Annotated in this window: 47 protein-coding genes and 1 pseudogene (1 of these 48 running past the window's edge); 27 read left to right on the forward strand and 21 right to left on the reverse strand. The window is 48.1% G+C overall.

The genetic code is table 11. From position 1 onward, the window contains the following. The 3 genes and pseudogenes from FN808_RS09070 to pelF form a co-directional block, all read right to left on the reverse strand. Positions 1–123 (reverse strand): annotated as a pseudogene (locus FN808_RS09070) (IS1595 family transposase); the annotation flags it as partial. 24 nt (positions 124–147) lie between these two features. Next, a complete protein-coding gene (locus FN808_RS09075) occupies positions 148–1,113 on the reverse strand; it encodes a hypothetical protein (RefSeq protein ID WP_142714261.1) in 966 nt (321 codons plus the stop codon). Continuing rightward, entirely contained in the window at positions 1,097–2,674 is a 1,578-nt protein-coding gene (gene pelF, locus FN808_RS09080; protein WP_142714262.1) for a GT4 family glycosyltransferase PelF, read from the reverse strand. Before pelF ends, FN808_RS09075 begins: the two co-directional genes overlap by 17 nt. A 948-nt stretch (positions 2,675–3,622) precedes the next feature. Between pelF and FN808_RS09085 the strand changes: the two genes are divergently transcribed. Beyond that, on the forward strand, positions 3,623–5,614 hold the full coding sequence (locus FN808_RS09085; protein WP_142714264.1) for a TonB-dependent receptor family protein: 1,992 nt from the start codon (positions 3,623–3,625) through the stop codon (positions 5,612–5,614). A gap of 25 nt (positions 5,615–5,639) precedes the next feature. Here FN808_RS09085 and FN808_RS09090 read toward each other — a convergent pair whose 3' ends face one another. Next, on the reverse strand, positions 5,640–6,503 hold the full coding sequence (locus FN808_RS09090) for an SMP-30/gluconolactonase/LRE family protein (RefSeq protein ID WP_185958322.1): 864 nt from the start codon (positions 6,501–6,503) through the stop codon (positions 5,640–5,642). Positions 6,504–6,693: 190 nt separating this feature from the next. On the opposite strand from FN808_RS09090, the gene FN808_RS09095 reads away from it, so the two are divergent. The 8 genes from FN808_RS09095 to FN808_RS09130 all read left to right on the forward strand — a co-directional run bounded on the left by FN808_RS09095 (position 6,694) and on the right by FN808_RS09130 (position 15,928). After that, positions 6,694–7,992, forward strand: coding sequence for a PQQ-dependent sugar dehydrogenase (locus FN808_RS09095; RefSeq protein ID WP_142714266.1), 1,299 nt, complete (start codon positions 6,694–6,696; stop codon positions 7,990–7,992). A 224-nt stretch (positions 7,993–8,216) separates the two neighbouring features. Beyond that, positions 8,217–9,128 (forward strand): cation diffusion facilitator family transporter, encoded by a 912-nt coding sequence (locus FN808_RS09100; protein WP_142714267.1) that lies wholly within the window; start codon positions 8,217–8,219, stop codon positions 9,126–9,128. Next, a complete protein-coding gene (locus FN808_RS09105) occupies positions 9,125–9,808 on the forward strand; it encodes an acyloxyacyl hydrolase (protein ID WP_142714268.1) in 684 nt (227 codons plus the stop codon). Before FN808_RS09100 ends, FN808_RS09105 begins: the two co-directional genes overlap by 4 nt. Positions 9,809–9,904: 96 nt before the next feature. After that, positions 9,905–10,498: a peptide-methionine (R)-S-oxide reductase MsrB gene (gene msrB / locus FN808_RS09110; RefSeq protein WP_246068321.1), complete on the forward strand. Its 594-nt coding sequence runs from the start codon at positions 9,905–9,907 to the stop codon at positions 10,496–10,498. Between the two features lie 297 nt (positions 10,499–10,795). Continuing rightward, entirely contained in the window at positions 10,796–13,693 is a 2,898-nt protein-coding gene (locus FN808_RS09115; RefSeq protein WP_246068322.1) for a protein O-mannosyl-transferase family, read from the forward strand. 93 nt (positions 13,694–13,786) lie between these two features. Continuing rightward, positions 13,787–14,242: a hypothetical protein gene (locus FN808_RS09120; RefSeq protein WP_142714270.1), complete on the forward strand. Its 456-nt coding sequence runs from the start codon at positions 13,787–13,789 to the stop codon at positions 14,240–14,242. An 8-nt stretch (positions 14,243–14,250) separates the two neighbouring features. Then, positions 14,251–14,691, forward strand: a complete 441-nt coding sequence (gene ybeY, locus FN808_RS09125; RefSeq protein ID WP_142714272.1) for an rRNA maturation RNase YbeY — start codon at positions 14,251–14,253, stop codon at positions 14,689–14,691. A 70-nt stretch (positions 14,692–14,761) separates the two neighbouring features. Then, the gene (locus FN808_RS09130) at positions 14,762–15,928 is read left to right on the forward strand and encodes a DUF445 domain-containing protein (protein WP_142714273.1); all 1,167 of its coding nucleotides are present in this window, start codon (positions 14,762–14,764) and stop codon (positions 15,926–15,928) included. A 5-nt stretch (positions 15,929–15,933) separates the two neighbouring features. On the opposite strand, the gene FN808_RS09135 is transcribed toward FN808_RS09130, so the two are convergent. The 8 genes from FN808_RS09135 to FN808_RS09170 all read right to left on the reverse strand — a co-directional run bounded on the left by FN808_RS09135 (position 15,934) and on the right by FN808_RS09170 (position 27,175). After that, positions 15,934–16,749, reverse strand: coding sequence for a carbon-nitrogen hydrolase family protein (locus tag FN808_RS09135; protein ID WP_142714274.1), 816 nt, complete (start codon positions 16,747–16,749; stop codon positions 15,934–15,936). 87 nt (positions 16,750–16,836) lie between these two features. Further along, on the reverse strand, positions 16,837–17,559 hold the full coding sequence (locus FN808_RS09140; RefSeq protein WP_142714276.1) for an SPOR domain-containing protein: 723 nt from the start codon (positions 17,557–17,559) through the stop codon (positions 16,837–16,839). A 231-nt stretch (positions 17,560–17,790) separates the two neighbouring features. Further along, a complete protein-coding gene (locus FN808_RS09145) occupies positions 17,791–19,338 on the reverse strand; it encodes a Na+/H+ antiporter NhaC family protein (protein WP_142714277.1) in 1,548 nt (515 codons plus the stop codon). An 86-nt stretch (positions 19,339–19,424) separates the two neighbouring features. Next, a complete protein-coding gene (locus FN808_RS09150) occupies positions 19,425–20,426 on the reverse strand; it encodes an NAD(P)H-dependent amine dehydrogenase family protein (protein WP_142714278.1) in 1,002 nt (333 codons plus the stop codon). Positions 20,427–20,665: 239 nt separating this feature from the next. Beyond that, a complete protein-coding gene (locus FN808_RS09155) occupies positions 20,666–22,990 on the reverse strand; it encodes an alpha/beta hydrolase family protein (protein ID WP_142714279.1) in 2,325 nt (774 codons plus the stop codon). A gap of 279 nt (positions 22,991–23,269) precedes the next feature. Next, positions 23,270–24,322 carry a UDP-glucose--hexose-1-phosphate uridylyltransferase gene (locus FN808_RS09160; RefSeq protein ID WP_434084130.1) on the reverse strand — a complete coding sequence of 351 codons (1,053 nt, stop codon included), beginning with the start codon at positions 24,320–24,322 and terminating at the stop codon, positions 23,270–23,272. Beyond that, positions 24,322–25,506 carry a galactokinase gene (galK, locus tag FN808_RS09165; protein ID WP_142714281.1) on the reverse strand — a complete coding sequence of 395 codons (1,185 nt, stop codon included), beginning with the start codon at positions 25,504–25,506 and terminating at the stop codon, positions 24,322–24,324. The genes FN808_RS09160 and galK overlap by 1 nt, the downstream gene beginning before the upstream one ends. Positions 25,507–25,537: 31 nt before the next feature. After that, entirely contained in the window at positions 25,538–27,175 is a 1,638-nt protein-coding gene (locus FN808_RS09170) for a sodium/sugar symporter (RefSeq protein WP_142714283.1), read from the reverse strand. Between the two features lie 331 nt (positions 27,176–27,506). Here FN808_RS09170 and dgoD point away from each other — a divergent pair, with 331 nt between their 5' ends. From dgoD to FN808_RS09185, 3 genes are read left to right on the forward strand one after another with little or no spacing between them, the layout of a single operon-like run. Continuing rightward, positions 27,507–28,661 carry a galactonate dehydratase gene (gene dgoD / locus FN808_RS09175; protein ID WP_142714284.1) on the forward strand — a complete coding sequence of 385 codons (1,155 nt, stop codon included), beginning with the start codon at positions 27,507–27,509 and terminating at the stop codon, positions 28,659–28,661. Further along, a complete protein-coding gene (locus tag FN808_RS09180; RefSeq protein WP_142714285.1) occupies positions 28,655–29,638 on the forward strand; it encodes a 2-dehydro-3-deoxygalactonokinase in 984 nt (327 codons plus the stop codon). The genes dgoD and FN808_RS09180 overlap by 7 nt, the downstream gene beginning before the upstream one ends. Before the next feature lie 13 nt (positions 29,639–29,651). After that, positions 29,652–31,010, forward strand: a complete 1,359-nt coding sequence (locus FN808_RS09185) for a GntP family permease (protein ID WP_142714417.1) — start codon at positions 29,652–29,654, stop codon at positions 31,008–31,010. Positions 31,011–31,070: 60 nt separating this feature from the next. Here the strand turns inward: FN808_RS09185 and eda are convergent, their stop codons facing one another. The 5 genes from eda to FN808_RS09210 form a co-directional block, all read right to left on the reverse strand. Further along, positions 31,071–31,709: a bifunctional 4-hydroxy-2-oxoglutarate aldolase/2-dehydro-3-deoxy-phosphogluconate aldolase gene (gene eda, locus FN808_RS09190; protein ID WP_142714286.1), complete on the reverse strand. Its 639-nt coding sequence runs from the start codon at positions 31,707–31,709 to the stop codon at positions 31,071–31,073. A gap of 177 nt (positions 31,710–31,886) precedes the next feature. Then, the gene (locus tag FN808_RS09195) at positions 31,887–33,698 is read right to left on the reverse strand and encodes a glycoside hydrolase family 2 protein (protein WP_221929990.1); all 1,812 of its coding nucleotides are present in this window, start codon (positions 33,696–33,698) and stop codon (positions 31,887–31,889) included. Between the two features lie 58 nt (positions 33,699–33,756). Next, a complete protein-coding gene (locus FN808_RS09200) occupies positions 33,757–34,779 on the reverse strand; it encodes a LacI family DNA-binding transcriptional regulator (RefSeq protein ID WP_142714287.1) in 1,023 nt (340 codons plus the stop codon). A 205-nt stretch (positions 34,780–34,984) separates the two neighbouring features. Further along, positions 34,985–36,313: a xylose isomerase gene (gene xylA, locus FN808_RS09205; protein WP_142714288.1), complete on the reverse strand. Its 1,329-nt coding sequence runs from the start codon at positions 36,311–36,313 to the stop codon at positions 34,985–34,987. Positions 36,314–36,331: 18 nt separating this feature from the next. Beyond that, complete coding sequence (locus FN808_RS09210; RefSeq protein WP_142714289.1) at positions 36,332–37,840, reverse strand: xylulokinase; 1,509 nt, start codon at positions 37,838–37,840, stop codon at positions 36,332–36,334. 355 nt (positions 37,841–38,195) lie between these two features. On the opposite strand from FN808_RS09210, the gene FN808_RS09215 reads away from it, so the two are divergent. Further along, complete coding sequence (locus FN808_RS09215) at positions 38,196–38,882, forward strand: GDSL-type esterase/lipase family protein (RefSeq protein WP_142714290.1); 687 nt, start codon at positions 38,196–38,198, stop codon at positions 38,880–38,882. A 99-nt stretch (positions 38,883–38,981) separates the two neighbouring features. Then, positions 38,982–39,434 (forward strand): VOC family protein, encoded by a 453-nt coding sequence (locus FN808_RS09220; RefSeq protein WP_142714292.1) that lies wholly within the window; start codon positions 38,982–38,984, stop codon positions 39,432–39,434. Positions 39,435–39,463: 29 nt separating this feature from the next. Here FN808_RS09220 and FN808_RS09225 read toward each other — a convergent pair whose 3' ends face one another. Both FN808_RS09225 and FN808_RS09230 read right to left on the reverse strand, forming a co-directional pair. Next, positions 39,464–40,294 carry an alpha/beta hydrolase gene (locus FN808_RS09225; protein ID WP_142714293.1) on the reverse strand — a complete coding sequence of 277 codons (831 nt, stop codon included), beginning with the start codon at positions 40,292–40,294 and terminating at the stop codon, positions 39,464–39,466. Between the two features lie 244 nt (positions 40,295–40,538). Next, a complete protein-coding gene (locus FN808_RS09230) occupies positions 40,539–41,705 on the reverse strand; it encodes a phospholipase D-like domain-containing protein (RefSeq protein WP_142714295.1) in 1,167 nt (388 codons plus the stop codon). Between the two features lie 457 nt (positions 41,706–42,162). Between FN808_RS09230 and FN808_RS09235 the strand changes: the two genes are divergently transcribed. Next, entirely contained in the window at positions 42,163–43,374 is a 1,212-nt protein-coding gene (locus tag FN808_RS09235; RefSeq protein WP_142714297.1) for an MFS transporter, read from the forward strand. A 32-nt stretch (positions 43,375–43,406) separates the two neighbouring features. Here FN808_RS09235 and FN808_RS09240 read toward each other — a convergent pair whose 3' ends face one another. Beyond that, a complete protein-coding gene (locus FN808_RS09240) occupies positions 43,407–44,150 on the reverse strand; it encodes a hypothetical protein (RefSeq protein WP_142714298.1) in 744 nt (247 codons plus the stop codon). After that, positions 44,147–44,788: a SatD family protein gene (locus tag FN808_RS09245; protein WP_142714301.1), complete on the reverse strand. Its 642-nt coding sequence runs from the start codon at positions 44,786–44,788 to the stop codon at positions 44,147–44,149. The genes FN808_RS09240 and FN808_RS09245 overlap by 4 nt, the downstream gene beginning before the upstream one ends. A gap of 281 nt (positions 44,789–45,069) precedes the next feature. Here FN808_RS09245 and FN808_RS09250 point away from each other — a divergent pair, with 281 nt between their 5' ends. The 12 genes from FN808_RS09250 to FN808_RS09305 all read left to right on the forward strand — a co-directional run. Then, positions 45,070–47,790, forward strand: a complete 2,721-nt coding sequence (locus tag FN808_RS09250) for a UPF0182 family membrane protein (RefSeq protein WP_142714302.1) — start codon at positions 45,070–45,072, stop codon at positions 47,788–47,790. A 333-nt stretch (positions 47,791–48,123) separates the two neighbouring features. Beyond that, on the forward strand, positions 48,124–50,064 hold the full coding sequence (gene thrS, locus FN808_RS09255) for a threonine--tRNA ligase (protein WP_142714303.1): 1,941 nt from the start codon (positions 48,124–48,126) through the stop codon (positions 50,062–50,064). Between the two features lie 30 nt (positions 50,065–50,094). Then, positions 50,095–50,655: a translation initiation factor IF-3 gene (gene infC, locus FN808_RS09260; RefSeq protein ID WP_142714304.1), complete on the forward strand. Its 561-nt coding sequence runs from the start codon at positions 50,095–50,097 to the stop codon at positions 50,653–50,655. A 164-nt stretch (positions 50,656–50,819) separates the two neighbouring features. Next, positions 50,820–51,017, forward strand: a complete 198-nt coding sequence (rpmI, locus tag FN808_RS09265; protein ID WP_142714305.1) for a 50S ribosomal protein L35 — start codon at positions 50,820–50,822, stop codon at positions 51,015–51,017. A 32-nt stretch (positions 51,018–51,049) separates the two neighbouring features. Beyond that, positions 51,050–51,397, forward strand: coding sequence for a 50S ribosomal protein L20 (gene rplT, locus FN808_RS09270; RefSeq protein ID WP_142714306.1), 348 nt, complete (start codon positions 51,050–51,052; stop codon positions 51,395–51,397). A gap of 178 nt (positions 51,398–51,575) precedes the next feature. Beyond that, positions 51,576–52,583, forward strand: a complete 1,008-nt coding sequence (gene pheS / locus FN808_RS09275) for a phenylalanine--tRNA ligase subunit alpha (protein WP_142714307.1) — start codon at positions 51,576–51,578, stop codon at positions 52,581–52,583. Between the two features lie 116 nt (positions 52,584–52,699). After that, positions 52,700–55,108: a phenylalanine--tRNA ligase subunit beta gene (gene pheT / locus FN808_RS09280; RefSeq protein ID WP_142714308.1), complete on the forward strand. Its 2,409-nt coding sequence runs from the start codon at positions 52,700–52,702 to the stop codon at positions 55,106–55,108. A gap of 3 nt (positions 55,109–55,111) precedes the next feature. Further along, on the forward strand, positions 55,112–55,375 hold the full coding sequence (locus tag FN808_RS09285) for a hypothetical protein (protein ID WP_434084129.1): 264 nt from the start codon (positions 55,112–55,114) through the stop codon (positions 55,373–55,375). Further along, entirely contained in the window at positions 55,372–55,665 is a 294-nt protein-coding gene (locus FN808_RS09290) for a cell division protein ZapA (RefSeq protein WP_142714309.1), read from the forward strand. Before FN808_RS09285 ends, FN808_RS09290 begins: the two co-directional genes overlap by 4 nt. An 86-nt stretch (positions 55,666–55,751) precedes the next feature. Then, a complete protein-coding gene (locus FN808_RS09295; RefSeq protein ID WP_142714310.1) occupies positions 55,752–56,573 on the forward strand; it encodes a TIGR00282 family metallophosphoesterase in 822 nt (273 codons plus the stop codon). 7 nt (positions 56,574–56,580) lie between these two features. Further along, positions 56,581–57,258 (forward strand): ABC transporter ATP-binding protein, encoded by a 678-nt coding sequence (locus tag FN808_RS09300; RefSeq protein WP_185958323.1) that lies wholly within the window; start codon positions 56,581–56,583, stop codon positions 57,256–57,258. A 66-nt stretch (positions 57,259–57,324) separates the two neighbouring features. Then, a protein-coding gene (locus tag FN808_RS09305) for a tetratricopeptide repeat protein (RefSeq protein ID WP_142714311.1) crosses the window boundary here: on the forward strand, positions 57,325–57,671 show its 5' portion. 343 nt of this gene lie beyond the right edge of the window; the window shows 347 of its 690 coding nt (coding positions 1–347); its start codon is at positions 57,325–57,327; its stop codon lies beyond the right edge, outside the window.

The raw sequence follows: 57,671 nt of genomic DNA on the forward strand, positions 1-57,671 counted from the left end.
GCGCAACGAAATTCCGGTCAATTCGGCCGTTTCAGTCGCGGTTAAATCCAACGAAAAACATCGAATTAAATGCCGAAATTTGGCCTCAGAAATTCTTGAACGCTTGTAATACTTGTTATTCATTGTATAGCAATATGTTACAAACTTTTATAACATGCTATACTTCATAAGACCCTTAATATATTGGCGGACTTCGGGGTCCGGTGGGGTCTGTGTGACTAAATCCTGCTGATTATCATGAATTTGTCGTTTAAAATAGCGTCTTGCATAAACAGTCAGTAACACGGTCGTAAAGAACATTGCAATCCAGTGAGAGCTGTAAATATCCAGATTGAGTACTTCTATATTAAAAATAATGGAGAGCGTCCCTATCACAAAGATCACAAAAATAGAAATACGGCGTTTTAGGGCATATAAAATACCTGAAGCCAATAACAACAGGCTGATTGACACCATATACATAACCCCCAACAACACCATAGTCCTCGGGTAAAATGGAATAATAATATTTATTAATACAATAAGGAGAGCAACTGCTGCTATGCTCCAAAGCCCTCCCTTAACGACTTTTTTAGTACATTCGTAGGCCAAAAAGTAATTATTACTGCTTGTGTAACCGGATATAACGTGACCGAGAACCTGAATAAACCCACCAGTGATAATGAATGCTACTATGGTACCGAACGCTATAATTGTCGCCTGGGCCTCATTGAAGTCCAGCCAGGCCCAAAGCGAATAACGAAAGATAAATAAGGCGGCAATTTGGCTTAGAAGAGGTAATGAAAAAAGAAGACCCTCCGAATAGTATTGTGAAAAAAATTTTATTTGTTCCCATAGCCCAAAAGCGTATGAAATCTCATCATCTGGAGAAATCTTATATGATTCTCCCTGCCGGAACTCTTTTTTAAGGTCAACAGAAATTTGATCTGCCAAGCTGAAAATAGAATCATACCCAAACACTTTACGGGCATCTACTTCTCGAATTCCTAAGGACTCGATTGTGGCAGCAACGGCCCAAACACTGATAGGATTACCTATAAGCTCCTTAACTTGAGCCTTAAGTTGATCCTCGGAATCAATTGTAGCACTCTCTATATCAGATTTCTCTACCATACCTCTCCAGGTCTTGAATCATTGTAATTACCGAATCCAACTCGATGGCATGGGCAGCAGGTTCATTTTCCTGATTATGCAACTGTTTATAAATTTCATGATAATTTGCTACTGATTCAGTAATGGTATAATTCTCTAATATTCGCGCCCGTGCTTTTCTTCCAAGTTTTCTTCGCAATTTATCATTGGTTAATAATTTTATAACTCCTTCAGCTAATGCTTTAGCGTCACGGGGTTTACATATAACTCCAGTATCACCAATTGCCTCGCTGACGCCTCCCACATCTGTCGCTACTACCGGGCGGCCGCAGCTCATCGACTCAATAACGGTATAGGGAAAGCCCTCGGAAATAGAGCTTAAAATTGAAATATCTCCCTCGTTAAAAAGCAGATTTGGGCTATCATTAAATCCTCCAAAAACAAAATGATCCTCTAATCCAAGCTGTTCAACCAGCTGCATGCATTTTTGGGTATATGTTTTATCCACATCGAGGCTTCCGTATAAAATATATTGAATATCAGGAATTTCACGACGGGCATGGTCGCATGAACGGATCATCGTTTCGATGTCCTTTAACGGAAATACCTGAGCTGCTGCAACTACAGTAGGGATACCTTTGGTGTGCTCCGGTTTGGAACGAGGATGGAATTTATCGGGATCCACGCCATTATAAATGGGTTGAATTCGATCTTCCCCGGCCTCAAAATCGCTTTCCCACTTTGCATGAACGGACGTTACCGGGGCAATTATGTCTGCATAGTGATAGGCGGTTCGCGTTATAAATGTGGCCAGATCGATAAGCATCTTTTTGGAAAAGTAGGACATTTCGGACTGACTCACATTAACCAGTCGCTCGCGAATGTATACTCCATGATCAGTAAGGACCATGGGCGTGCCATATTCAAATTTTGCAGCTATAGACGCGATTGCCGGAAAACCGGCAAGGGTCGCATGGGTGGCGCTGACTTGCGGGAGCGGTACCGCAAGTGGCATCATGAAGTGATAGATCCACCGCATCCCGAAGGTAGCATCCTTCACACTGGGTTCTTCCTGGCGCTTAAGCTTGTTCCCCGCATTATATCTGCTCTTCAACTGCTTTTTGAATTCCGTCCATACTAAAGGACTGGACAGGGTTTCTTTATAGTCAAACGCCTGATAATACTTCCAGAATCCATAAATTAGCTCACCAAATTCTTTTGGTGAACTAAAAGGATCAAATAACCGATGAATGAAATCACGGAACATCGGGAGAAATAAATTCCTTATAGCAGATTGGTCTGTTTGAAATTTACGAAGAATATGCTCAGAAAATGGGGTTTGTTTGTCAAAATCGTGGACCGGTTCTGCCGATCCCCAAAGCGGTATATGAATAATGGATTTAATATTAGAGGACAAGGGATACCGGGATTCTACAAAAGGTAGTCCCGTTAATGGCAAAAGGATAAAATCAACCTCTTCCTCGAGCTCGCTGCACAGAATATGAGACCACGTAGATACTCCCCCGCCCGAATAGGGGTAGGTTCCTTCCGTCTCAAATAGTATAAGTGGATTTGCAGCCATACATTATATGTCTCATAAATCTTAAGCCAAGAAAAAAAACTCTTAAATACGTTTCTAAAGCATTGCTATCTGATCTCTATTCAATAAAATTGATTGTATTTTTTCAATTATAACTTGCAATTAAAAAGCAGGAATCAATTCACTTTCTACGACTATCCGTCAAAAAATAGTTAGCCATAATAATATATATGATTGAATCCTTCTTTTTTCATTTACAGTTTGCCATATAAAGAAATATCTTCTCATACTTTCTTAAAAGTTGTTATAAAATAGCACCTAATGATATATTAAAACACCTATTTTATATACTATCTATTTCATCCTTTCTTAATAGAAATTACGGCAAATTACTCCCTCTTTGAATTCCACAGATGTTAATGAATAAATAATACCAATTACCACACTTATCTATATATTTTTATATTGCTATACTAATATATTTATATCACCTAATTTTTTTAATCATTATTTACCTTATGACTAAATACAATATGTAAATGAATTCATTTTATACCAATATATAAAGTTCTGATAAGCCTAATATATTTGCTATTTATACGTCAACATATCAGAAAATAAGACATACTCCTATAGATCAGGGAGTATATTTACCAAATAGAATAGTTCAGGATTTTCCAGGTTTTAAGTTCAGCGTCTGCAGGTAAAACCCAGACCTCGACTCTCCTCCTGAAATTTAACTATCAGGGGCATCATTAAGGAAAACCTCCAATCTTACTTTTTAGTTTTGAAATGTACTCATATTATTTTATTGTCTTTGCAGTTTCACATGATCCCATGGAGCAATGTCCAAATATCCAGCAGTATTACACAAGGCTCCAACTTTAAATAATAACGAACCCAAAAGCCGAAACAGCAGTGTTGTTCTCCATTTCCATTCCATCCAACAGACGCAATCCCCTATGTTTAGTATTATGTCTGGTCGTTACCATGCTTACTCTTTCCAAACCTTCCACGGCCCAGATACAGCAGGATAGTCTGAGCATAGAGCTTGATCCTATTAATATTACGGCTATTCGCTCTACCATTGGCGTGGCTGATGCCCCGCTCTCACTAAGTATCAGCAGCCGTGATTTGCAAACGGTCAATCACACCTCCTCCCTGTCCCTGAAAAGCATCGGCGATGAGTTGCCGGGCCTCTGGGTGGGCGACCGCCAAAACTACGCGCTCGGAGAACGCATAACAATTCGAGGACTGGGCTGGCGCGCGCAGTACGGCGTACGGGGCATACAGGTGGTACTCAATGATATGCCGCTGACCATTGCCGACGGACAGGCGATGACCAATATTATCGACCCCGCCTTTGTACGACGGGCCGAACTGATTCGAGGTCCAGCCGCAACTTACTGGGGCAACAGCAGCGGTGGCGTGCTCTATCTGTCTACGGTTCCCAACTACGGCGCCGGGAACCACGGCCGGTTTCGCAGCATGGCGGGATCGTATGGAACCTTCAAACAGGAAGGCGAATTCTCTGTTGCTTCTGAAAACCACCGGATGGCTGCTTATACCAGCTACCTCACTTCCGACGGATACCGCGACTACAGTGCCGTGGATATTTTGCGTTCCGGCCTTACCGGTGCGGTAAAACTGACTTCCAGGAGCGAACTGAAATACCAGGGTGCCCTCGTCTATATGCCAAAGGCGCAGCACCCCAGCAGCCTCAGTGCGGAGGATGCCCGGGAAAATCCCACCATGGCTTCATCATATTTTCAAAATGCCAGGGCCGGCAAGGAAATTACGCAGGGCCAGGCGGGGCTGAGCTATATCCTGGATTCTTCTCTTGGTACCGTTAATGTCACCGGTTATGGTATCTATCGTGACCTGCAGAATCCCCTGCCTTTCGGTATTATAACGGTAGATCGCAATGTCGGTGGATTGCGGGCCACCCTCGACCAGACCACCGGACAGCTGGATCTGCAATGGGGCGGCGAGCTGAAAATACAACACGATGACCGCGTGGAATATGACCATGTTGGAGGAGGCGAACGCGGCGAAGTGACGGTCGACCAGCTTGAAAAGGTCAACAACCAGGCATTATTTGTCAACGGTACCTACAGCTTCGGTGCCATGAATCTATTGGGCGGGCTACGTTACGACCGGATGCACTTTTCAACGGATGCCCCTGCCCCCGATTTGTCGGGCGAACGAACTTTCGACTCCTTCAGCCCCAGCATAGGCCTCAGCTATCAGCCCCGTTCCTATACTGTATATACCAACCTGAGTACTTCATTCCAGGCTCCGACCACCACTGAACTTGTTAATCGACCGGAGGGCGGAAACGGCTTTAATCCGAATTTAAAACCTGAACGAACCGTAGGACTTGAAGCTGGAGTACGGCGCAACAGCGGTTCCTTCCAGTATGACCTGGCCCTCTATCACCTCTGGATCAACGATCTACTGTTTCCCTATCAGCTTGAGGTGGATGGACCAACATTCTACCGCAACCAGGGTGAAACAGCGCATATGGGTATTGAAGGCTATGTGGGGTATCGATTTTCAAGAGACTGGAAGGTGACAGCAACGGCAAATATCATGGCTGCAGAATTCAAGGAAGCACAGACGCTGGAAGGAGAAGCACTGGACGGCAATACCATTCCCGGCATTCCCGATCACCGTTTGAATTCGACCCTGCGCTGGTCGCCCGCTAATTTTTTGAGTTCCCTCTCATACGAATATGCGAGCAGTCACCCGGTAAACAACCTGAATACCGAAGAAAATGAGGCCTACCATGTACTGGATTTCAAAGTTAGCTATCAGCTGCATTTCAATAGAAAGAACGTGATGCTGCAGCCGTTCATCAATATCAACAACCTTCTGGATGAGCGGTACAACGGAACGGTCGCCATCAACAACCCCGGTGGAAACTATTATGAGCCTGCCCCTGGCCGCAATTGGCAGGCCGGCATGGCCCTTAACTTTTAAAAAGGTATTTTGAACAGCAGGGAGGCTATTTATTAATCCCTTCGGCCTTCATCGGTAATTTATATATGGCTGAGGGGGTCGTGATAAAGAGGGTCTTGTTACCATTCCCGCCCCAGGCCATATTGGTGGCCCGTACCGGCAGGTCGATCTTTTCAATCTGTTCACCGGACGAATTAAACACGTGGATGCCGGCGGGCCCGGTACTGTATAGCCGTCCCTCCCTGTCCATCACCATTCCATCGGCAGAGCCGCTTTCGGCCGAAGCACCCACGCTCGCAAATAACTCGGGCTCTTCAAAGGTTCCGTCATCGGCTATCTCAAAGACCATTATATCCCCGGACTGAGAATCATTGACAAATATTTTCGACTCACTCTCATTTAGTACTATTCCGTTGGGAGTCTGAAAGCCGTCAAAGAGCATTTCAGGCTCTTCTCCCTCGCGGAGAAGATAGACCCCGCTGAACATTAGTTCTTTATCACTGTCGCTTACGCCGAAAGGCGGATCCGTGAAATAAATACGGCCGTCCGAGGCTATCGTCAGGTCATTGGGACTATTGAATCGCTTGCCCCGGTAGCTGTCGGCCAGCAGCACCATTTTCTTGTCCGTGTTGACTGCAGAAACTTTCCCATCGTGCTGGACCAGGATGAGCCGGCCGGAGGAATCCATGGCTATTCCGTTGGAATGACCCGAGGGCTTGAGGAAAATTTGTGACTCCATCGATCCGGGGATCCATTTATAGATCGTATTGGCGGGAATATCACTAAACAGCAGGTAGCCCTCGCTGTGCCAGAATGGTCCCTCGGTAAAAGAAAAGCCATTGGTAACTTTTTTGGCTTTATCGTCGGTTACGGTCTGCTGGGCAGCTCCAGCCATTGTCCACAATAGCATAATCCCTGATATCAATAAAAGTCTCTTGTCCATACCGGTCCTCTTTACTGGTTACAGTTGTCGTCTTCTCCTTGTAGTCGAACGAAAAAAATCATAATTCCCTGCAGTATAAAAAAATTATCTGGAATGAAATACCATCATAATTTATTATTAATGAGTTAATTGAAATTACCAACCTAAAATTAAGCATATGAAATTGCTCAAAACAGGGATTATAATAGTCTTGGGATTCGTTATAACAAGTTGTGGAGGTTCTTCTCCTTCTTCTCAGACACTGAATTTTGCGGAAGACAATGGGGGAATCACCTTGCCTGATAATTTTAAAGCTGTAGTTGTTGCCGACAGTATAGGCCAGGCTCGTCATATAACAGCTGCTGAAAACGGGGATCTTTATGTAGCACTCTCTGAAAAAAAGAACGGCGGCGGAATTGCAGCCCTGCGTGATGAGGATGGAGATGGAAAAGCCGACCAGGTTGAATACTTTGGCCCGCATACGGGTACCGGCATTCAGTTGTACAACGGCTACCTGTACTCCTCTTCTGATACCTCCATCGTTCGTTTTCAGATGACGGACAACCAGCTGGCTCCGCAGGGAGAACCGGAAATGGTAGTAGAAGGATTCCCCAACCAGAGTTCGCATGCCGCCAAATCGTTTACCTTCGACCAGTCCGGCAATTTATATGTCAATATTGGCGGACCGTCCAATGCATGCCAGGAAGAACCGCGTACACCGGGCTCCCCCGGCCAGGATCCGTGTCCCCAGCTCGAGAATCACGGGGGTATCTGGCAGTTCGCCGCGGATGAGGCCGGACAGACCTTCCAGGAGGACGGCCAGCGCTACGCCACGGGGATCAGGAATTCGGTTGCCCTCGACTGGAACAATAATGCCGATCAGCTCTATGTTGTTCAGCACGGACGCGACCAGCTCAATACCCTGTGGCCCGACTATTTCAACGTTGAGCAGAATGCCGAACTTCCGGCCGAGGAGATGTTTGCGGTAAACGAAGGAGATAATTTTGGCTGGCCCTATGTCTACTACGACTGGCAAAAGGAACAAAAAATGATAGCCCCGGAGTACGGCGGTGACGGAAAAACACCTGCTGAAGAAGATAACTATGAAAATCCCATCATCGCCTTTCCCGGCCACTGGGGACCGAATGATCTTCTCTTCTACAACGGAAGCCAATTCCCTCAGGAATATATAAATGGTGCTTTTATCGCATTTCACGGAAGCTGGAACCGGGCCCCCGAACCGCAGGCAGGTTACAATGTTGTCTTTGTTCCCTTTGAGGGAGAAAACGTCAGCGGAGACTATGAAGTGTTTGCTGATGGTTTTAAAGGCCAGGAGACCCTGACCTCTCCCGGAGATGCCGAAGCACGTCCCACCGGCCTTGCCATTGGTCCCAGTGGTTCGCTCTATGTGGCTGATTCTCAGAACGGTAAAATCTGGCGTATTGTCTACAGCGGTGGCGAGAACAGTCAGCAGTAACAGTTTCTTCAGGCTGCAAGTCAGGCCTCTTGTCCCGGCGGGGCCTGAACAGCTAAAGGAATAGCTTTATTTACAGAGCAAACAGAGCTTTTCTTTTGAAGTGTGGGCCCTGGCCGGGCTCACACTTTTTTTATGGAATAGATATTCTTTTTGGTACTCCCTTAAATTTACTATCATAAATTCAATTTTTGTTGTCACTAACATACTAAAAAAACAACCCCTCCATGGCATCCGGATCCAAGAAAGTTGTATATGCGGCCCTCATCGCCAATGCATTTATCGCCGTCATAAAGTTCATTGCCGCAGCCATTACCGGCAGTTCAGCAATGTTTTCCGAGGGCATTCACACTACCGTTGACACCGGAAACCAGATTATGCTTCTGCTGGGATTAAGAAGAGCAAAAAAACAGCCTGATAAGCTGCATCCTTTCGGTTATGGTAAAGAAATTTATTTCTGGAGTTTTGTTGTCGCCATCATGGTGTTTGCCATTGGAGCCGGCATTTCCATTTATGAAGGTATACACAGCGTGATGGATCCGCATCCCGTTGAAAATGCCATCGTGAGTTATGCTGTATTGGCCACGGCGATGGTCATTACTGGAATTGCCTGGTATTTTGCCTGGAGGGAGTTCATAAAGGTCAAAGGCGATCGCGGTTATTTTGAAGCCGTACAGAAAGAGAAAAATCCAACAACCTTTGTTGTCCTTTTTGAAGACTCGGCAGCCCTCCTGGGACTATGTGTTGCCATGGCCGGTATTGCAATCAGCCAGTGGACCGGAATGCCTGTCTTTGACGGTATCGCCTCAATCATTATTGGTTTAATATTAGCCACCACCGCTACCTGGCTGGCTTATGAAACCAAAGGCCTGCTTATCGGAGAAAGTGCTGACCCACAGATTCTACGTGAAATTGATGAAACTATCTCCACCTATGATAGTATAAAAAATGTCAACGAGGCTTTGACCCTTCACATGGGACCCAACTTTGTCTTGTTGAATCTCAGTGTGGATTTTCAAGATGGGCTGACTGCAACAAAAATCGAAAATACCACCGAGGAGCTGACAATAGAAATTAAAAAAAGGTTCCCGCTTATAAAACGGGTTTTTGTGGAATCGGAAAACGCCAGCGATACATGAACATCGGTACGCATAATTTGAATACCGTGGGCCTTTTATGCTTTTTCATTTGTGTCTTCTGGGGCCCCGTAACCGTACAGGGGCAGGCGCCTGCTGCTGCCGACAGTGTCGCTGAACGACCGTCTTCTGAACCTGCCAGATATCAAAAGATGGTGCATCCGCTGCAGCATCGGAATGAAGTGTCACTTTGGGCAGGCTTTGCGTTTGATTCATTTAGGTTGTGGGGGAAAACGCAGGATGCACGAATCCGATCCCTGGGACTGCGTTACAAGCGCAAACTTTTAAATTACCGTAATATGATAGTGGAATACGGATTATCAACCAATCTTTATTCCAGCTATTCCTACCAGGGATTTGAACCATACAGATACCGGAGCACACTTTCCGGCTTCGGCATTTCTCCACTTGGATTTCAGGCAAATTTTATCACCGATCGGAAGGTTCAGCCTTTTATCAATACCTCGGCCGGACTAATGTTTATGGAAGCCCCCTTTCCCGATGACCGGGGAAAAAAACTGAACTTTACCTTTTATGCCGGCGGCGGTCTCGAAATCATGCTATCCCGATCTGTATCGCTCTCGCTCGGCATAAAGTACCACCACCTTTCAAACGGCGATCGCGGACAAATCAACCCAGGTGTCGATTCCAATTTTTATTATACTTCCATCACCATATTCTAACGGAAGATAGAATTATTTCAGGGACTGACTCGTTATAGGATAAACACAGTGCACAACAGGCGGGGTATCTTTGCCCCTGAAACCAAGGCAATTTACATGATGAAGCTCTTACCGTATACGCTAATCTTTCTGGTGGTGGCTGTCCTCACAACCAACTGTAACAATACTGACCCCGACGAAAACAGGCACGCAGCCGGCATATCGATGACTGCGGGGCATCCTTTGACCCTGGAACAGGCCGATACGGTCAAGGAGGAATATGAAGTTGTGAAATCAGAAGCCGAGTGGAGGACGATTCTCAGTTCCGGGGAATATAGAATCCTGCGTAAACGAGGCACAGAGCTGCCTTTTATTAACGAATATTACGATAACAAGGAGGAAGGTATTTATTACTGCGGAGCCTGTGGACAACCTATTTTTACTTCTGAGACAAAATATAAATCCGGTACGGGGTGGCCCAGTTTTTGGCAGCCGATCGATCCATCAGCAATAGGCACAAGAGAAGATAACAGCTTGTTTATGACCCGGACGGAAGTGGTATGTGCACGCTGCGGCTCACACCTGGGACATGTTTTTGAGGACGGCCCGGAGCCCACGGGCCTTCGCTACTGCCTGAACTCACAGGCTCTTGACTTTGAAAAGATGGACCTTTCTTCCGTCGATGTCCGGAATCTTCCGGTTAAACAGTAAATTGCATGATGCCCCCCCTGCACCTTATTGACCGGCAGATACAGAATCTTCAGCTCCAGTCCCATACCTTTCGTGCGGCACTCGGTCAGTTACGGTTTTCTTCGTGAACTGGTATTCCTTCAAAAATAGCTGTATCATTTTGAATCTATCATACCTATGGCTATTATTGCCTGCCTGAAAGAGATATTAACCACATGAATGACAAAACAGGTGCGAATGTTTTCAAATCACAGAGCAACCAATAGGACCTTAGGCCTATTTACCTTACTTGCTTCTCTGATCTTATACTTTGTTACGATGGCTCCAACGGCCAGCTTCTGGGATGCCGGTGAATTTATTGCCGTCGGTCACGGGCTTCAGGTAAATCACCCCCCGGGAGCCCCCTTCTATTCCCTGCTTGGACGCCTGTTTTCAATGTTTATGCCCACTGGCTATGTAGCCGCAAGTATTAACTTTATCAGTGTTCTGAGTTCGGCTCTGACGGTTATGCTGCTCTATCTCATTATCGTTCGTCTTGTACGTGAATGGAAAGGTACACCGGATGAAATGCTGCCTATTGAGAAGATTGGCATGTATGGCGGAGCCCTCATTGGAGCATTTACGTTTGCCGTGACCGATACCTTCTGGTTTAATGCCGTCGAAGCTGAAGTTTATGCCGTCTCCATGTTTTTTACGGCAATAGTGGTATGGCTGGCTCTTGTCTGGGCCGAAAATCACGACAGACCCTATAATGAGCGGTGGCTCTTACTCATCGCCTATCTCTTCGGCCTGGCTCTTGGAGTGCACCTGCTGAACCTGCTTGCCCTGTTTTTTGTAACGCTGATCATTTATTTTAAAAAGAAGGAATTCGACATTGCCTCTTTTGCGGCATCCTCCGCCATTGCCGTGGCCTCTTTCCTGCTGATATATCCCTTTACCGTGCAGTCCCTCCCATCCATTATGGAGGGGATGACCCAGGCCAGCTACGGGCTTATCGGCCCCATTTTCTTTATGACTATTGTAGCCCTTTTACTTGGCTGGGGAGTATATTACACGCATAAAAATAATTATCGCATTGCCAATATTGTGTTTCTCAGCTATGCGCTCATCATTATTGGCTACTCTTCTTACGCACTTATTTTTATCCGTTCAACGGCCAACCCTCCCATTGATGAAAATGATCCCGAAACGGTGGAGGCTTTTATAAGCTATCTGGAACGTGAGCAATATGGGAATACCCCGCTTTTAACAGGACACACCTTCAGTAATGAAAAAGGAACGATTGACCGGGAACAGGAAGTATTCTTTCCGCGCAGGTACTCCACCAGTCCCCAGCATATGCAGCAGTACGCCCAATATTCCAGCGATCTGGATTTCTTTCTCGGCTACCAGCTGGATCACATGTACCTTCGTTATTTCGCCTGGAACTTTATCGGCCGGGATTCCGATATCCAGGATGCAAGCTGGCAATCCGGGTTTTCTGAAACTGAGAATGAAGATAATCCAGCCCACAACAGCTATTTCTATATCCCCTTCCTGCTGGGATTATTCGGGATGATATTCCACTTCCAAAATGACTGGAAGCGAGCCCTGTCCGTGCTGGTGCTCTTCATTATGACCGGCTTTGCCATCATTGTGTTCCTTAATCAAACTCCCATGGAGCCCCGTGAGCGGGATTATGCCTATGTGGGATCCTTCTTTGCCTTCTCAATATGGATTGGATTGGGCAGCATAGGACTTATTGAACTGGTCAAGGAATATCTCAAGTCCAGCAAGGTCGCCGCTTATGCATTACTTGGCCTTCTTTTCTGTGCCTCCCCCCTGCTGATGGGCGTGCAGAATTTCCAGGATCACGACCGCAGTGAGCGTTATGTTGCACCCGACTACGCCTACAATCTTTTGCAGTCAACAGCCCCCAATGCCATCCTCTTCACCAACGGTGACAACGATACCTTTCCGCTTTGGTATATTCAGGAGGTAGAGGGCGTGCGCACCGATGTCCGCATTGTCAACCTGAGCCTGCTCAACACCGACTGGTATATCAAACAGCTCAGGGATCAATGGTCCCACGAATCCCCCCCCCTGCCCATCTCTCTGACCGATGATGAGATCGAGCAGATGACCAGCAGCCTCTCGCTTCATCAGCCCGATACCATTAGCATTCCGGTCAACAAGGATCTGCTGAAGCAAGCTTTTTCAGGGGCTAATGAGTACAAGGAAACCATTGGCGTAACCCCCGACACTTCACTTCAGATTTACAGCAAGGGCATTGGTTTTGGTATCCCTGTTGACTCTCTGGATGCCGAGGTAAGCTGGTACTTTGAAGGCCGTTCCGCAGGACAGGGACCGCAGGGCAACACCCGCTACTATACCCAGGTTCAGGATGAAGTCATCCTCGATATCCTGCGCAACAATAAATGGCTGAGACCCGTCTATTTTGCCAATACGGTCTCTTCCCAAAGTCAGCTGGGCTTACAGCCCTATTTCAGGTTCGAAGGCAAAGCGTTTAGAATCGTCCCCCAGCGACATGAGAACGCCGGATACGGGTGGATTGACCCCTCGATACACGCTAAAAGACTGGAGGATTTCCGTTTCCGCGGCTGGAATAATCCGGATGCCTACTTCGATGAAAATATACGCCGCATGCTCGGCAACTATCGCTTTAGCATTACTGAGCTGGCCTCCAGGTATAAAGAGATAGGCATGCCCGACAGCGCAAGCTACTGGCTGAAGTGGGGGGAAGAACGTATTCCCTTCGACGTTACCGGCAACAATGTGAATTCCATCACACTTTATGCCTACAGCTATGCAAGCGCCGGCAGTGACAGCAGTGCCGTTGATCTTGCCCGAAAGGCTGAAAAACAACTTCTCGAAGACCTGAAATCGAATATGAATGACTTCGACAAGTTACAGCAGGAATTGGCAACCGTGGATACCGAGCTAAAATCTGCGAGAGAAAATGCCGACGTTGGCAGGCGTCAGGAACTGCAGAGCAGAATGCAGCAAATTTCCTCCCGCCGTCAAAGAATTACCCAGGATATCTCTTTTGCCATTAGTCATCTGACCATCGTGCAGCGCATCTACTTTATGACTGGCCGGGATGAACAGGCTATGCAACTTGCCGGGCAGGTAGACTCCATTACCGGTGGACGTGTTTCAATACCGACCAGCAGGGAAGAAAACAAAAAACAGTTTGATCAATTTCAGCTCGATTGATCAGCGGTGCCATAGAGACTTTAATTTCTTATTCTAAATTGCACGTTGTATATTTGATCATTCTTTAATAGTTAGCGATAAAGCCACTGATTCATGGTTCACGAGTTTACCAAGGAAAATATTGATGCTATTGCTGAGATCCTCCAAACACAGGCCAAGCCCCTGGGTAATGATGTCTACCGGCTGGAGGTCGTCAATGAAGAGGAACCTCGCAGGCTCGCCCTGGAAATTCACCTGGGGCTGGATGTCAATGGAGAACGTCTGAATATGGTCTCGGTCTATGCCCAGAACACCTTTCTGCAGCTTCATAACTGTACAGCCTTTATTGCCAGCGACATGCTGAAACAAGTCACCTTCTTCGGACGCCAGGATGACCGCACATCAGGACTGATCATTGAACAGGGAGCCGGTTGCAGCCTCTATGCCAATGTAAGCGAGACGATTTTAAACAGTGATTTCACCCAGCTTCCCGAAGATCTCATGATGTGTGCCATCGCCCTTTCTCTTACCGAATCGATTGATCCCGACAGCTTTTCATTTGATGAGTGATCTTTGAGATGGCAGCCCCCTCTCACGCCAATATTGAAGTGTTCAACGAGACAGACAACAGGCTTCCTATCTCCCGTGCCGACTGTCAGGCTATTGTCACTCTGATTATGCAGCACGAGGACTGTTCATTCCGCTTTGTGGAAGTCGTATATGTTGATGAAGAAGAAATCATCCGCATCAATAAAGAATATCTGGATCGCGGCTATGTGACTGATATCATCTCCTTTCGATATGATGAAACAGACGACAATGAAGAGATCGAGGGCACCCTGTTCTGCTGTCTGCCCCGCATTCGCGAACAGGCCCATGAATTCAATCAGTCTGAAAAAAAGGAATTTCAGCGCATTCTCATTCATGGGCTCCTCCACCTGGTTGGATACGACGATCAGTCAGACGACGATAAAAAAAATATGAGCTCCCGGGAAAATTTTTATCTTGACCATATATAAAGATGAAACCTGAGCGGCCAGCCAAACGTAGGTTGTTGGGGAATCTGAAAGGAGGCTTTTAAAAAATCATATGAGTGAACAATCGCTGGATAGAGAGGATACAGGCCGGGCCCTGGAAGCCGCCCAAGAGAAAACCCAGCGGCAAGCCCGAAGACTGTGGCAGCTCCTGATCAAATACAGTAAAATAGATGAACTATCATCTTCAAAAGAGCCTGTTCACGAAGCCCCAGAGAGTGAACAGCGCTACAGTTCTACGGCGTTGACGCTTCTCTCCCTGGTTCCCTACCTACTTCTGGGAACGTTTATCATCTCCTTTTTCTGGGATTTTGACGACCTGGCTCTGGAAGCCTTTGGATATACGCTTCAGTTCCAGGGACTTCTCCGGATTATAAGCGTCAGTGGGCTCATCGGTTTTTTCACCAACTGGCTGGCCATTACCATGCTGTTCAAACCAGCTCAAAAGAGGCCCATACTGGGTCATGGTCTTATTCCTGCCCAGAAGAACCGCATAGCTTTCCGTCTGGCACGGGCAGTATCTGAGGATCTCATCAATCCTGAAATCATTAAAAAAAAGATAAGCGAATCGAATATCATCAGTAGGTACCGCGAACAGTCTACCCAGTATGTCAAGGGTATTATTGATGATCCCGCCTTTCGCGAAGATCTCAAAAGCTGGGTCGTGGCCTATGTTGATGAAATGATTGCGGACCCCGAAATACGAGGAGCTATTGCCCAGCGAATCCTGCGTCAAATCGAAGAAGCCATACATGATAAATCGTTTGAAAAGGTAGCCCTCAAAGCCTACTCTTTCATAAAGGGTCAGCAAATGCAGCATATCATTGAAGAGGCGCTGGTGCGGATTCCCACCTCCATAGAAAGTGGCCTGGACAAAGTGGATGATCTGCTCGACCGGCTTCCCCGCAAGATAGATGATCACAGTGAGCCGATAGAAGATATCGTGACCACCCTTCTCTACAAGCTGATCAACCAGCTCAACGTGCACAAACTGGTGGAAGAAAACCTCCGTAATTACGACGAGCAGCGCATATCAGCCATCATCCAGAATGCGACGAATGAGCAATTGCGCTACATACAGTATCTGGGAGCAATTTTGGGGCTCGTCGGAGGCTTCATTATCTGGGAACCCCTGTTGAGCATTATCCTCTTATGCGTAATTTTCCTAACGGTTTTGGGACTGGATCAACTGCTTTACAATTATTACGGGCATTCGCTATAAGTCCGCTACACTCTGCGGTGTTCCAACGACGGAATGCTTTCCCGAACTTGTTGAATACGTTTGGGATCAATACGGGTATAGCCAATCCCCGGCTCCTGACCGGCATCAACCAGTATCTGTCCCCATGGATCAATGATCATGGCATGGCCCCATGTCTTTCGGTTATCCCCGTGGATTCCAGTTTGAGCGGGAGCCAAAACATAGGAAGCATTTTCAATGGCCCGTGCTCTCAGCAGCGGTTTCCAGTGATCCTGACCCGTCGTATAGGTGAAGGCAGAGGGGACAGACAAGACCTCGGCTCCGCGGCTGACCAAGAGCCGATATAGTTCCGGAAAACGAAGGTCATAACAGACCGATAATCCCCAGTTCCCGATGGTCTCATCCCGGAAAACTACGGGCCGGGGGGAGCCTGCTTCTACATACTCTGATTCGCGGTATGCTTCCTCCCTGTTCAGCGTGACGTCAAAAAGGTGAATCTTGTCGTAGCTGGCCAGCCGTTTGCCTTCCGGGCTGTAGATTGTTGATCGGTTGAATACCTTCCCATTCTCAAGCGGAACAGGATAGCTGCCTCCCATCAGGAATATACCATACTCCTCTGCCGTTTCAGAGAGAAAGGAAGGAACCTTCTCAGCTATGGCAGGGGCCTGTTCCATTCGCATCGAGAGGCCGCCCAGGAAGGAAAAATTTTCAGGCAGTCCAACCACCCTGGCTCCCTGGCTGGCCGCCTCTGTAATATACTGGTACGCCTCCTCCAGATTCTCTTGCAGCTTTGTGCCGCTGTTCATCTGAATAATAGCCGCCCTGTAGCCGGCTGAAATCATGATTGTTCGCTTTAAGTTACGATGAGCAGCTTTCTGCTGTAATATAGTTCTAAAGGCGGGGATACAGCAAATCCTGAAACCAATGCATCAACCGGCGGTACGCTGTTTGACAAAACCGTCAAAATCGCTCTGTTCCTCCAGCCTGCGCTGTTTCCGGAATGCTTCTCTCCGGCTTGCAAACAGACCGTAAAACACCCCGTAATATACTTCCTCCTGTTGATGAATGACCTCAACGCGGGCTCCTTCTATCTCTCGGGCAAATGAAAGCGCTTTGCTACCGGTCTTGAAAAGCCCCAGCTGAATAGTGTAAATATGCCCCGTTGTATGTTTGGAAGACTGTTCCTCCCCCTCTCGCTCGGCCAGGTAAAGGTTGACATTTGCCACACCACTGGACATAAGTCTCAATTCTTTTGCCGCCTCCCTGGAAACGTCGATCACCCTGTTGCCGGCGTACGGCCCCCGATCGTTTACGCGAACCAGTGTCATGCGTCCATTATCGGTATTTTCCACCCACACAAGCGTATCAAAAGGCAACGTCGGATGCGCAGCTGTGAATGCATGCATGTCATAAGGTTCCCCGCTTGCCGTAAGCTTTCCATGAAAATTGGGTCCATACCAGCTGGCTTTCCCCCGGTCCAGCAGGGAGGAGACTTCCGCTATGCGGTCATATTTTAAAATATATGTTTCGGGATCAAATAAAGACGCATGTCCAAGTTTGGGCATCTTCAATGAATCACCGGGAAGGCGATCAGGGACAAATGGCGTTACATGGAGGGCCGCTGCCTCTTCCCTGTTCCTCAGGTTGTCCACGATGCTGCAAGAGCTTACCAAAACGATACAAATTGGCAGTACGATCAACCGCATTTTTTGATTCGCGTATCTTTATGTTCGTATCTAACTAAAATTAATGGGCACAATATATCCCTCATTTTATAGAATAACTAACAACAGATGTTCCTTCAACAACCTAGTCTGCAATTGCCGGGATCAGTCACTCCATCCTATTCCTTCTCAGGATATGGGTGAAACAGGCTGCCCGTCTCAAACAAATAAGAAGACAGTGAAGGTATACAGTAGTCCCGATAGAATGGCCGCGGTTAAGGCCAGTGGGACCTGGCTTCTGACATGATCCATGAGATCACATCCTGTGGCCAGCGATGACAAAATGGTCGTATCTGATATCGGGGAACACTGATCCCCAAAAACACTCCCGCCCACCACTGCACCAAAACAGAGCGTGATAAAGAAAGGATCCGGTAATACCGCCCACGCCAGCGGCATTGCCACAGGGAAAACCACGGCATAGGTTCCCCATGAAGTGCCTGCTGAAAAAGCAATGAACATGCAAAGCCCCATTAACATGGCTGGTAGTACAAGGGGGTCGATGGCCTGTCCTGCCAGTGCTACCACGTACTTGGCTGTTCCGACCGTTTCGGCTACTTCTTTTAATGAAACCGCCAATGCAAGTACTATAGCACCGATTGAAACTCCTTTGCAGCCATCGACGAATCCTTCCATGACCGTCTTGAGCGACATCCCTTTTGTCAATGCTATAAACATGCCACTCAGAACCGCCAATACAAAAGCTTCTGCTATCAGCAAGGTGGGCTCCTCGGTCTGTCCCATGAAGTAAAAGGTAATGATATAAGGTAAAATGGCCACTCCCAGCAAGGTCCCAATCGGTCCAAAAAAGTCCACCAGGCCCGGTTGATATGTCTCTGGAATATTCATTTTTGTCAACTCAGGGGAAGACATCGGCTCTGCCCTGTCCCGGTCTTTTTGTCCGGTCTCTTTAACACGCCGTATAGCCTCACGCATTTGCCTGCCGGGCAGCCAAGGCAGCAGCTCCCATGCAAAAAGAAGCGTCATAAGGAGAGCAAAGATACCATAAAAATTAAATGGCAGTGCCTGGAAAAAAAATGCAATGCCATCCTGGGTGGTCTCAAACAACGGAATGGTACCCGCAACGAGACCCGCAATATAAATCGGCCATACATTGAACGGAATGATGGTTGCCGCCGGGGAAGCTGTAGAGTCGACCATATAGGATAACTCTTCATGTGAGACGTTGTGTTTATCGGCAATGGGGCGCACAGTAGCGCCGGTCAGCACCGTACTGATGGTTCCTCCCTGATGAAAAACCAATCCCATCATCCAGGTGAAGAATTTGGCACTCTTCCGGCCACGAACCAGGTGATGGCTTGCCCATTCTGCAAATCGTTCGGCTCCGCCTGTTCGGGTCCACATGCCTATGAGTCCACCCAGTGACCATAGATAAACCAGCAGTATGAGAGCAAAGCCTTCGGTGCCGATGGAAGGAATCAGAAATTCCTGCACGACATTGAGCTCTCCGGCAATGACTCCTCCAAGTACAATGCCCACGAATAGAGCACTGATAACCTCCCGGGTCCAAAAAGCCAGGACAATGGCTACCAGGGGTGGCAGAACGGACCAAAAGCCAAAATGGCCATTCTGCTCAGGTATTGAACCCGCAAAGAGGATCCCGAGAACGATCAGCAGAAAGGTAATGAACAGGTTTATCCAGTGTCCTTTTGCAATAAGATAAGTGCGCCCGTTGCTGTCTGACATAGAAAAATGTTAGTTAAAACTAAAAGCGGCGCCTGTTACACCCATTTGGCCATTAACTCTTGATCACCTGAATCCCATCTACTTCACTAAACGCAGAAACGCCCGGAAAAAGAAGGTACGGGAATTTCAAGCATGGTCTTCAGGCCCGACTCGGCCCTCAATACAGCAGAAATGGCATTGAGCGTGATTGCAGCTGTAGCAATATCCCCATTGATACCTCCCTCAATAACCGAAGTAAAAGACGGGGTTCCCACAATTTCTATTTTATCATGGGATTTTTCCTCCCCTACAGCGGCACGGAAATGCAAAGTAATTTTCTCTTCTTCTCCTACATATCCTCTCCCATACTGCTCTACACCACTGGCTTGGCCCTGCCTGATATCTTTATAGCCCGAGCTAACCAATCGTGCTGCTACAACAGGATCCAATGTTTCTTCCACCCGATCCAATCTCCAGCATAAAGCCCGGGCTATCATATGAACCGATTCGGTCAGCCCGATATGCCGCAGGTGTCCATTCTTCTTTCTCTGTGAAAATTGTTTTGCCGTTAAACCCGCTCCGATCTTCCTTTGAAAGGGTATTCGTCTGATGGAAGCGTCCTGCACACGGGTGACTTTGATCTGCTCAATATCCTGGCAAATCGAGCTCATGACTGCCGGAAGATAATCCATTAAGAAGCCTGGGTTAACCCCTGTTCCCAGGCATGTTACGCCCGAATCACGGCACACCTTGTCAATTCGCTGGGCAATATCAGGTTGTGTTTGCCAGGGATAGGAAAGCTCTTCGCATGTTGATACGATATTCAGCTTTGCATCAGCAAGTTCGGCCAGCTGCGGCTCAATCCGTTCAAGGCTTGAGAAGGTGCTTACGACGGCAACGTCTGCTCCCCTACCCTTAATTGACGACGTTAGCTCTCTGCTGACGGGAATCCCCATGTGTGTACAACCGCAAAGCTCACCGAGGTCTTTACCCGCCTTTTCGGGGTCAGGATCCACGGCACCAACCAGATGAATTTCCTCCCTTTGGAGAGTGTTTTTTACTATTTTCTGCCCCAGCGGGCCTACGCCAATTTGTACTATTTTTTTCATCGCCTACCAGGTTGTTAATTTTATGGCCGCACGCCTCAAAAACAGAATTCAGACTGATAATTTCAGGTCGTTTGCTTCATTCCCTTCCTATCTCCCAACACATTATTTCCAATCAGCCATACTGTTTAGCTGCCAGTACCTCCCCTGCTTCCCCGGCCACGGGACTACCGCCGGCTCTGGCCAACAGTTACAATCTCATTCGTGCCATCAGCGCATCCGAAAAATGCCCATTGGCCGGATTACTCCGATATCTTCTTCACCCAGTCCACCATGACATCCTTCATTTCGGGTGAAAGCCTGTTGTAATCATCTGGCTCAAAGAGGGTAATATTACCTTCAGCTCCGTATAATTCGTATACTTTGGTCGCTTCCTGCACCGCCTGGCTAACATCATCCGATGATGCATACTGATCCCAGAGAGGAGAAATAACCAGTAAGGGTCGTGGAGCAATGGAAGCAAGAATCTCGTGATAATCGTACGGAATACGATCTTCATTATCGATAAAGAAGCCCAATCGCGGGAGGAGGCCATGCAGGTGGGAATAGCGGTACAGGCCCTCGGCCGTTTTCCCGGGGTGGTCGGTTCGCATGGGAGTAAAACCTGAAGCTGATATCACGCCGGCAATACGCTCGTCAAGTGCCGCACTATACAGGCTGACCGTTCCTCCCAAAGCATACCCACCGACAAATATTTTGTCGTCGTTCAGATAGTCCATGTTCTCCAGCTCATCAATAGCCCAGCCTACATCAGCAACCATGCGTCCCATCTTTGACCAGTTTGGAAAACGTTCGTAGAAAAGTCGTCCTTCCTCTATCCGGGTTCCAAAACCTATTTGATCATACATATAGACGGCAAAACCCTGCTCGGTAAACCTGTTGATGATATCTCCCAGCCGCAGGTATCCCGTTGAATAGGTGTATTCATGGAGATATACCACCACGGGCAGATCATCGCTCAGCGGTTCTCCTTCTGCATCTGCGGGATAAAACAGCTGGCCAAAAGACAGGCGCTCACTTCCAACAGATTCGGCAACATTGGGCGAGCCTACAACTGATCTCTTATAGTCCGGCTGCTTGTCCGGGCCCACCGATGGAGGCTCCTCACCCAGAGCCCACTTGACCCTGGACCTGATGTGAGCTTTTTTTCCCTCCCACTGTTCGGTATTATTTATCCTTTTCCGGCCCTCACCCTCCAGAATATTATCTATGCCTTTCGACTCATATTCAAGCGGATCGATCATCTCTCCGGAGAGCCCCAGCCATTTGGAAAAGGTATAATCATAGTAAAGCTTGTTGTCCGGCTTGATATTTCCCCGGCCAAACACATAATCAAAAAAATCGAGGTACCGCTCCATATCACGGGCAGCTGGCGAATGAAGCCCATCCCTAAGATCAATAGCCAATTTCTCTTCGGCCCCCAGAAAGTCGTATACCGTTTGGGCCGACCGGTAGGCCTGTTCAATACCCCAGGGATCAGCCGCTGATTCCGTTATGGAAGATGTCAGCATTAACCCGCGCGGGGCAACCAGCGCCATCAGGGAGTTTTGATCAATGGGCAGCTTATGCTCCCGGCCGACAAAGAAACGAAGTCGCTGGCTAAGCCAGTGAGGCCGTCTTCTGGTGAGCAGTGCGATGGTCTCGTTATTATACTTGTCCGAGGTATAGCGAAACGGATGCTCACCGCCGGTACCCCCGCTTATTGGTACCACCGCCTTGATTCGTTTGTCGTAGGCAGCCGCCCAGAGGGCAGCCTTCCCATTGCGCGACAGGCCGGTAAGGGCGATTTGTTTTTTATTCACAAAAGGCTGAGTATGCAAGTAATCAATGGCCCGTGAGGCTGACCACGCCCACCGCATGATGGCCGTAAAGTCATACTCCGGCCACCAGGTATCGATATAGGTTTCACTGTCATCGGGCATGCCATACTTGGGATCCGTGCCGGCAAAGCGCACCCCGATATACCCTCTTCGCACGGCAGCTTGCACCCAGTCATACCGGTCTTCCTTCCATGGGCACAAAAACACCGGAAAAGGACCTTCTCCGGGAGGGATGAGCAGCGTGATATTAAGCTTTGCCTGGTGGTCAGGGCCAAAACGTAAAAGGACATCCTGTTCCGTCAGCTCCCCTACCTGGCGTTCTTCAAGCAACTCAGCCCTGAGATTACCAGGCGCTGGGGGCACAGGACCGGTAATCCAATGCTGGGCCTGTTCCTTTATCCACGCTCGCTTTTTATTCCACTGTTCGATGGTCTCCACCGGAATGTTTTCTCCACCCTCATCCAGAATCAGCGGATCCGGAAGAAAAGGAAGGGATGGCATCTTCCCAAAATTCGGCGGCAGCGCCCCGGTGCGTTCCACCCATGCCGTCCAGGTAGAATCAATGGGGGTCGGAGGCAGGGCCGTCGAAATTCGATCCTGATCAGGCGATAACACCTTCTGCAGCTGTTCCAGGTATTGTTGACGTGCAGCTTCTTCACTCTGGCCATAAACGGTCGTGGTATATGCCCCCGCAAAAAATGAACAAAAGAAAATTATAAGTACTTGTACACTAAGTTTAGCCATCATTGCTTTTATTTTTAAATAATATCCCGGGTCCTTAGAACTACAAATATTAAGCTGACGCTACATGATTATTTATCCAGCCATGGGGAATACCCGGGTTGCGACAGAATCAGATATAGAAATCCACTGGTTCATGCAGCAGGCATCCAGACACCCGCACATATACAAGCCTTCCCCTATCATCCCAAGCTTACCGCAGATTCATGGAAAAGCCACGGTCTGATAACCCCTCTTCAAATGAAAAGAATAAAAATATTGAATTCAAAACCCAAAGTGGCCAGGCTATCCTTCAGAAAGACTGTAATGCTTGCCAGGCATCTCCTTCAGCAACCGTGCACTGGCTTCCGGTGTGATATCACGCTGCGGATTACCCAGCATTTCGTATCCTACTCTGAATTTCTTGACGGTGGCAGAACGCAGCAGTGGTGGATAAAAATGGAGATGGAAATGCCATTCCGGGTGTTTCCGGCCGTCTGTTGGGGCCGGGTGAAAGCCCGCAGAGTATGGAAAGGAGACTTCGAAAATATTGTCATACCTGACAGTGATCTGTTTTATGATATCTGCCAGTCCATCTTTTTCCTCTTCAGTCATCCCTGTGAAACCGGCAAAGGGGCGCCGGCTTATCACCAGTGTCTCAAAAGGCCAGAATGCCCAGTAGGGTACAAGCACAGCAAAATAATCGTTCTCGACAATCAACCGTTCCTCCCGCTCCCGCTCGAGCTTCAGGTAATCGCCCAGCAGGGTCGTCCCATGCTCCTCATAATAATCTGACTGCCTCATCAATTCTTTTGCGGGTTCGTCCGGGATCGTTTCCTGCGCCCATATCTGTCCATGCGGATGGGGATTGCTGCACCCCATGATCGCTCCCTTGTTCTCAAAAATCTGCACATAATTAATATACTCGCGCTTGCCCAGCTCCTCGTATTCCGTGGTCCACAGCTCCACCACCTCCCTGATCCGGGCAGGCTCCATCTCCGGCAGCGTAAGATCATGACGGGGAGAAAAACAGATTACCCGGCATATTCCCTTCTCTCCCCTGGCAACAAGCAGATTCTCCGTATTGCTTATCTCGGAAGGGGTATCGGGTTTCAACGCACTAAAATCATTGGTAAAAACAAAAGTGGATTCATAATCTGGGTTTCGGGCATCGCCAGCCCGCTCATTACCGGGACACAAATAGCAATCCGGATCGTATTCCACCTTTTGCTGTTCGGGCTTCTCTTCTGTTCGGCCCTGCCACGGTCTTTTGGACCGATGCGGGGATACCTGAATCCATTCTCCTGTCAATGGATTCAATCGCCGGTGGGGGTCGCTGGCAAGATCAAGTTCCATAATCATTCTTTCGTTTTAATTTCAGACACATCCATCAAATGGGTTCCATCAGAAATTTTAGTCTGGTATATTTGTAGGTGCTTCCGGGTCTTTTCCTGATACATCATGGTAATCTTCTTTTTGAACGTCTCCAAATGAACGTCTTCCACCAGGTTGATGGTGCAGCCCCCAAAACCGCCGCCCATCATCCGGGCACCGATCACTCCTTCGATGTTCCTTGTGGAATCAACCAGGATATCCAGCTCCGGACAGCTCACTTCATACTTGTCGCGAAGTCCGGCATGTGACTGGTACATTCGCTGTCCAAAAGAAACAATATCGTTGTTATCAAGGTCCTTGCAGGCATTCAGAACCCGCTCATTCTCCTCCAGTACATAATTGCACCGTTTGTAGACCAAAGGTTCCATCAAGGCCTCGTGCTTCTTTAAAAAAGGCAGGGTAACATCCCGAAGGCTCTGAATGCCAGGATGGATCTTTTGCAGGATTCGAACCCCCTCTTCACACTGGGAACGCCTCACATTGTACTCAGATGAAGCCAATTCCCTTCGGATCTGTGTATCACACAAAACAATATGGAGATCAGGTCGATTGAGCGGATAGAATTCATATTCCAGTGAGCGGCAATCGAGTTTCATCGCATGGTTTTTCCGGCCGTTCAGGCTTATAAACTGATCCATGATGCCACACTGCACCCCTACAAACGCATTTTCAGCCTGCTGCGCAATACGGGCCATCTCCACAGGAGGGATCTCCCAGCCCAAAAGCCGTGTCAAGCCAAACAGCATCCCCCCCTCCAGCGCTGCGGAAGAGGATAACCCGGCTCCGATGGGGACATTCCCCCCGAATACACAGTTGATTCCCCTGCTTTCGTATCCCCGGCGGCGAAGCTGATCAATAACACCCAGCAAATAGTCCGGCCACCCTTTTCCCGATTTAGACAACTTTCCAGAAGTATCGGTCTCGTAATAGTCCTGCTGATCTGCGGCATAGAACCGGCTGTTATCCGTACCGCTGGGGGCCATGGCAAGAAAGATATACTTGTCAATGGCGGCGGGAAGGACAAAACCATCGTTGTAATCGGTATGCTCACCAATAAGATTCACCCGGCCCGGCGATTGTACTAGTATGGGGTCGCCCTCGAATCGACGGTGAAATTCGGTGATAATATGATGCTTTAAAGTCTGCATGATGCTATCGTTGAATCCGGGGAAACCATTACTACCAGAAGACGGCATAAAGCACGGCTACCAGTACCAGGATAATATAGGATCCGATGTTAAACGCCGGACTGGTTTTAAAGGTTTGAGCCGTAGTGTGAATGGCTTTGGGATCTTCATCGTAGGGATTGGTCGTCAGGCTCACCCCTGCTATAATTACAATCGTAAGAATTAATGTATAATACATCTGATCCAGAAACGGGAGACCCAGTGCCGGTATTTTCAGCAGCAGTGCTATGACAATGGATCCAAGAACCCCGTAGATGGCTCCCTTGGTAGTGGTCTGTTTCCAGAATAGTCCCATCATGAACACCGCCAGAATGCCGGGACTGACCAGTCCGGTATACTCCTGGATATACTGGAACACCTGTGGAACACTCTGCAGCTGGGGGGCCAGAAGAACCGCCGTAACAAGAGCAACCGAGGCGGTAATGCGTCCCATATTTACGGTCTGCTTATCGGTGGCATTCGGGTTGAAATAGGGACGATAAATATCCATGGTAAATATGGTTGCCACCGAGTTAAGCATAGACGCCAGCGAGGAAACAATAGCAGCAGCCAGCGCCGCTACAACCAGTCCCCTGAAACCGGGGGTGAGAAATACCTTGATGAGCCAGGGATAGGCATTATCGTACTCTATGCTCCCGTCGGGATTCGTGAATACATCCATAATTCCCGGAATCTGGGCCGTACCGGCCGGTTGCGTGTAGAGTACATAGACGATGATGCCCGGGATAACCACGATCAGCGGAATAATCAGTTTCAGGAAGGCCGCAAAGATAATCCCCTTTTGCGACTCTTTCAGCGATTTTGCAGCCAGGGTTCGCTGAATAATATACTGATTGAAGCCCCAGTAATAGAGATTAGCCACCCATAATCCACCTATCAGCACCGCAATGCCGGGCAGGTTCTGAAATTCAGGATTTGAACGATTGAGAATCATATTAAACTTGTCACCTGCCACCTCGTACAAATGGGCAAAACCATCGATAATTCCTCCACTGGGAGTTACATTATGCAGGGCAACAAAGGTAGTTACCAGCCCCCCCAGTACCAGCAGTCCAACCTGCAGCACATCGGTCCAGGCCACAGCCGACAATCCTCCGTACAGGGAATAGGCAGCGGCTATTAATGCAAGACCAACCAGGGCATGAATAAGCAGGCTGCCGTCTCCCGTTCCCATAATGGTATCGAGTGCCTTGGCCCCCAGAAACATGACGGTTGTGAGGTTCACAAATACAAACAGACCAATCCAGAAAACCGCGAGGATGGTCTTCAGTGTCGTATTGAATCGCTGCTCTATAAATTCAGGGATCGTATAAATTTTCTTCTTGATAAAAATGGGAAGCAGGTATTTTCCCACAATTAACAGTGTAACCGCAGCCATCCATTCGTAGGAGGCGATAGCCAGCCCCACAGCAAAACCGGATCCCGACATGCCAATAATCTGCTCGGCAGAGATATTGGCTGCAATAAGCGATGCGCCAATAGCCCACCACGGCAGTGACTTCCCCGCAAGGAAGTAATCCTCTGCATTTTTCTGGTGCCCTTCCTTATCACGGGACACCCAGAGGCCAATAGCAATAATGAGGGCGCAATAAAGCGAAAATACTACAATATCAAGAGTGGCAAATTCCATAAGATGCAGAATTATAACTATGTGTCTGGATAATAATAGAAATGTCGCGCTATAAATGATCTGGAAGCTTTGACGATTTGAATATATAGCATTGTGTTATCGTTAACAAGTTTCAGCATTTATATGCTATTTTGTTGCCTTTCATTTGAATGGCACAAAAAATTTACCTAATTAAGGACAGGCTGCCATTCAGTCAGCATTCGATCACTTTCGGTTTTCATCAAATACAAATACAGCGGGATGGGGCGGAGAATGCGCGGGAGCTACTTTTTCCCGGTTTTGCAACTTAAATTTTCATCTTAACCTGCAGATAAGTTTCTAGAAGGATTTTATGAGTAGCATTGAGGAAATAACACTCTATAAAGTGCCCCCCCGGTGGCTTTTCATAAAAATTACCACCTCCGACGGTATAGAGGGATGGGGGGAACCCATTGTCGAGGGAAAAGCGGATACCGTGGCGGCGGCCGTAAAAGAGTTCAGCCGCCAGCTGACTGGCATGGAGGCGGGAAATATCGAGGACATCTATCAAGTAATGCACCGCGGAAGTTTCTATCGGGGCGGCCCCATCCTCATGAGTGCCATATCCGGTATTGAACAGGCACTCTGGGACATCAAGGGCAAGCGTCTTGATGTCCCGGTATATGAGCTCCTGGGTGGGGCTGTCAGGAATAAAATGAAGGTATATTCCTGGGTGGGCGGTGATGAACCCTCGGAACTGATTGAAGCCATCACCCAGCGGCAGAAGACCGGGTTCCGGCACGTAAAAATGAATGCCGTTGGCAAGGTCGACTGGATTGAAACTCCCCGGCAGATTGAAGCATCCGTCCAGAAAATCGCTCGGATCCGTGAGCACCTGGGATGGGATATTGAAATCGGACTCGATTTTCACGGGCGTGTTCGCAAGGCCATGGCCAAACGCCTGGTAACAGCCTTGGATCCACTGAAACCGATGTTTATTGAAGAGCCCCTCTTGTCGGAGCATCTGGAGGCTCTCAAAGTTATCGCCCCTTATACAAGCGCCCCCATTGCCACGGGCGAGCGTCTGTACGGGCGAGCCGGCTTCAAGCCTATCCTGGAACAGGGCTATGTGGATATTATTCAGCCCGACCTGAGCCACGCCGGGGGAATCTGGGAGACGCGAAAAATTGCGGCCATGGCCGAGACCTACGATATGGCCATTGCCCCGCACTGTCCCCTGGGCCCCATCAGTTTTGCGGCGGCACTGCAGCTTGATTTCTGCACCCCAAATGCCCTGATCCAGGAAACGAGCCTTGGCATACATTACCATGACGACAGCATGGACCTGCTGGACTACCTTGCAAATCCGGAAGTATTTGACATCCAGGATGGTTATATACATCGCACCTCCCTGCCCGGCCTCGGCATTGAAGTAGATGAACAGAAAGTCATGGAAGCATCCAGGAAGGGCCATGACTGGCACAACCCAGTGTGGCGCAATGAAGACGGGACGGTAACAGAATGGTAAATTCTGCTCCAATATTTCATAAACGCCATTTCCTGAGCTGCGACTGGGGGACCTCCTCTTTTCGGCTGAGGCTCATTGCATCCGCATCAGGCAAAACGATCCATGCAATATCCGAGACCAAAGGAATAAAGAAGTTTTATAAAAGTTGGAGCAGCAACCGGGACTCTTCGAAACGACTTGATTACTACCTTGCATTCCTGGGAAAACAAATAGAAGCGCTTGAACAATCCTGCTCTTCTGAGCTTGACAGAAGTATTCCCGTCATTATTTCGGGGATGGCTTCCTCAAGTATCGGCATGAAGGAACTCCCCTACTCCTCTTTACCCCTTAGCCTGGTTCATCCCGAACTGAATATTCACCATGTACAACCATCGGAGCGTTTTAGCCGGGATGCCTATCTTGTTTCCGGGATATGTTCATCCAATGACGTTATGCGGGGCGAAGAGACGGAACTGCTGGGACTGGCCTCCCGATTGGCTTCAAAAAACGGGTTTTATATTCTGGCCGGCACCCACAGCAAGCACCTTAGGGTAAAGGACAATCACCTCACAGCTTTTAAAACATATATGACCGGTGAACTTTTTGATTTGATCGCCTCAAAAAGTATACTTGCAAATTCCGTGGACATGAGATCCGACCCAGTACCGGGCCATGGATTTAAAGCCGGTGTTAAGGATGCCCAGCAGGAGAATCTTCTACATGCTCTATTTTCCATCAGGGCGCAGGACCTGCTTCACAATACGGGAAAGCCCCGCAACCGGGATTATCTGAGCGGACTTTTAATAGGTACGGAACTCAGCGAAGTAGTGGCTTCGGAACCAGCACGGGTAATCCTCTGGGGCAACAGCAGGCTGCAACGGTACTATGCCGATGCTTTGGAGGTATTGGGCATCGATTTCATCCACCCGGCGATTAAAGGAGATGAAGATATAACGGCTTTGGGACAGCGCATTATTTTTAATCAAATTACAAATTAAGCTAATCATTATGATGGGAGAACCATTCTATTTACTGTTTATCACAGTCATTGCCATTGTCCTGCTGCTACTGCTGGTAATGAGACTCAAAATCCATGCCTTTGTTTCTCTGCTCATTGCCAGCGCCTTTGTGGGCCTGGGGGCAGGTATGGGCTTTGAAGACGTTTTAAACAGCATACAGGAAGGGATGGGCGGCATTCTGGGCTTTATCGCGATTATCGTGGGGCTGGGATCCATCATTGGCAAACTCCTGGAAGTCTCTGGAGGTGCCGAAGCACTTGCCCGCAATATTGTACAGCTGTTCGGTGCTGAACGCACCTCCTGGGGATTGTCGCTCACCGGCTTTATTATTTCCATACCGGTATTTCTCGATGTGGGGTTCATTATCCTGGTACCCATTGTCTATGCCCTGGCGCGAAAGGCCAATAAGTCCACCCTCTATTACGCCATCCCCCTGCTGGCGGGCCTGGCTGTTACCCATGCATTCATCCCGCCTACGCCCGGTCCGACTGCAGTGGCAGAAATAATGGAAGTCTCGCTGGGCTGGGTGATCATCTTTGGGTTTGCCGCAGGAATTCCGGCGGCCATCCTGGCCGGTCCCCTGTTTGGTAAATATATCGGCAGCAAAATTGATGTCTCACCTCCCGAGTTCAGTGAATCAGGTAAAGCTACCGAAGAAGACAAGTGGGATTTTTTCATCATTCTCCTTGTTATTCTGCTTCCCCTCTTTTTGATTGTCAATGCCACTATTTTTGATATGCTCCAATCGAATCAAATGATTTCGGGTGGCACCTTCTGGCTCAACCTGATTCAGTTTGTCGGCCACCCTTTTATTGCCCTCATTATTGCGACACTCGTTGCAGCTTATTTCCTGGGCTATCGCAAAGGCTTTTCGGGCCGGGAGGTGCTTACCTTTTCAGACAAGGCGCTGGCCCCGGCCGGACTTATCATCCTGGTTACGGGAGCAGGCGGTGTATTCAAAGAAATTCTCATTGACAGCGGGGTTGGAGAAGCCCTGGCCCAAACGATCCTGGCCTACCAGGTAGCGCCTATTGTACTGGCATACCTGCTGGCGGTTATCATTCGCGTCACACAGGGATCCGCTACCGTGGCCATGGTCACCTCCGCTGGAATGGTCGCTCCCGTAGTGAGCGAATTTGGGCTCTCAGCCCCGGAAAAGGCACTGATCGTAATCGCTATTGCCGCCGGTTCCACTATACTTTCGCACGTGAATGACAGTGGTTTCTGGCTGGTTAACAAATACCTCGGGCTGACGGAGAAACAGACCCTGCAATCATGGACCGTCATGGAGACCATCATCTCTGTTACCGGTTTTGCTATGGCTATACTGCTCTATTATACGGTCGTTTAAGCAGCGGGAGAAAATCGTTCTTCCTTGGGATCCTGATCAGGGAAAACCGGAGCCGTATATTCAGTCCTTTCGCTGTTGATCCACGACTGCAAGCGACTGACGGACGCGCTTGGTGATATCCTCGTAACGCCCGCCCGAGATAAGAGTACGCGGGGCCAACCACGATCCCCCCGCAGCAATGACCATCTCACTGCTCACATAGGACGCCAGATTCGAGAGGCTAATTCCTCCCATCGGCAAAAATTTAATGCCTGTATGTTGATATGGACCACGAAGACTCCGGATATATTGAACGCCCCCCATATCAGAAACGGGAAAGAGCTTTAACGTCCGGAAGCCATGGCTCAGGGCCAACTCTATTTCGGAAGGCGTCATTACCCCGGGGATAAAGTTAAAATCAATGTTAAGCGCTCGTTTGACTACCTCCTCATTGATACCCGGCGACAATCCAAATTGGGCGCGGGATTCCCTTGCAGCCATCAGCTGCTCAGCCGATAAGATGGTACCGGCCCCCAACTGCATCTCAGGAAACTCTGCGGCAATAGCTGAGATAGCCTGTGCTGTTGTTTTGGTACGGAAAGTGACCTCCATAACATTCAAGCCCCCTTCCAGGAGGGCCTCAGCCACGCGCAGGGCCGAATCAACCTCTGAGAGTGTAACCGCCGGGAGTAATTTTTTTTCAAGTACTTTATTAAACATGATTAATGTGGGTGAACGTTAAAACAGGGTGATTGACACTCCATTATTAATGAACCAAATGCTTTTATGAAACTCCGGTACTTTGCATAGTGGATGTATTTCTCAATGTTGGTCCACAGCAACTGCAGCAAGTTATCAGCGCGGGCATGTCGCAGAGCAGCAGGACGCCTCAATAGGCTATTCCTCGATCAGCTGCTGATGAATTTCCTGCAGATGCTCAAAATCGAATTTAACTACTTCCCGGTCATAAGCCATCAGTCCATTCACCTCCGATTCCACATCGGTTGTTTGTGTATATACAGCCGCAGAGAGCCCCTCATCTTTAAGGGCGCGGAGTTCTTCAATCATGCGGTCGTAAGTCTCGTGCAATGTTGCTTTAGACTGTGAGGTCTCATAGTGGCTGGGAGCACGACTGAAATCCTGTATCCATAAATGATCTTTTACCACCAGTGCCTGTCCACCGAACTCCCCCAACACCGCAGCCCGGTTATCTTCAGCATCCGGCATGTCCGGGCCTGGGTACTCATGCATGTCGATGACATCACCCACCTTTTGGTCATGCCAGCCGCTTGCATTATTTACCAACCGAGTGGGATCATAGTTTTTAGTCCATTCTACAATGTCCCGGGTCTGGAACTGTCCCCACCCCTCATTAAACGGAACCCACATAACAATGGAGGGATGGTTATAGCGGGCATCAATCAGCCGCTTGTACTCTTTCTTGAATTGCCGAGCCGACTCGTGGGTACGCCCCGGAATTTGCCCGGGTCGCATATCACCGCTGGGCATATCCTGCCAGACGATGATCCCAAGCTTATCAGCCCAGTAATAGAAACGCTGAGGTTCCACCTTCACATGCTTGCGAAGCATATTGTACCCCAGTTTCTTTGTGATCTCAAGATCATATTTCAGAGCCTCGTCGGTCGGGGCTGTGTACAATCCATCAGGCCACCATCCCTGGTCAAGGGGCCCCAGCTGAAACAGCGGCTTGTTATTGAGAAACAGTCTGGTATACCCATCATCAGATTTGGCTATCGCTATTTTACGCATCCCGAAATAGCTGGATACCCGGTCTACAACCGTCCCCTCGGAATCCAGCAGCTCCACTTCCAGATCGTACAGGAAGGGTGTTTCAGGCGACCATAACCGGGGATCCTCCAACGGAATAATAAACGTCTGTGCGGGGTTGCCACGGCTCTCGCCCACTGTATCACCTTCTTTCAGAGCTGCCACTCTTATTTTATGATCCGGAGACAGTCCCTCGGTCTCCAGCTCCACCTTCACCCTGCTGTTGTCAACATCTGGCGTTATTTTTAGATCACTGATGTATCCATGGGGAACATATTCCAGCCACACGGTCTGCCAGATACCTGTTACGGCCGTATACCAAATACTCCTGGGATCATGTGTTTGTTTGCCCACCGGCTGGTGACCAAGGTCCGTGGGATCCCAGACGGTGAGTTCTATCTCCTGACCGCTGTCTTTCAGATAATCTGTAATATCAAATGTAAACGAATCATACCCACCGCGGTGCTTGCCGACATAGCTACCATTAATGCGTACATCAGTTTCCCAGTCACTGGCACCAAAATGGAGCAATACCCGCCCGTTTTCATGGGGATTGTCGACCCGGAAGGTTCTCCGGTACCAGACCCGGTTGGCCGCTCCAACCTTTTTCTTGATGCCCGAAAGGGCTGATTCCACAGGGTATGGTACCAGGATCTTGCGATTGTATTCTCCCCCATCATCCCCCTTACGGCTTATCTTAAAATCCCAGAGCCCATTCAGGTTCTGCCATTCCTCACGCTTCATCATGGGGCGCGGGTATTCAGGAAGAGCATTTTCAGGCCCGACCTCGGCAGACCATTTTGTCATCAGTGGTGATTCGGCCTGCTTCCAGGCTGTAGCTTGCGATTGTCCACTGGCAGTACCGGGCATCAGAAATCCAATGATAAAGAAAGCTGGAATAAAACAACGTATGTTATTCATGATCTTCATTTTTATAGTCAATAAAATCTGTTTCTGGATATAAACCGATGCATTGTCCCTATGAACAGCCACAGGATGAGCGAATCTTGAGCTCCGTTTGCACCTCGAGGATTTCTTCTGGTTCATCCTTGTTCTCAATCGTCTGGATCAACTTCAGGGCGGCCAGCCTGCCAACCTCGTAGGCCGGCTGCCGTACCGTTGTCAGCGGTACCTTAAGCAGCTCGGCCCGGATATCATCGGTAAAACCCACAATGGCGATATCTTCAGGTATTGACAATCCCTTCTCGCTGATCGCCTGGATAGCACCAATGGCCGAAGGATCATTAACCGTAACTACAGCTTCCGGCCGTTCTTCAACGGGCAAAGCCAATAACTCCTGCATCGCATCATAGCCTGCCTCCTCCTGGAAGCCCCCCCGAACAATCCATTTCTCCTTAAGTGGAAGAGTGTGTTTTTCCATGGCATCCACAAACCCCATATAACGATCATGCCCCACTGAAACATCTTGAGGGCCACTGATATACGCAATCTTTTTAAATTTATGTTCAGTAATGAGGTGTTCGGTTATTTCTGTAGAACTTACCCGGTCATTCACACTCACACAGCTGACTCCCATGTTCTCAATACAGCGATCAAAAAAAACAACCCGGGTGCCCGAATTAATTATCTCTTTGTAAAATGAAAAATCATCAACGGTCTGGGAAGAAGAGATGAGGATACCATCGACCCGCTGGGCCTGAAGGGCCCGGACCGCCTTTTTTTCCCTTGAAAATTGCTCATTGGCATTGGTCAGGAAAATCTGATAGTCGGAATCATTGGTGACCTCCTCTATACCTCGCACCACTTCCGGAAAAAAGGCATGCGTAATTTCAGGAATAACCACCCCGATGGTATGTGTCTTATTGGAAACCAGACTCTTGGCTACCTGGTTTGGCGTATATCCCATCCTTTTGGCCGTCTCAATGACTTTTTCTTTCGTTTTTTCATCCACATTCGGACGATCATTGAGGGCACGGGACACCGTCATGGCCGAAACCCCAAGCTCTTCAGCAATATGTTTTAAGGTAACGTCAGAACTCAAAATGTTAACTTCTGTTTTTTGTTAATGAAAACAGCATATAATTATAATGTATATTCTACTTAAGTTATTGCAGTACATATATTTAATTAATAACTATACATCATTTTTTAAATGTACTCCCATGCATCATACCCTGTAACTGCAGCTCAATTCAGCCAGCCTCGTTCGTTGCCTGAAGCTGTGGTTCAAAAGAAAACTGCGGATTCTAAATATACTGGTTGATAATATTTTCCAGGTATTCCTGCCGACCGCTAATCTGTTCGGGTTCCCCACTTTCAACAGCCAAAGCCTTGAGCTTTTCCAAATCCAGCTCCCCCCGTTCAAAGGCAGCTCCCTGGCCTGTGTCAAAGGAAGCATAGCGCTGCTGGCGAATCTCACTGTACGGAGATTCTTCAAGAATACGATCCGCTGCCAGCAGTGCCCGGGCCATCACATCCATCCCACCGATATGACCGTAGAAGAGGTCTTCCAGGTCAGTTGAGTTGCGGCGAATTTTGGCATCAAAGTTGATGCCTCCTGTTTCAAAGCCTCCGCTTTCAAGTATAACCAGCATCGCCTGTGTTACCTCAAAAATATCAGCAGGGAACTGATCAGTATCCCAGCCGTTCTGATAATCCCCGCGGTTTGCATCAATGCTGCCGAGCATTCCCGCATCAGCGGCTACCTGCAGCTCATGTTCAAAGGTATGCTTGGCAAGAATCGCATGGTTTACTTCAATATTCACTTCAAAGTCGTCCTGCAGACCATATTCATTCAAAAATCCAATAACAGTGGCCGTATCGAAATCATATTGATGCTTCGTGGGTTCCATCGGCTTGGGTTCTATAAGAAAGGTTCCATCAAAACCATTCTTGCGCCCGTAATCCCTGGCGGTATGCAGGAATTGCGCCAAGTGGTCACGCTCCCGCTTCATGTTTGTGTTTAGCAAGGACATATACCCTTCTCTACCGCCCCAGAATACATAATTTTCACCATCCAGTTCAATGGTGGCATCTATGGCATGTTTCACCTGGGCCGCCGCATGGGCAAGTACATTAAAATCCGGATTTGTGGCAGCACCGTTCATATAGCGGGGATGGCTGAACAGGTTTGCTGTGCCCCAGAGCAGTTTCACACCACTTTCCTCCTGTTTCTCCTTGGCATACGACACCATCTTTTCTAGACGCTGCTGAGTCTCGGCAATACTATCGCCCTCATCCACCATATCTACGTCATGGAAACAGTAATAAGGAACCCCCAGCTTGGTAAAAAACTCAAATGCAGCGTCCATCTTGGCCCGGGCTCGATCCATCGGATCACTATACTTCATCCATGGCCATCGTCGGGTACCCGTTCCAAACGGATCCCCCCCACGTTCGCAGAGAGTATGCCAGTAAGCTACTGCAAAACGAAGGTGCTCCTGCATGATTTTATCGCCTACTTTACGGTCGGCGTCATAATATTTAAAAGATAATGGGTTGGTTGAATCTCTACCCTCATAGGGAATTTGATCGATATCCGGAAAATAGGAGATGCTGCCTGTTGTAATATTCATAAATCCAATAATGTTAAGTTAATACGTACTTGATGTTTTATTTTTTAATTCCTTGTCCAGCAGTTCAGCCCAGCGCTGGTAGGCATCCTGATAGGCAGGCTGCAGATCAGGGTCTGGCTCGAGTGTTTCTGTTTTTTGCAATCCACGGAAGGCCTCCCCCCGATTCTCATAAATGCCCATACCTAGACCTGCTCCTATTGCAGCTCCCAACGCCCCACTGCTCTCGTACAACTCCACAGAAAGGTCCGTGCTATTTGCAAAAGCCTGACGAAAAACCGGACTCAGAAACATGTTGCCTCTGCTGACCCGGATCCTGCGAATATCCATTCCCATCTGTCGCATAAGCTGAAGACCATAATTCATGGAAAAAGCTATCCCTTCCTGCGATGCCCGAATAACATGAGCCGGGCCATGACGGTTAAAATCAACATTTTTTAACTGGGCACCCACCGACTGTTGCTGCAGTATGCGTTCAGGACCGTTACCAAAAGGAAATACGGTTACGCCCTCGGAACCCACATCAACGGTTGCGGCCCGTTCATTCATCTCATCGTAGCTGTATTCTCCATGAAATAGTTCATTCTTCAACCAGCTGTTCAGAATGCCTGTACCATTGATACATAGCAAAACTCCATAGCGTGCCTGCTTCTCGTCATGATTCACGTGTACAAAAGTATTTACCCGGGAGAGCTCGTCGTACAACGGCTGGTCGGTCACCCCGTAAATAACCCCGGATGTGCCCGCCGTTGCAGCAGCCTCCCCAGGGTTCAGTACATTCAGTGAAAGCGCATTGTTGGGCTGGTCACCCGAGCGGTACCCCACAGGGATCCCTGCACGCAACCCCAGTTGCCGGGCTGCTTCGGGCGTCAACTCGCCGGACACGGCAAAATTTGGATCATGATCCGGCAAAAGCTCTGGTGAAATGTCATAGTAATCCAGTAATTCTGTTGCAATATCCCCGGATTGATAATCCCAAAGAATAGCCTCCGACAAGCCTGATATTGACGTGCGAACCTTCCCGGTCAGCTTCATTGCGATGTAATCACCGGGAAGCATCGCTTTGTGAATATCAGAGTACAGTTCAGGCTCATGTTCTCTGACCCATCGAAGCTTGGAAGCCGTGAAGTTACCGGGTGAATTCAGATAATGCTCCAGGCAGTATGATCCTCCGAGATCATTAAAGGCTTTATCACCAATCTCTACTGCCCGCCCGTCGCACCAAATAATCGCAGGGCGCAGCACGTTCTGTTGTTTGTCCACCAGCACCAGGCCGTGCATCTGGTAGGCAATTCCAATGCCCTGTATGGCTTCCGGATCAGCTTCTTCTGCTTCGAGCAGCGAGGCTGTCACACGGCCGATATGCGTCCACCAGGTTTCCGGATCCTGTTCAGCCCAGCCCTTGTATGGAGCCTCTATAGAGAGTTCATCTTGCGGAGAGGTTGCCGAAGCTATTTCTTTCCCTGACTCTACATTCACTAACGAAGCTTTGATGGATGAGCTCCCAACATCATACCCTAATAATTGCATCTGCTGTATAAACCGAATATTAATGATTGATGGAACTGAATCTAATACGTATGAAGCTGCCTTCCCTTCGTCCTCCTCGCTGCGAGGTGACCCTTCAAATTTGCTGCTTCATCTTCCATTTCTGTGCAGGTACCAACCAAAAATAACGGAATGCCGGAATAATGCAAGAGCCGCCCTGTTTTGTCTTTTGGATTTCGACACACAGGCCTTCTCTATGGGGACGGGGCTCCTGAATAACCAGACCATTACCCATATGATGAAAAAATTGGAAAGTGCCCGTAAATGAGATATCATTTTAACTCTGGCTACCCTGATAAAGCGGGTGGGCCTTACGAAAATCCATAAATGAACCTCTATGCGATATAGAAAACTATTATCAACCATACTGCTGCTTGCTTTTTTCAATGCTGCAGCCGCACAGCAAACAGAAGAACCGGATCCCGACCCCCTCCGATTTGAGGAACAGATTGAGCAATTCAAAAACTGGGACCGAAAAAACAGCACGCCTACTGATCCCATTCTCTTTGTGGGAAGCTCCAGCATCCGGCTGTGGGATACCGCTGTCGCCTTTCCGGATCTGGCTGTCCTGAACCGAGGCTTTGGTGGATCCCATACTTCTGATGTACAGTACTTTTACGAAGATCTCATTGCTCCATACAACCCGAGTCTCATTGTATTTTATGAAGGGGATAATGACATTGCAGCAGGAAAACCGGTTGAACAGGTAATGTCTGATTATCAACAGCTGGTCCAGCGTATACTTAAAGATAAACCCAATGTTAATTTTCTCTATGTTCCCATCAAGCCCAGCAGCAGCCGGTGGGATCAGTGGCCCAGGATGGATCAGCTAAACCAACAAATAAAGGAATATAACAGTACCCACGCCCGGCTGCACTACGCAGACCTGGCAACGCCGGTACTGAACGAAAACGGTCTGCCGGATAACCGACTTTTTCTGGATGACCAGCTCCATCTGAACAAGCAGGGATATGACAAATGGAATGATGCTATTCGTCCGGTATTGAAGAGGCTTGTGAAATGAAACAATAAGTTAATGCCCTGGTTCAGCATTTTTAAAAAATTTTTCAATACTTTGAAGTACAATAAGTTACAAACATCAACCAATCAATAATAAAGACCCATGCTACCCTCTTTACTCCTAAGTTCAACCTTTGCAGTTGCTTCCATTGCAGCCGTAAAAACCCTCAAACTAAATTTTGACCATTACTCCATAACTGTAGAGGATCTTGACCGGAGTGCACATTTTTATAAAACCATCTTATCCCTGCCCGAGATTGAAAATAAAACTGAAAAAAAAACCATTCGATGGTTTAGCATGGGAGAACATGCCGAACTTCACCTCATCCAGGGGAATACGGAAAATATCAAGATGATTCAGCGTGTGCATCTTGCCCTTGCCACTTCCAACCTGGAGGCCCTCATAGCAAACCTTGAAGAACATGATATTTATTTTGCCAGCGCCTATGGAAAACCCAATACCTATAATACGCGGCCGGACGGGGTTCGACAAATTTATTTCCAGGATCCCGACGGATACTGGATTGAAGTCAATGATGTTGCGGCTGCCAGCTAAAGCTTAACACAACCGCCAGGTCGGATCTCTCAATCAGACAACAGTCCCCGGCTTTCCATCCAAAGCTCGCATAAAAGGGGCCACTGCGAGAGCTCCGGATCATCCGGGGCCAGACCAAAGCCGTGTGGACCATCCTCAAATAAGTGCATCTCTGCCGGCACCTGGTGCTCAAGGAGCGACTTATAAAACTTCAGGCTGTTTTGCACCGGTACCCCTTTATCATTTGTGCCATGGACCAGGAAGGTGGGTGGCGTTCTTTGCGTAACCTGTATTTCGTTGGAAAGCTGCTCCACAAGCTCATCACTTGGATCTGTCCCCAGAAGGTTGTTGCGCGACCCCTGGTGCGTATAATCTGTTTTCATGGTAATGACCGGGTAAATCAATATCATAAAATCGGGACGTGAACCAACCTGTTCTACCGGGCGATCCGCATCAATGCGGCCGTCTGTGAAGTGTGTTCCCGCCGTCGAGGCCAGATGTCCCCCCGCCGAGAAACCGAGAATACCAATCCTGTCTGCCTCGATCCCCCATTCCCCGGCCCTGGAACGCACCATGCGGATCGCTCTTTGGGCGTCATTCAATTGATTGGGATGGTTGTACCGACTGCCAAGACGATATTTAACAATAAAAGCGGCAATACCAAGATCATTCAGCCATTCAGCCACCTGCCTACCCTCATGATCCATAGCCAGGTGAGCATATCCGCCCCCGGGGAAAATGACAACACCTGTTCCGACGGCTTTCTCCTCCTCAGGCAAGAACACAGAAAGTGCCGGCCTGTCAAGATCCGTACTCCCCTTGGCTCCAGGCGTCCCATCCGGCCAAAGCAAAAGCTGCTCTGTCACATTTCCCTGTGCCATCGCCCCGGACGGTATTAAAAGCCCTGTTAATATCAGAATTATTCCAGCTGAGAAAAGACGGTTTCCCATTTTCATACAGTCCCCTTACTTATTGAAAGTGGAATTAAAACTTCACCTATGTTATCATAAAAAATTGAGAAAGCCAACAAGAGCAGCTTTGCTTCCCCCGAAACAGAATCAAAGCACGAATTGATATATAATCATTATAGATCATTGCCATTACTAATTGCCTGGCAATGAATACCTATATTTCCTGTTTGAACAATTTACTAAGTACCTCTAAGCCCCGCTGTGTGACCCCCCGTTGTTTCCAGCGTCCTCGCTCCACCTGGTCGCAGTGGGCCAGGTCTTCTTCGTAGTGATCGACCAGAATGCTTGAAAGCTGCGTACTCAATGCAACCATGTTAATCTCATCATCCTTAAGCATCGAACGGTGATTAAAATTGGCCGAGCCTATGCAGGAAACATAATCATCCACAATGATCACCTTGGAATGCAGCATGGTTTTCTGATATAACCAAAGGTGTACACCCGCGTCCAGCAAATCATCAAATCGATCGCTTCCGGCTATGTTGGCAACCCGCTGATCGGTATGCTTCCCGGGTATCATGATATGGATGTCCACTCCCCGGCTTGCTGCATCACAAAGAAGGCGAACCATGGATTCATTGGGATTAAAATAAGCCGTAGTAATCTTGATGCTATCCCGGGCCAGCCCAAGCAACGTTTCATAGAGGATTACAATGTCGCTCCAGCGTACGGAGGCGGAGGTTCGAACAACCTGCAGTGGTATCTCATGTACACCCGATGCAGTGTCGGTCTCCCATCGCCCGTTATTCGAATAATCCACAAGTTCTCTATTAAGCTGATAACCCGTTTCTATCCAGTTTTCAAGGAACGCTGACTGCAGCCCCAGCACAGCGGGGCCCTGAATGCTGAAATGCGTTTCCCGCCATTCAGACGGGTCTCGGGCATCCCCCTCCCACTCTTCGGCAATGCCCACCCCCCCTGTGAAGGCCACCTGGCCGTCACAAATCAGTAGTTTCCGGTGGGTCCGATTATCAGTTTTCCATACCTTCCACTGCTTAAACGGTCGAAACCATTCAAAACGGACACCGCTCTCTTTCATCAGATCAACCAGTTCATCCCGTATGAAAGCCCCTCCAAAGCTGTCCAGGATCACCCGCACATCAACTCCCTCCTCAGATTTTTGAGCCAGCTTGCGGGCAAAACGATCGGCGATATCACCCTTCCAGTATACAAAGGTCAGGAAATCGATCTGATGGCGCGCCCTATCTATGGCATTGAGCATCGCGGGAAATATTTCGACACCATTTTTCAAGACTTGAATAGTATTGTCTGTTGAGAAAGGAGTGCCGACGGTGCGTTCCAAAATTTCTTTATAATCCATCCTTTATCCGCCTCATCATTAACTTTGTAATTGGGTGTAGCTTTAAAAGCTTAAACTGATAAAACAAGTATATCTCATTTTTTGTGTTCCCTGCATATTTTTTACTTGAATTGGTCTACCCTGTTCCCGTGAACGTCATCAGTGAATCTCTATTTCCGCCAGCCTGCCGTACTCCGATTGATTGGCTGAAAATCTATAGGTCCCTGATTTTTAAAATAACAGCACTGTATAGAAAGGAAATAAGCAGAAATAAAAATAGGGAGAATGAGGGCCGTTATTGAAAAAACCTTTTTCCCCGGCCTGTGCGATACCATTAATTGAATCTGTATCTGTCCTCAGCAGCTCTGCTTCCTACCCCTATATAACATCCCAACACTTATTTTAGTTTAGGCTGTTCTATAAAGTTCTTATCTTCTGCCCAATTTATCTCCGTTAATTCTGCTGTACTATTTTTCTCATGAGAAATTACCTGCAATTTGTCCTCAGGGAACATCGCCTGTTGTCGTTCGGCTTTACGTTCACCTTCTTCTCCAGCTTTGGCCAGACATTTTTAATCTCACTGTTTGTCCCCTTCTTCCTTACGGCATTTAATCTTACAAATGCAAGTTTTGGATCCCTGTATTCCCTGGCTACCCTGAGCAGTGCACTCACCCTCCCCTTTGCTGGAAAATGGATTGACCATCTTCCCCTCAAAAAATTCAGTCTGATGGTTGCCATGGGACTCATGCTTGCCGCATTCACGGTATCAATCTCCTGGCATGTCATTGTACTCTTTATTGGACTATTATTGTTGAGACTCTCGGGACAGGGGCTCAGCGGACACACCGCCCAAACCGCCATGGCAAAATTTTTCCGGCTGCAGCGAGGCAAGGCCCTGAGTATTGCCAATCTGGGGTACCCCATGGGCGAGGCTGTCCTGCCACTCATCATCACTGCCCTTATCCCCATCCTGAGTTGGAGAGGTGCATGGGGAGGCATCTCTGTTGCCATAGGCATTCTTCTTATTCCTTTTATACTGAATATTCTCAGCGGAAAAACAGAAGAGTTGACCACCCCCGATACGGGGTCGGGCGATGACGAAAGTTCACCGGCCAACTACAACCTGGTCCTGTCAGACAAACGATTCTACCTTTTATTGCCCGCCGTACTGCTTCCCTCTTTTTGGGTGACAGGGCTCTTTCTCTACCAGGTGGCTATTGCTGAACAGCTGGGATGGTCAGCAACGCTCATCGCATCTGCCTTTGTCGCCTTCGCTATAGCCCGTATCATAAGCTCACTGGGGGTTGGCCCCGTTATTGACAAACTCAGCGCTCGTCAGCTTTTCCCCTATTACCTGCTTCCCATGGGTGCTGGGTTCCTAACGGCTTACTTCCATACCGGTGCCTGGTCGGCCTTTGGATACATGTTTTTACTCGGCATGACGATGGGATTTGGTGGCAGCATCAAGTCTGCTCTCTGGGCAGAAATGTATGGCGAAGACTCTGTAGGCACCATTCGCAGCCTTTTTTCTTCGGTTATGGTTTTAAGCACGGCGCTGAGCCCCTTTTTAATGGGATGGCTTATAGATCATGCAGTAGCCATGACCAGTATATTACTGAGTGCTGTTACCAGTGTGGTATTGGCAAGCGGGCTGGCCCTGCTGGCTTTTCAAGAAAAGTTCTGGAGCTGAGTTTAGGGATCCCCGTGGAAATACCTCTAACCTCAGAGCAAAATTTTCACTCCCCACCCTGTAATCAGTGCCAACAGTGTTGAGAGCAGCGTTCCAATGAGTACATACTCTGCAAAAGGCCGGTCGTCCTTGAAATTGCTGAAACGGGTTACACCTTTGGCGGCCAGAATGAAACCAATGGCACTGTACTGATTCAGCAGCACAAAAATGACAATGAAAATACGCTCCAGAAGGCCGATAAGCCGTCCCATGCTGTACTCTTCATTACTGACTTTATCCTCCTGTGTACCCAGAGACGCCAGCCCCATCACCTTGAGCATATAGCGCAGCACAATATTCATTTCATTGATGACCAACAGGATCCCCGCCCCCACCACCTGTATGACATTGACCGTGTCCATTGATATCCGACCATCGGGAAGGACCATCCATGATACGAAATCTATGGTCTTTTCGGCAGACGCCCCCCCTCTGAGATCGAGCAGCGGACTGCAGAGAATAGCCGATATCACCAGCTGGTATCCCAAAGTGATCGCCCGGTTCCGGTTGAGTTTCTCCAGATTCCCCTCCATGAATTTCATCACCACCGGATAGGTAGCCAGGTGGATACCCAGCAACAGCCAGCTCCAGTTTAGCTGAAGAAACAGGAGCACAAAAAGGGGAACCACGCCAATAATAATCAGATCCTTTCCTGTGGCTCCATTATCCCGGAAGATAAGGCGAAGACGCGCCAGCAGTGTCAAATTTACAATGGTCAGAAAAATAGCGTAATTCATGCTTCTATCTGTTGATTAATAAATTCCGATATATTATCCGTCAGCTCACTGACAACCTCCAGTGCCCCGGCTTCCTTGTTCTTGTAAAATGCCGGTGATGAAATACTCAATTGGCTGGCAATTTCCTTGTAATCATGGCCCTCCTTCAGCAGGTGTAAAATAGCCAGCCGGTTCTTCTTCCACGTTTCTACCTCATGCGACAGTAGCTGCAGGCTGTTATTAATAAGCTTCAACACCGTATTCTGTTCCTCTTCAAACCGAAGATGAAACAGGAAACCGCTTTCTTTCAGCTGTTCCATCCCTTTTCGGGCTTCATGAAAAGCCGGCCCGTCCATCCCAATAGCCTGCGTGGTATTCAGAGGGGTCGCAATGGTACCTATCCCCAGGGAGAAGCGAACCCGGACCGGGTACAGTGCCGATAGAATACGGAACAGCTGTACAAAAAGCCCATCGGCCTCCTCAAATACGGCCTGGAACTCATCACCCAGCGTGATGGTATAGGGCGAGGCCGGCGCCTGCTCCATCTGATTCAGATCATCCAGTGTTTGCTGCAAATTATCCTGCAGGGCTCCGCGCTCCTCCTCCTTGATTTCCTTCGAAGATTCAATATCTGCTATGAGTACCAATCGTCGTTTCATAAAAAATCCTTTTCCTATATATAACTAAAATAGTTTAAATATCAAATTTTTAACCATATTGGTTATATAGTTATAATTATAACCAAAAAGGTTATAGAGATACGGCTGTAAACAAACCTATTCATTGATGCACCCAGCTTATATAGAGGGTCGAACTATGCCTGATATCAAAATGTGCTTAAATTCTGCATTCTCTGAAAAGCTTACTATCTTATGTGTCATACGACTACGTACGATTGGTACCATTGTTATGCCCAACGCTATTTGATTCTGAATTATTTATGAACCGTATTTTTCGTTCTTCCAAACTTCTTTTTGGCATTCTGTTCCTTGTTTTAAGTGGAATCCTTATACTCAGCGGCTTTTCCGACTGGATCGTGGAATGGCTCTGGCTCGATAACCTGGGATATGAACAAGTCTTCTGGACCATAAAACTGACACAGGTTCTGTTGCTGGCAGCCGCACTGGCCGTGGCCCTGGGCTATGTATTGCCCAACATGAACATACTTGCCAAAAAATTCGGAACGATGAGCTTCGGGAACTCTCCTCTCGCCCAGCTTAACCTCCACCAGATCAGCAGCAGGAAAATCCGGAATGTTTTTATGGGTATTGGCGCCATTTTCAGCCTGTTCTTTTCCCTCGCCTTCTTCATGCGATGGGACACCTACTTCCGGTTTCACTGGGATGAAACCGTTGGGCAGCTTGACCCGATCTTTGGGAATGATATTGGTTTTTACCTGTTTCGGCTGCCGTTTATCGAACTTATACAAAACAGCCTGACTTCCCTCGTCTTCTTTGTTACTATTATCCTGACCATTCTGTACATCTACTCCGGGGCCATTTCCTTCGGCTCCCAGCGAAACATTATGATACCCGCCGACATAAAAAAGCAGCTCGGGCTCAATTTCGGGCTCTGGTTTTTGCTGCTCTCCTGGGGTTTTTACCTGGAACGCTATAACCTTCTGTACAACGATAATGGAACGGTTTACGGGGCCAATTATGTAGACATTAACATCAAGCTGCCGGTGCTCTGGATTATTGCCATCCTCTGTTTCATTCTGGCCCTGCTCTCATTTTACCAGCTGTATAAGAACCGTCTGAAGTGGCTGGCGGGGACTGGCATTACGACCCTGCTGCTGGGAGGCTTAGGACTGAATATTCTGCCCGGCGCCATCCAGAGTTTTAAAGTAGACCCCAGTGAACTGCAGCTCGAGACCCCCTACATAGAGCACAGCATAGAACAGACGCGAACAGCCTACAGCCTGGACAAGATGAAAACCCGGTCCTACAGTGCTCAGCCGGCCGAGAGGATGTCGTGGGCCACAATCGACAAGAACGAGGAAACCATTGAAAATATCCGTCTCTGGGACCCCCGGCTGCTTATACAGACCTACCGGCAATTGCAGGAGATCAGGCTCTACTACCAGTTCTATAACGTCGACGTTGATCGCTATCATACCAACGAAGGATACATGCAAATGATGGTATCAGCCCGGGAGCTTTCCGAGGAAATGCCCGAACAGTCGGACACCTGGGTTAACCGTAGGCTTCAATACACCCACGGCTATGGCATGGTTATGAGTCCGGTCGCCCAGGAGGGGTCCCAGGGCGATCCGCGCATGGTTATCAAGGACATCCCTCCAGTCAGTGAAATCAATCTCCAGGTTGAACAGCCCGCTATTTATTTTGGCGAACACAATGCCGACTACAAGATTGTGGATACCAACATCCGGGAACTGGACTATCCAAGGGGCGACAAGAATATTTATACCAACTATAAAGGCGAGAGCGGTGTATCCATCAACAACTTTTTTGAGCAACTGCTGTTTGCCTGGAACTTCAGCGACCTCAACATTCTACTGACGGACTATATCAATGACAACAGTAAAATTCTCTTCTGGAAGAAAATTGAGGAGCGGGTCAAGCGCATAGCCCCCTTTCTGCGCCTGGAGGACGATCCCTACCTGGTACTGAATGAGGGCAAACTCTACTGGATCCAGGACGCCTACACCACGTCGCCTGACTACCCCTACTCCGAACCATATAATGATGAATACAACTATATACGTAACTCAGTGAAGGTCGTTGTCGATGCCTACAACGGTACCACTGACTTCTTTGTATCAGATGAAGATGATCCTATTCTGAAGGTTTATCGTGATATTTTTCCCGGCATGTTTAAATCCCTGGAGGAAATGCCCGACGGCCTTCGTTCCCATCTGCGCTATCCCATTCACATCTTCGAGGCCCAGATGGACAAGTACAACAAATACCACATGACCAATCCGCAGGTATTCTATAACAACGAGGACCTTTGGACGCGACCCAATGAAACCTATGCCGGACGATCCATCACCATGGCACCGTATTATGTGCTAACAAAGCTGCCCGGCCAGGAAGAACTGCAATATCTGCTGATTAGTCCGCTCACTCCGAACAACCGCGACAACATGATCGGCTGGATGGCGGCAAATTCTGATTTTCCAAATTATGGGGAAGTTTCGGTCTTTGAACTCCCCAAGGATCGCCTTATCCTGGGGCCGGCCCAGATAGAAGCCCGCATTGACCAGGATACCGAAATATCTCGCCAGCTAGCCCTGTGGGATCAGCGCGGATCGCGGGTTATTCGGGGTAACCTGATGATTATTCCTATTGAAGATTCTTTCATCTATGTAGAGCCGGTCTTTCTTATAGCTGAAGGAGTGGATATTCCGCAGCTGCAGCGTGTGATCGCTACCTCGGGCGATAAAATTGCCATGCAGCCCACCCTGCAGCAATCCATCGAAGCCCTGTACGGCAAACGGGAACAACGTGTTGCTGCTCCTGCTGACTCTGCCGCGGCTGTACCAGGGGTACCTCTGCCCGCAGATACTTCCAGCGCAGCACTTTCACAGCTCAGAACCCTCTGGGAGGAAGCGAATGAAGCCATGCAGAACGGAGACTGGACGCTCTTCGGTGAAAAAATGAATGAAATCGAGAACCTGCTGAACGAAAACCAGTAGAACGGCCCTTTCGGGCGGCGGGCCTCACCGATCGCATGAAGGAACGTTCGACTTTGCCTCGTTCAAATTGACCTCGACAGCAACAATAACGGCCACCGGCTTCCCCGGGAGATCAATCCAGGCCCTGTTTCCCATAACAGCTCCCGCTTACATTCGTGAGTGGCTTTAGAGTAGCCGCCGGGGGTTTTATGGTGAAAAGTCTTACTCCGGGGAGCATTCAATTCCATATGAAAAATAAAGGCAAAAGGAGCTGTGCCTCTTTTCTAATTTTTATATCTTTAGAGGCTAAAATCAAAGAATCATCTTTTTTAAAGTACACAGATAGATTGCTTAATGCCTGAACAAATTGCTATTACATTTCCTGATGGAACTGAAAAAAAGTTTCCAAAGGGAACAACCGGACGTGAAATTGCAGAGTCAATATCCATGGGCCTTGCCCGTGAAGCGCTCAGTATCACCCTTGATGATGAGATCATGGATCTCAGCCGTCCCATCCGGGAAAGTGGAACCATTACCATTAACACCTGGGATAGCGAGGATGGAAAATATACGTTCTGGCACTCTTCTGCTCACCTGCTGGCCGAAGCCGTACAAGAGCTGTATCCTGACGCAAAGTTTGGGATTGGTCCCCCCATTGAGAAGGGATTTTACTACGATATCGATTTCGGTGACCAGACAATCAACCAGGATGACCTTGACAAAATAGAAGACAAAATTATTGAACTGGCTCGCAACAAGTCTGTATTTAAACGTAAACATGTTTCCAAGCAGGAGGCTCTTGAATTCTATAAAGGCCGGGATAACGAGTATAAAATCGACCTGATTGAAGAGCTGGAAGACGGGGACATCACTTTTTACACCCAGGGACACTTCACGGACCTCTGCCGCGGGCCGCATATCCCGAATACGGGACGCGTTAAAGCAGTAAAACTGACCAGCCTGGCCGGCGCTTACTGGCGCGGAGACGTTGACAGCAAGCAGCTGACCCGTATTTACGGTATTACCTTTCCCAAGCAAAAGCTGCTAAAGCAGTATCTCAAGCAGGTTGAAGAGGCCAAGAAGCGCGACCACAAGAAACTTGGGAAAGAGCTGGAGCTCTATATGATTGATTCCATGATCGGCCAGGGGCTGCCCGTCTGGTTGCCCAATGGCACAATTATCCGCCGCGAACTTGAAGCTTTTCTTCGCGACGAGCAGAAAAAGCGCGGCTACCAGGAAGTTATAACCCCCCATATTGGCAATCTTGACCTCTACCGAACTTCTGGTCACTTCCCCTACTACCGCGAGTCGCAGTACAACCCTATTCAGGTGGAAGATGAGGAATACCTGCTTAAGCCGATGAACTGCCCACACCATCACCGCATCTACTCCAACAAACTGCACAGTTACCGTGACCTTCCGCTGCGACTGGCTGAATTCGGTACCGTCTATCGCTTTGAACAATCAGGGGAGCTGAGCGGCATGTCGCGCGTTCGTGGATTCACCCAGGACGACGCTCATATCTACTGCACCCATGATCAGCTAAAGGATGAAATAAAGAACTGTATTGATCTCACGGAACTGGTTTTTGGTACCTTCGACATGCCTGTCGATATCCGTCTCTCCTTCCGGGATGACAATGATGAAAAGTACGGCGGAAAAACGGATTACTGGGATCGTGCAGAACAGGAAATCAGGGAGGTCGCCGATGAAGAAGGGCTTGACTATACCATCGGCCGCGGCGAGGCCAGTTTCTATGGCCCCAAAATTGACTTCATCATTCGCGACGCCATCGGGCGTAAATGGCAGCTCGGCACCATACAGGTAGATTACGTCATGCCCGAACGCTTTGACCTGACCTACGTGGGGTCCGACAATGAACGGCATCGTCCCGTTATCATTCATCGTGCTCCGTTCGGATCCATGGAACGCTTTACCAGCATCCTGATCGAACATTTTGCCGGTGACTTCCCGGTATGGCTTGCTCCACAACAGGTACAGATCATCCCAGTTTCAGACGATTTTAACGACTATGCCTTTGAATGCGCCTCTCGTCTTGAAGATCACAACGTTCGCGTCAAAGTGGATACCCGGAGTGAACAGATAGGAGGAAAAATCCGGGATGCTGAAACGAGCAAGATCCCATATATGTTAATTGTAGGCAGTGAGGAAGAATCAGCTGGTACAGTTTCGGTGCGACGTCACAAAGAAGGTGACATCGGAACTTTTGATTTTTCTAAATTTATTTCTAATCTCACAACAGAGATTGATCAGAAAGAAGTACCTAAACACTAGATTAATTTTAATAAAACAACAGAGGTTACTATCGCAAGACGCAGAAGACGACGACCACGGGGCAATGATGATCGTCCCAATGCTAACGAAGAAATTCGAGCATCCAAAGTTCGGGTCATTCATCCCGAAAATGTAGAAAAGGAACACGAAGTTGTTCCTATCGACCGTGCACTGGAAATAGCCGAATCCTACGGATTAGACCTTGTCGAAGTTGCACCCAATGCCAAGCCTCCCGTTTGCAAGGTGCTTGATTTTGGCAAGTATATGTACAAGAAAAAGAAGAAAGAGAAAGAGGCTAAAAAGAAACAGCATACTGTTCAGGTTAAAGAGCTTCGTTTCCGCCCGAATACGGACGACCACGATCTGAATTTTAAAACTCGCCATGCCCGGGGCTTCCTCGAAGATGGTGACAAGGTAAAAGCTACTGTTCAGTTCCGCGGCCGCGATATGCTCTATACCGACCGGGGTAAAGAACTTCTTATGGATTTGGCTGAAGAATTGAGTGACATCAGTGACATTGAAACCAAGCCCAATATGGAAGGGCGACGAATGATTATGATGCTCGCTCCCACCGGAAAAGGCGGTTCATAGCTACCAAGGGTGTACATTCTTATTTCTACGACTACCGGATAAGAGGACCGGTCCTCACCCCGGGAGGGGAGGGAATTTTGTTTGTAATACAGGTTTATTCTGTAAACTATATTCACTATCTTTCAAGCCTTTTAATTTCAAGAAATGTTCATAGGTGTTTTACTATGCCAAAGATGAAATCCAACAGTGGGGCCAAAAAGCGCTTCAAAAAGACCGGTTCCGGTAAATACAAGCGTAAAAAGGCTGGAAAACGCCACATCCTCACAAAAAAACGAAGTAAAAGAAAGCGTAAACTCGGCAAAGCTACCACGGTCGATAAGACCCAGGAGAAGGATGTCGAACAAATGCTTCCATACAAATAACATTATTTATTAATCCTTAAACATTAGATAAAATGCCACGTTCAAGAAACAAGGTGGCTTCCCGTCGCCGTCGCCGCAAGATTTTAGATCAGGCGAAAGGTTACTGGGGCAAGCGTAAAAATGTTTATAAATTTGCTAAGAATGCGGTAGAAAAAGGGATGCTGTACCAGTATCGCGACCGCAAAGTTCGCAAACGTGAATTCAGGAAGCTCTGGATCACACGCATTAATGCCGCTGCCCGTCAGAACGATACGACCTATTCGAGATTGATGGGGGCCCTAAATAAGAAAGATATTGAGATCAACCGCAAGGTTTTAGCCGATCTTGCCGTCAATGATCCGGATGCATTCAGCGCTATTGTTGAAGAAGCAGCCAACTAATAGCAGCTCCATATTTTCAAGCCGGTCCTCCTTTCATCAAGGATGGTCCGGCTTTTTATTTTATTGAAGGAATTTACTTAATTGGATAGCTTGCACTGCCCTCGTGATGGCATATCATAGAGCGCAGACAGTCTTTTATTTTAAAAAAGAAAAATTTTCGATCGATCATAGATTACTCATGCTGGATGATATAAAAGCACTGAAAGAAAAAATTGCCCAGGTCAACATCGCCGATGAGAAAGATCTGGAGGCTTTCCGCCTGGAATTCTTGTCCCGGAACGGTAAAATACCTGCTATGTTTTCGCGTATGGGGGAGGTGCCCAATGAAGACAAGGCTGAAGTAGGCAGGGCAATGAATGAAGTAAAAAACTTTGCCCGCGAAACCTTTGAGACCCACAAAGAAAGATTAGAACGAAAGGAGGAAGTCATTCTCAAGGCCACCGACGATCTTTCCCTTCCCCCTGCCCCCTGTCCGACAGGATCCTACCATCCGCTGACACAGACACTCGAAGAAATGAAGGATATTTTTTATCGCCTCGGCTTCTCTATTGCAGATGGACCGGAAGTGGAAGACGATTTTCATAACTTCACGGCGCTTAACTTTCCGCCCAACCACCCGGCCCGTGACGAACAGGACACCTTTTTTATTCGGAAGAGTGATGATCCGGACATTGATGATCTGGTTCTTCGCACCCATACCTCGCCTGTTCAGATACGGCTAATGCAGGAAAAAAAACCGCCGATACGTACCATCATGCCGGGACGTGTATACCGAAATGAAGCTGTTTCACCCAAATCATACTTCCTGTTCCACCAGGTTGAAGCCCTGTACATCGATACGGATGTAAGCGTTGCCGAGCTTAAAGAGACACTGATCAGCTTTGCACGACTCATGTTTGGAAGTGATGTTAAATACCGATTGCGGCCGGGTTATTTTCCATTCACCGAACCCAGTCTTGAGATGGATATATGGTGGGAGACCAACGGCGAAGGACGCTGGCTTGAGATCCTGGGATCCGGCATGGTCGATCCCAATGTGCTCAAAGCTGTAGACATTGACCCGGAAGAGTATACTGGTTTCGCCTGGGGTATGGGGGTAGAACGCATTGCACTGCTTCGTCACCAAATCGATGATATTCGCATTTTCTACGACAATGATATTCGATTTTTAAAACAATTCCATTAAATAACATTTTATAAAAACGCAGATCGCGCGGATCAAGGTCAGCTGGGGTACCACTCTGCATCGATACTGACCGTTTAGCCCAATACGGTTCGCGGATCATCAAATTCAGCTATTCAATGAAAATTTCATACAATTGGCTAAAAGAATTTATCAATCTTGAGCTCTCGCCTGAAGAAACGGCAGAAAAACTGACGCTTATCGGGCTTGAAGTGGAAAACGTCATCCCCTACGGAAGCAACCTTGAAGGGGTGGTTGTAGGCGAAGTCCTGGACGTCAGGGACCACCCGAATGCCGATCGCCTTCGTATCTGCGATGTTCAGGTCGATGATGAAAAGCTTCAGATCATTTGCGGGGCAGACAATGTCGCAGCCGGGCAGAAAGTACCCGTCGCTACCGTAGGCACTACCCTGCCTGTTGAAACTGATGACGGCAAGCCTTTTACCATTAAGATAGCCAAACTTCGCGGGGTTGAGTCCAGAGGAATGATTTGTGCTGAGGATGAACTGGGACTGGGTGATGATCACAGTGGTATTATGGTTTTGGAAAAAGAGCTCAGGCCGGGACAGCCGCTGCACGAGGCCATGGAACTGTACCAGGATACGATTATCGATATTGAGCTGACCCCGAATCGGCCAGATGCAACCTGCCACCTGGGGGTGGCGCGCGACTTGTCAGCCGCACTGAACCTCAAGCTGTCCAAGCCTTTTGAAACGGAATTTGAGCAATCCCAGCAGCTTGATGAAATTTCCATTAGTATTGAATCTCCGGAAAAATGCCACCGATATGTCGGAAAACTGGTCAAAGGGGTCCAAATTGATGAATCGCCCAGCTGGCTAAAAAATCGCCTCAAAGCGATTGGGATACGTCCGGTGAATAATATTGTAGATATTACCAACTACGTGATGTTCGAGCTGGGCCAACCCCTCCATGCCTTTGATTCCGACAGAATTAACGGGAACGAGATTATAGTCAGAGATTTTGAAGAGCCAGTTGAATTTGAGACCCTGGATCATATTCAACGGAAATGTTCGCCCGGTACCCTTTTCATCTGTGATGGACGGGGGCCGGTCGCTATTGCGGGAGTCATGGGCGGGGTTGACTCTGAGGTCAGTGATGAAACACAAAATGTGCTGATCGAAAGTGCCTATTTTGATCCCGCCTCCATTCGGAAAACAGCTAAGGAGCAGGTCCTGCAGACCGATGCCTCCTACCGATTTGAACGCGGCATCGACCCGCAGCTGCAGCGCATTGCCGCAGAACGGACTGCAGAACTCATCGCTGATATTGCGGGAGGAACCGTTGCGAAAGGCTGCACGGATGTACATCCAGTAGAAACCAAAGCCTCTACGCTTACACTGCGAAAATCATATGTCAACCGTCTCCTGGGAACAGACTTCACTTTAGAAGATATTGATAACCTATTGGAGGGCCTAGAATTAGATATTTTAGAGAAAACAGAAAATGCTCTTAACTACCGTATCCCTACATTCAGGCCTGATCTTGAGCGGGAGGTCGATCTTATTGAGGAAGTGGGTCGTCTTTACGACTATAACAACATCCCGTCCCCCGAGCACGGGAAGTTCACTTCTCCCGAACCCATAACCGACTGGGAGCGGCTCCTTGCCAAAACCAAGGAATCGGCTAAGGGTCTGCAATACCGGGAGATCTATTCGAACTCGCTTATGCCGAAAGAAGAAGCCGAATGGCTGGGTGAACTTGATGAAATGATCCATACGCTGAATCCCATTTCAAAAGAGATGACAACACTCCGCCCTTCTCTCCTGTACGGCTTTCTTAAGGCGGCCGCCTATAATTTTAACCGCAAAGCGCAACAGATACGTTTTTTTGAAGTAGGGAATGTTTTTTCCAAAACGGAAGAGGGAACCTATCATCGGGGAATCAGTGAACAGACCAATATCCTGTTTGGGCTGGCGGGTTTCAAAACCATTGAGCACTGGAAAACTGAGTCGGAGCACTACGATGCTTTTGACCTCAAAGCTTCTATTAACGGCTTTTTCGAGCAACTTGGACTTGCTGATGATATTCATAGCTCGGTTGATGACGAGAACGTTCTTCATTACCGTTTGGCGGGCAAGACCATTGGCCGGCTTCACCAGGTTTCAGCGGATATGCTCGAACACTATGATATCAAGTTACCTGCGATCATTGCAGAATTCTCGCTGACGGAAATATTCAAGATTCGACAAGAAACAGGAAGTCGGTCCTATGAACCGGTCTCCAAGTTTCCCTCTTTTGAATTCGACTTTGCCGTTATCGTGGATCAGTCAATTCGGGCAGGCGATCTTTTAAATACAATCGAAGAGACCGCAGGTGCCGCTCTGGAAGAGCTGCAGGTTTTTGATGTTTTTGAAGGTGAATCACTGGGCGAGCGGAAAAAAAGCCTGGCTTTTCGACTTTCCTTCTTAGATAAAAACAAAACATTGACTATCAACGAAGTAGAACCTATTATTAATAAAGTTGTTAAGGTTCTTGAAAATCAATATTCAGCTAAACTTCGATCATAATATTTGATAGTGCTATCAGATAACAGTCCATATAAGAAGGAATTTTTTCGATTACTCAATAAAATTCGTTCAGAGGTTGAATCTCTGAACGGAAAGATTGAGGAGTTAGAGCAGGAAAACCGTCAGCTCAAATCAAAGCTTCGGGAAATTGAAGAAGGCCAAGCAGATATCTTTTCCGAAGTTTCAGAATCAGAACGGCTGGCCATACGCCACCAGGTGTTGGGATTGATTTCAAAAATTGACAATCATCTTGAAGACAACAAATGAAATCTGTAAAAGTCACCATCTTAGGAAAACAATACCCGCTGAAGGTTGAAGATTCTGAAGAAGAAACCATCCAGCGTATTGCCCATTATGTAGACGACAAATTTCGGCAATACAAGAAAGAGCTCAACAAGCAGCCCGATACCACCGTGATGTCACTGGCAGCTCTTGCCATCGCCGAAGAGCTGTTTGAGGAACGCAAACAAAACAGAGAGCTCAACCAGCAGGAGAAAAAAGTGATGGACAAGGTCAATGAATCGCTGGAAGAGTTTGTCGACGAAATAGTATCCTGACCAAAATCTCATTCTGAGAAAGGCGTTATTATCCTTACCTTTCGGCTTTTAATTCAGCAAGGTCCCCTTGTTCAAATGTACAGTCTATGTCAAAAGAATTGGTAAACATCCTTTTTGTAGGAGATATTGTCGGCGAACCCGGCCTCAGCCTGTTGGAGACCATCTTGCCCAGCCTGATTAAAAAGCATGATGCTGATTTTGTCATCGCCAACGGCGAGAATTCCCACAAGGGCAAAGGCATCAACCGCTCCATCATTCAACGGCTCTACAACCTTGGCGTCCACGTGATTACGGGCGGGAATCATTCTTTCGCAAAATGGAAAGTTTTTGACTATATGAAAGAAGATGGCAACATCCTCCGGCCCATGAATTACCCGACCGGCAACCCCGGGTATGGTTTTGGCATATATAACATAGACGGGATCGATCAGAAGATAGGCGTGCTAAATTTACAGGGGCGGACATTTATGAATCCCATTGACGACCCCTTCTCTACCGCCGACTGGGTTATCGACCGCATGAAGGAGGAAACCGACGTCATTTTTGTAGATTTCCATGCAGAAGCGACAGCAGAAAAATTAGCACTTGCATGGCACCTAGATGGAAAAATATCAGTATTTGTGGGTACCCACACCCACATACCCACCAATGATGCCCGACTATTCCCAAAGGGAACGGGCTACATCAGCGACGTGGGCATGACCGGCTCTTTCGATTCTGTGCTGGGGATGGATAAGAACACCTCCATGAAGCGCTTTAAGCTTGGCACCCCCCATCGGTATAAGCTTGCCAACGGCAATAATCATCTGTGTGCAATTACAGCTCGCGTTGATACCTCCACGGGACATTGCCACCAGATTGAGCCCATTATTTATCCCGCTTTCCAAACGACCAAGGCTGAATCCTGAGCAAGCCATGATTATTCTTGAGGCAAAAGATATTACCAAAACGTACGAGGAGGAGGGCCAGAAACCACTGACTGTCCTTAATGACGCCTCAATAGCGATTGAAAAGGGCTCCATTCTAACTGTTGTGGGAGCCAGCGGCTGCGGCAAAAGTACCCTCCTCCATATTTTGGGCGGACTTGATCAACCCAATGCGGGCACGGTTTCCTGGGACGGAACCTCCATTTATGCAATGAAACGCGAAGAGCTGGCTCGCTTCCGCAATAAAAACATGGGCTTTGTATTCCAGTTCCACCATCTGCTGCCTGAATTTACCGCCCTCGAAAATGTGATGATGCCCGCGCTGATCAAAGGCACCCCACCCGGGGCTACCAAGGAAAAAGCCCAGCTCCTTCTCTCTGATTTTGGCATCCTCGAGCGAGCTGAGCACCGGCCCTCGCAACTTTCTGGGGGTGAGCAGCAGCGGGTGGCCATGGCAAGAGCCCTGATCAATGACCCCGACCTGATTCTTGCCGACGAACCTACCGGGAATCTGGATGAGCGCAACACAGACATGCTGCTGGATTTTCTGTTCAACCTGCGGCAGGAACGCGAGCTCAGTATTCTGCTGATAACCCATGAAAAAAATATTGCCGAGCGTTCGGATGTCATCTATGAACTATCGCACGGTAAATTACACGCACTTTAGATTTTGCTATCATCCAAAACAATCATATTTTTATCGACCTGTAATTAAGATTAACAACGATTTATCATGTCCAAGAAACAGATACGAGAAGACTTAGAACGGGATCCGCTCCTGGAAACATTTTCCAAGGCCCAGAGCTTTTATGATAACAACAAAACAACCGTCATCGGCGGTGTGCTCGCCGTTGTGCTGGCCATTGGCGGGCTAGTCGGCTATTACTATTATTCCGAAAACCAGGAAGAAAAAGCACAGCAGCTCATGGCTGATGCTTCAACTTATTATATGAACGGCGACTACGAAAAAGCCTTGCGTGGCTCAGATACAGATTTTACGGTGGGCTTTGAACAGATCATTAATAATTATTCGGGTACTGAAGCCGGTAATCTGGCCCACTACTATGCTTCTGTCAGTGA

The organism is Fodinibius sediminis, assembly GCF_900182555.1.
Classification (GTDB): domain Bacteria; phylum Bacteroidota; class Rhodothermia; order Balneolales; family Balneolaceae; genus Fodinibius; species Fodinibius sediminis.

Excerpts from the sequence above, each read along its gene's own strand:
- FN808_RS09290 (WP_142714309.1), top strand. The coding sequence starts at position 55,372 with ATGAAATCTGTAAAAGTCACCATCTTAGGAAAACAATACCCGCTGAAG.
- FN808_RS09120 (WP_142714270.1), top strand. The coding sequence starts at position 13,787 with ATGGTTCACGAGTTTACCAAGGAAAATATTGATGCTATTGCTGAGATC.
- ybeY (WP_142714272.1), top strand. The coding sequence starts at position 14,251 with ATGGCAGCCCCCTCTCACGCCAATATTGAAGTGTTCAACGAGACAGAC.
- FN808_RS09115 (WP_246068322.1), top strand. The coding sequence starts at position 10,796 with ATGGCTCCAACGGCCAGCTTCTGGGATGCCGGTGAATTTATTGCCGTC.
- FN808_RS09180 (WP_142714285.1), top strand. The coding sequence starts at position 28,655 with ATGGTAAATTCTGCTCCAATATTTCATAAACGCCATTTCCTGAGCTGC.
- FN808_RS09170 (WP_142714283.1), bottom strand. The coding sequence starts at position 27,175 with ATGGAATTTGCCACTCTTGATATTGTAGTATTTTCGCTTTATTGCGCC.
- dgoD (WP_142714284.1), top strand. The coding sequence starts at position 27,507 with ATGAGTAGCATTGAGGAAATAACACTCTATAAAGTGCCCCCCCGGTGG.
- FN808_RS09210 (WP_142714289.1), bottom strand. The coding sequence starts at position 37,840 with ATGCAATTATTAGGGTATGATGTTGGGAGCTCATCCATCAAAGCTTCG.
- FN808_RS09135 (WP_142714274.1), bottom strand. The coding sequence starts at position 16,749 with ATGATTTCAGCCGGCTACAGGGCGGCTATTATTCAGATGAACAGCGGC.
- FN808_RS09215 (WP_142714290.1), top strand. The coding sequence starts at position 38,196 with ATGCGATATAGAAAACTATTATCAACCATACTGCTGCTTGCTTTTTTC.
- msrB (WP_246068321.1), top strand. The coding sequence starts at position 9,905 with ATGATGAAGCTCTTACCGTATACGCTAATCTTTCTGGTGGTGGCTGTC.
- eda (WP_142714286.1), bottom strand. The coding sequence starts at position 31,709 with ATGTTTAATAAAGTACTTGAAAAAAAATTACTCCCGGCGGTTACACTC.
- FN808_RS09155 (WP_142714279.1), bottom strand. The coding sequence starts at position 22,990 with ATGATGGCTAAACTTAGTGTACAAGTACTTATAATTTTCTTTTGTTCA.
- FN808_RS09300 (WP_185958323.1), top strand. The coding sequence starts at position 56,581 with ATGATTATTCTTGAGGCAAAAGATATTACCAAAACGTACGAGGAGGAG.
- FN808_RS09240 (WP_142714298.1), bottom strand. The coding sequence starts at position 44,150 with ATGAATTACGCTATTTTTCTGACCATTGTAAATTTGACACTGCTGGCG.
- thrS (WP_142714303.1), top strand. The coding sequence starts at position 48,124 with ATGCCTGAACAAATTGCTATTACATTTCCTGATGGAACTGAAAAAAAG.
- xylA (WP_142714288.1), bottom strand. The coding sequence starts at position 36,313 with ATGAATATTACAACAGGCAGCATCTCCTATTTTCCGGATATCGATCAA.
- rplT (WP_142714306.1), top strand. The coding sequence starts at position 51,050 with ATGCCACGTTCAAGAAACAAGGTGGCTTCCCGTCGCCGTCGCCGCAAG.
- FN808_RS09220 (WP_142714292.1), top strand. The coding sequence starts at position 38,982 with ATGCTACCCTCTTTACTCCTAAGTTCAACCTTTGCAGTTGCTTCCATT.
- FN808_RS09195 (WP_221929990.1), bottom strand. The coding sequence starts at position 33,698 with ATGAATAACATACGTTGTTTTATTCCAGCTTTCTTTATCATTGGATTT.
- FN808_RS09150 (WP_142714278.1), bottom strand. The coding sequence starts at position 20,426 with ATGAAAAAAATAGTACAAATTGGCGTAGGCCCGCTGGGGCAGAAAATA.
- FN808_RS09095 (WP_142714266.1), top strand. The coding sequence starts at position 6,694 with ATGAAATTGCTCAAAACAGGGATTATAATAGTCTTGGGATTCGTTATA.
- FN808_RS09090 (WP_185958322.1), bottom strand. The coding sequence starts at position 6,503 with ATGCTATTGTGGACAATGGCTGGAGCTGCCCAGCAGACCGTAACCGAC.
- FN808_RS09100 (WP_142714267.1), top strand. The coding sequence starts at position 8,217 with ATGGCATCCGGATCCAAGAAAGTTGTATATGCGGCCCTCATCGCCAAT.
- FN808_RS09075 (WP_142714261.1), bottom strand. The coding sequence starts at position 1,113 with ATGGTAGAGAAATCTGATATAGAGAGTGCTACAATTGATTCCGAGGAT.
- FN808_RS09250 (WP_142714302.1), top strand. The coding sequence starts at position 45,070 with ATGAACCGTATTTTTCGTTCTTCCAAACTTCTTTTTGGCATTCTGTTC.
- FN808_RS09235 (WP_142714297.1), top strand. The coding sequence starts at position 42,163 with ATGAGAAATTACCTGCAATTTGTCCTCAGGGAACATCGCCTGTTGTCG.
- galK (WP_142714281.1), bottom strand. The coding sequence starts at position 25,506 with ATGCAGACTTTAAAGCATCATATTATCACCGAATTTCACCGTCGATTC.
- pheS (WP_142714307.1), top strand. The coding sequence starts at position 51,576 with ATGCTGGATGATATAAAAGCACTGAAAGAAAAAATTGCCCAGGTCAAC.
- FN808_RS09245 (WP_142714301.1), bottom strand. The coding sequence starts at position 44,788 with ATGAAACGACGATTGGTACTCATAGCAGATATTGAATCTTCGAAGGAA.
- FN808_RS09145 (WP_142714277.1), bottom strand. The coding sequence starts at position 19,338 with ATGTCAGACAGCAACGGGCGCACTTATCTTATTGCAAAAGGACACTGG.
- FN808_RS09225 (WP_142714293.1), bottom strand. The coding sequence starts at position 40,294 with ATGGCACAGGGAAATGTGACAGAGCAGCTTTTGCTTTGGCCGGATGGG.
- FN808_RS09085 (WP_142714264.1), top strand. The coding sequence starts at position 3,623 with ATGCTTACTCTTTCCAAACCTTCCACGGCCCAGATACAGCAGGATAGT.
- FN808_RS09295 (WP_142714310.1), top strand. The coding sequence starts at position 55,752 with ATGTCAAAAGAATTGGTAAACATCCTTTTTGTAGGAGATATTGTCGGC.
- FN808_RS09130 (WP_142714273.1), top strand. The coding sequence starts at position 14,762 with ATGAGTGAACAATCGCTGGATAGAGAGGATACAGGCCGGGCCCTGGAA.
- FN808_RS09105 (WP_142714268.1), top strand. The coding sequence starts at position 9,125 with ATGAACATCGGTACGCATAATTTGAATACCGTGGGCCTTTTATGCTTT.
- rpmI (WP_142714305.1), top strand. The coding sequence starts at position 50,820 with ATGCCAAAGATGAAATCCAACAGTGGGGCCAAAAAGCGCTTCAAAAAG.
- pelF (WP_142714262.1), bottom strand. The coding sequence starts at position 2,674 with ATGGCTGCAAATCCACTTATACTATTTGAGACGGAAGGAACCTACCCC.
- FN808_RS09185 (WP_142714417.1), top strand. The coding sequence starts at position 29,652 with ATGGGAGAACCATTCTATTTACTGTTTATCACAGTCATTGCCATTGTC.
- pheT (WP_142714308.1), top strand. The coding sequence starts at position 52,700 with ATGAAAATTTCATACAATTGGCTAAAAGAATTTATCAATCTTGAGCTC.
- FN808_RS09230 (WP_142714295.1), bottom strand. The coding sequence starts at position 41,705 with ATGGATTATAAAGAAATTTTGGAACGCACCGTCGGCACTCCTTTCTCA.